Raw genomic sequence first — 41,780 nt, 5'->3', positions numbered from 1 at the left:
GTATTTATCAGACATGATGTGTCACTCCCTGTAGAGGGTAAACTATAGAGGTGACACAGAATTTTGAACACTACCGCTAAAACACCTGAAACAAAATCCGCATGCTTGCCGCATGCGTTACTTAGTCTTTGACGCCTGCTTTGATAAAACAAAGCCTCGCCTGACTTCAATCTATCCATCGATTTTTCGTAAAGCTCTGAATTTTTGATCCTTCCCCAATACCACTGTTTCGTATGTTTATATATTTCCTGTGCTTTCTCAGGAAGAATTTCTGACTGAACTTTATTAATCCTACTGGAAAGATACAACCCCATAATATCCCGATGAAGACTAAATATTTCTGAATCCTGCTCATTAACGAGCATGTCTATCACATCGTGTGTGTCTACAACGTTCCTGACTATCGAGGCTATTGAGCGCTTATCTAGTGGTTCATTTCCGAACTCACGTGCAGGGAGCAATTTGAACAATGATATGCATGTGGTCTGCAAGGTTGTTGCCAACACGATAGTTGGCCAATCTATGAAATCTTCACTTTCATATCTTTTATGAAGCTCATTGATATACGGCTCAAAAGCACTGATGCCTTTATATAAAGCCGATCCCTGAGATATTAAATGCTCAGTCATTCTTCCCTAACCTCAATGTGCGGCAATTTATAACAGTTTATTAGTGCACAGGCGCGGTTTCTGGGCAAGTCGGTTTCTGGGAAATCACCGTAACTACTTGAATGATAAGAAGTAAAATCCATTCCCAGATCAGTCCATTCTGTAAAAGCAAGCATGCGCATTAACTCCTTTGTGCCTTGCGCATTAATCTGTAAACCTGCGCAACAACTTTCCGTGTATCAATGCCTTAACGATAACAACGTCCGGAAAAGCGCGCAATGCTTCTGAAAAAGCACGCATTGATTTGGGCAAACTTTCAATAGGCCCTACAACAGACACCCACTGATCACTGTGAATTGGTTTGCCGAGGGGACTGGCTGTCGACTCGATGCGTCATCCAGTCGATGTAGCCGGGTGATCCGTTTATTTTGTAACGGGAGGCTGACCTGGCACCCAGCACCTGTAGTGATCGGCTGCGGTATAACAGAGTAGAACCCTATCGAAACAACGCCAACTCAGCAGCCCTATCCAACATGGATGCCAAGCCGTTTTACCAGCCGGAGCAAATTACTCCGGTCGACCTGAAGTACACGGGCAGCCGCCGACACGTTACCGCCCTGCTCTGTCAGTACCCGACCAATCAGCCGGGTTTGGTATTGTCGGGTCAGCTCAGTCAAGGAGCCGGATAATGCCTCTGCCCCATGATCAGGGTTATCTTCCTCTGGGCCTGGTGGTTGAACCTCGATATCTCCCAGCGCCAAGGCCCGGCTATCGATATACACCAGTGCTCGACCAGATTCTTGTGCCCGGGATTGTTGTTGTGCCCGAAGCGCAGCACGCCCCAGAACGTGTTCCAACTCCCGGACATTGCCTGGCCACTGATAACGTAACAAGGTCTCGCGTGCATCCGCTGTCAACAGCAGCTTTTGAACATTCAGGCGGTGTTGCAGACGCTCCAGGAAGAACTCTGCCAACTCCAGCACATCCCGGTGACGCTCTCGCAGAGCGGGCACCCTAAGAGGAAAAACACTTAAGCGGTGATACAGGTCTTCCCGAAAACGGCCGGCAGCCACTTCGTGCTTCAGGTTACGGTTGGTCGCAGCAACCATCCGCACATCGACCTTGTGTGTCTCATCACTGCCGACCCGCTGGATTTCACCTTCTTGCAGCACCCGGAGCAGCGTCGCTTGCAAGGTCATGGGCAATTCACCGATTTCATCCAGAAACAGTGTCCCGCCATCCGCCAATTCAAAGCGACCGGCCCGAGCCTGACTGGCCCCGGTGAATGCGCCGCGGGTGTGGCCGAACAGCTCGGCCTCCGCCAGGGTCTCTGGCAAGGCGGCACAATTCAGGTAAATCAGAGGTTTGTCCGCTCGCGCCGATTGCATATGCAAGCGGCGGGCAATCAACTCTTTGCCAACCCCGGTCTCGCCTTCAATCAATACCGTCATGGAAGTAGGTGCCACAACGTCCACGTCACTGATCAGCCGCATGATCTCGGTACTGGTACCCACGACGCCGGTTGAAAGACGTTCCCGATTAAGTGCTTCGGTTACCTGTTGCCCACGGTTGATCTGCTGTCGCAGTGTTGCAATGCGTTCTGCTGCGGTAATCACCGCACGGGTCAGGGTAATTGCCAGCTCCTCGGCATGAGGAATCGTTTCATCAAACTGCCCCGGGCGAGAAGCATCCAGGGTAATGACGCCCCAGTTGCGCCCATCAACCTGAATCGACATCCCCATGCAGTCGTGCACGCGAGGGTCAATGCCGGGCAAGCGCATCAGGCCATCATATGGGTCTGGAAGCAGCGAATCCGCAGGAAACCGGATCAACCGTTGGTGCTCAAGGATTTGTTTCAGTCTGGGGTGATGATCCGGATGAAAATGTCTTCCCCGGGTTTCTTCGCGCAGCCCCAAAAAGGCAATGGGCCGCAACACTTCGCCCGAGAGCCGCAAGAGTGCGATGGCATCACAGGGAATGGTGTGCCGGATAGCTTCCAATAAACGACGGTACCGAACATCAACTGGCAACTCACGGCTAAGGTCTTCGATGACTGAGATGTAATGTTTAAATGGCATGTTGTCAATATTACCTCGATGAGGTCATTTCAACCACACCCGCTTGATGTAAAAAAGACCCAATAAAAATTACTCCTTAGATATCAATAAGTTATAAATGGCACAGATATTGGAAAGAACCGGGGGAACATTAACTTTTACAGACAGCGCCTACCTGCCGGTGCGCCAAGAGGAAAACATCCGATGCTATCCCCCAGCCAAATCGACATCATCAAAGCAACCGCCCCGGTTGTCGGTGCTCATTCCCGAGAGATTACTGAATGCTTTTATCCTCTGATGTTCCGCCGTTACCCTGCGGTGGCAGATCTGTTTAACCAGACACACCAGCAAAAAGGCACCCAGCGTCAGGCACTCGCCAACGCCCTGGTAGCTTATGCCACCCATATCGACAATCTGGATGCCCTTGGCAGCGCTGTTGGACTGATCGCCCATAAACACTGCGCCTTGAATATTCTTCCGGAACATTACCCGATCGTTGGGGAGTGCCTGATGGAGGCTATTGGTGAAGTACTGGGCGACGCGGTAACACCGGATATTGCCGATGCCTGGGGAGCGGCTTATCAGCAACTGGCCGACTTGCTGATTCAGGTAGAAGAAGGGCTTTATTCCGACCATGCCCAGCGTCGGGGTGGCTGGCGCGGAGAGCGCCGTTTTGTGATTGAGCGTATCGAAAAAGAAAGCGCGGTTATTTCATCGTTTTACCTGATCCCGACAGAGGGTGAAGAAAATATCGATTTCACTCCTGGCCAGTACATAGCACTGATACTCGATATTGATGGCCAATCGCTGCGCCGCAACTACAGCCTCTCCGATGCTCCTGGTAAACGTGGCCTGCGGATTTCAGTAAAAAAAGAAGCCAATGGCACGGTATCCGGATACCTGCATAACAGAGCCAGACCGGGTGACGAAGTCATGCTGACAGCACCAGCCGGTAATTTTGTCTTACCGCCAAAATCCGAACAGCCACTGGTATTGATAACAGGGGGGGGCGGGATAACACCCGCAATCAGTATGCTCAACAGCTGCGTGTCGGACGGTCGCCCGATCGTGTTTGTTCACGCGGCAATCGACAGCCAACACCACGCCTTTAAAGAGCATGTCGAGGCATTGGCCAGCCAGTATGCCAACCTGAAAAGCTTCATTATTTACGAAAAACCGCTGCCAGGAGATACACCAGATGCCACCGGCTTCCTGAATCAGGATATGCTGGCACCTGTGCTGCCTGAAAGCCGAGATGCCCAGATCTACTTCCTTGGCCCCAAACCTTTTATGGTATGCATTAACCAACTCTGTGATGCGTTGGCGATACCTGAAGACCAACGTCATCATGAATTCTTTGGCCCGGCAGAGGAACTTGCCATAGCGGCAGTCTGACGCCTGACACGGATGCAGGAGCAACCATTACCATGACCAGACCAGCGCTAACCTCATCATCACAGCAGCCGGAATGGGCATGGTTTGCTCTGGCATTTCGTCCTTTTTTTGGACTGGGGGCCATTTTTGGCGTTATCTGTATTGGCCTCTGGGTGGCCAGTCTCAGCGGGGCACAATTAATTGCTCCTGCTGGCGGTCTGTATTTCTGGCACATGCATGAAATGCTGTTTGGGTTTGTTGCCGCCATTGTGGTCGGCTTTTTGTTGACCGCAATCAAAAGCTGGACCAATCAACCAGGGCTAAGCGGCCCACCACTGGGTTTGTTGGTTGGTGTCTGGTTCGTTGGCAGAGTGGCGATTCTGTTGCCAACCTTCTTGCCAGCCAACCTCATTGGTTTGATTGATTTTCTTTTTCTCCCCCTTGCCGCAGTGGTACTGGCCCGGCCCGTCATACGGGTGAACATGTGGCGCAACCTGATGTTTGCCCCCATTTTGCTGCTGATGAGCGGGCTGAACGCCATGATGCACGCCGACCCATCCGGTAGCGCTATCATCAACCAGCACGTGGCTGCCCATGGCATGATTCTGCTGGTTGTCCTGCTGATGTGTGTGATTGGTGGGAGAGTCTTCCCCATGTTCACGGCCAATGGCACGCAGACACCACGGGTGACACCCTTGCCGTGGCTAGAAAAAGCAACGATCCTGACAACGGCACTCTGTATTCCGGCTGGTATGGCGTTACTGCCAGCAACCGAAGCGATGACCGGCATTATTCTTATGGCAGCCGGAGCATTAAACATCTGGCGTGCCTCCCGCTGGCGTTTTATGGTCGCATTACAAACACCGATGCTGTGGTCGCTGCATCTCAGCTATTGGTTGATGTCCATTGGCCTGATTTTGATCGGCCTGCACCAGACCACCGGGATTCTCACCGCATCCATCAGCTACCATGTGATTACGCTTGGAGGCATCAGCCTGATGATACTGGCAATGGTGACACGGGTATCGCTTGGCCACACCGGCCGGAAGATTCAGGCTACGCCGGTCATAACCAGCGCTTTTCTGTTGATGGTTGCCGCCACTTTTGTACGTATTCTGCCTGCGCTATTACCCGGCCAGGCACTCTGGTTACTTATTCTTGCGGGGCTGCTCTGGATGGCGGCGTTCAGCCTGTTTGTTATTGTCTTTTTCCCTATATTGTCACGCGCACGCCCCGACGGCACACCGGGTTAACAGGCTTGCCCCGCTACCCAGCAGGCCGCAATCGGGTTCGCTCTTTTCAGGCCGTGGATACCGGCCCACCATTTCTATAGGTGAGTTCCCAGTCCACCGCAGAGGCTTCAACCTTGATCGACTGCATCGTCGCCAGACCAACGATATTGGCAAAGGACGCATCCGCCGCATCACGACCAATACCGATTCTCACCAGACCACTGACGGGTGCCATCCGGGTGGCATCAAACAGAAACCAGCGGTCTTCCAGGTACGCTTCAAAAAAACCATGAAAATCCGGTGGCTCCAGTCCAACCGCATAACCCGATACATAACGGGCCGGAATCCCCAGGGCACGGCACAAGGCGATACTGACATGGGCAAAGTCCCGGCATACCCCCGCACGCTGGATCAGCACATCACAGGCACTGGAAGAACCATCGGTGCTGTCGGCCACGTAATCCAGATGGTCGTTAACCCAGTTACAAATCGCATCTACCCGCAAATACCCGGGCTGTAACTGGCCAAATTCTTTCCAGGCCAAACGCCCGAGCCGGTCTGATTCACAATATCGGCTGGGGCTCAGGAACGACAGTACCGAGGTAGGCAGCTTGTTGTGCTCCACTTCGTTCAGATAGCGGTTCTGTTCGATATCGGGAGACAACTCAACGGTGGCATTGTAGTTGATGGTTAATTCACATGGCTCAGCCTCAATGCGTATACCTCGAGAGCCAAAGTTATTCAGCTGAAACCATTCACTGTTCATGGTCGGAGAAATATAAAGATTTTCCTCCACGGTTTTTTGATGATCGGTAATCGCCGCCGCGATATTAAACACAAAGCTCGACGGTGAACTCACCGTGTAAACAAGTTCGGACGCAATTCTTACACAATGCATAATCAAATCCCCTGTAATGCTTGTAATGTTGGCTGGCTGGTCGTGCCTGATCCCAGACCTTTACCCCTGGAGCTGACTCAACAGTCAACCACCAGCAATCCATCTCTAGCGTTTACCGCGCCCACGACGGCGATCTTGTCCACCACTTTTACTGCGGCCACTCCCCTCTGACACATCAAAAACCCGGCCTTGCGCTGCCTGGCCAGAGCCAGGAATTTTTTTCTGTTTGGGCTTTTTCGGTTTTTTCACAACCAGTCCGCCCAGCCGGGTTTCCGGCACGTTATGAGACGGCTCAAACCCCGGCAACAACCGCCGTTCGATCAACTGTCCGGTCAGGTGTTCAATGGCTGCCAGTGCCTGAACTTCGTCGGCGCTTACCAGCGAAATCGCCTGCCCCAGACTGCCCGCCCGTCCGGTACGACCAACACGATGCACATAGTCTTCGGCATTGATCGGCAGATCGACATTGATCACTCCGGGCAGCTGCGGAATATCCAGCCCCCGGGCAGCGACATCCGTCGCCACCAAGACCCGCACCACACCGTCACGAAAGCGCTGCAAGGCCGCTTGCCGACCGGCTTGGGTTTTATCGCCATGAATGGCATCCGCTGCAATCGAATGCTTGTTTAATGCCTGCGCCAGTTCATCGACCCCTTGCCGGGTTTTGGCAAAGACCAGTACCGACGACCAGTCCACCTGGCTCTGTCCCTGGTACAGTCCCTGCTCCTCTCCTTCACCACTCCCCTGCAACAACCCTAACAACAACTCGGTTTTGCGTTTTTTGTCGACCGGGATCAACCAGTGCTGCACCGTCGCCGCCGCCTGATTACTCGCCCCGGCGTCGATCGACAGAGGATCCCGGGCCACATGACCAATCATGGTACGGATACGGTCAGAAAACGTCGCCGAAAACAACAACGTCTGACGCTTGCGCGGCAAGGCACACAACAAGTCGTCCAATTCATCAGCAAAGCCCAGATCAAGCATCCGGTCGGCTTCATCCAATACCAGCGCGGATAGCTGATCAAACACTACGGCATTCTGGCGGTACAAATCCAGCAACCGCCCCGGCGTAGCAATCAGGATATCCATCCCTTTGCGTAACGCCATCATTTGCGGGTTGATACTGACGCCGCCATACACTGCGTAAGAACGTAACGGCAACCCTTCACGGTAATGCAATACACTGGTTGCCACCTGTTCGGCCAGCTCACGGGTCGGCACCACAATCAACACCCGCACCCGATTGCTGCCTACCGTTACACCCTGTCGAGATGCCACCATCAACTGTTGCAGCAAGGGCAATACAAACGCCGCGGTTTTACCGCTGCCGGTTGAAGCCGCCACGGTCAAGTCCCGCCCCGCCAGTGCTGCCGGAATCGCCTGTTGCTGCACCGCCGTTGGCTGCGAATAGCCCCGTTGCTGTAATATGTCACACAGCGCGTTATCCAGCCCCAACGAAGCAAAATCCGCTACCAACGATCCGGCAGTCTGGCCCGGTCGGGAAGAATCCATCATCAAACACAACTCCCAGCACCCGGTGCCGTTAATCATCCAAAGAAAACGCACAGTATAAAGGCCGCACTATCCTGTCGTGCAGGTTTTTTAACGTCTGCTGGCACTTGCTAAACCCATGCCTATCCGCGTGACGCCTGCATTATGACGGCTCTGTAAAACCCACAACGGAAGAACCTGCCCCGGTCAGGGGAATTTCGCCATTTCGTCATCACCAACAGGATCAAAAACGCCCTAAAAACCGGTATAGTACCGCCCTTTACCAAAACCCTCCTTTCTTTCAGGACATCAACGTGATTTCCACCGCCAACATCACCATGCAGTTCGGTGCAAAACCGCTGTTTGAAAATATTTCCGTCAAATTTGGTGACGGCAACCGCTACGGCCTGATCGGCGCTAACGGTTGCGGCAAGTCGACCTTTATGAAGATTCTCGACGGTTCACTGGAACCCAGTGCAGGTAACGTCTCCGTCACGCCCAACGAGCGTCTGGGCAAACTGAACCAGGATCAGTTCGCCTACGAAGAATTCACCGTGCTCGACACCGTGATGATGGGCAACAAGGAAATGTGGGCTATCAAGGACGAGCGTGACAGCATTTACGCCAACCTTGAAGCCACTGAAGACGACTATATGCGCGCCGCCGAGCTGGAAGGCGAATTCGCGGAACTGGACGGCTACATGGCCGAAGCCCGAGCCGGTGAACTGCTGCTGGGTGCCGGTATCGATACCAGCCTGCACGCAGGCCCCATGAGCGAAGTAGCTCCCGGTCTCAAACTGCGAGTCTTGCTGGCACAGGCGCTGTTCTCCAACCCCGACATCCTGCTGCTCGACGAACCGACCAACAACCTCGACATCCACACCATTCGTTGGCTCGAAGGTATTCTGAACGACATGAAGTGCACGATGATCATCATCTCGCACGATCGTCACTTCCTGAATTCCGTTTGTACCCACATGGCCGATATCGACTACGGTCGCATCCAGATTTACCCAGGCACCTACGACGACTTCATGATCGCATCCACCGCTGCCCGTGAGCGTATGCAATCTGAAAACGCCAAGAAAAAAGCCCAGATCGCCGAACTGCAGCAGTTTGTATCGCGTTTTTCTGCCAACGCCTCCAAGGCCAAGCAAGCGACCTCTCGTGCCAAGCAGATCGACAAGATCAAGCTCGACGACATCAAGCCATCCAGTCGTCAAAGCCCGTTTATCCGCTTCACCCAGGAAAAGAAACTGCACCGTCTGGCGCTGGAAATCGAGAACCTCGGCCATGCCTATGACGGCGAACAGCCACTGTTCAGCAAGACCGACTTCATGATTGAAGCGGGTGAAAAAATCGCGGTGATTGGTGCCAACGGCGTCGGTAAAACCACCTTCCTCAAGTGCCTGGTCAACGACATCACCCCAACACAAGGTGAAGTACGCTGGTCAGAAAATGCCAACGTCGGTTACTACGCCCAGGACCACGAATACGAGTTTGAAGGCAACGAAAACCTGTTCGACTGGATGGAACACTGGAAGTCCGCCGAACACGACGACCAAGCCGTTCGCGGCACTCTGGGCCGCTTGCTGTTTAACCAGGATGACATCAAAAAGTCTGTCAAAGTCTGTTCCGGTGGTGAAAAAGGCCGCCTGCTGCTTGGCAAGCTGATGCTGCATAACCACAACGTGCTGGTAATGGACGAACCCACCAACCACATGGATATGGAATCCATCGAAGCGCTGAACATGGCACTGGAAATGTTTGAAGGCACCCTGATCTTCGTTTCCCACGACCGTGAGTTTGTTTCATCGCTGGCGACCCGGATTCTGGAAGTCCGTGACAACAAGATTGTCGACTTCCACGGCAACTACGATGAATACCTCAAGTCCCAGGGTATGCAATAGCTGCCACTGAACAGCTGTCAGGTAAATACCTGACGGCTGTTGTCTTTGTTGGCACTCCATCGTTCTGAACTGGATTCAGAATCCCGCCCGTCATTCCGGGCTTGCCCCAGAATCCATAACACCGCCAGGTCAGTTCAAAAATCGTAGGATGCTTTCAGGTAAATACGACGGCGCTCTCCAATAATCGCTCCAGACACCGTATTAAACCCGGCAATGGCATACTCCTCATCCAGCAAGTTTTTAATATTCGCCTGGAATTTCCAATCCTGCCACCGTGTTTGCCAGGACATATCGTATATCGTGTGAGGCTTGATCGTATTGTCGTCCCGGTCTGTTTGCTGGCTGACATAGTCCATACCAAAGGCAATCGAAGAACCGATATCGGGGAATTCATAACGAGTCCAGCCACCCAGCTGGTGAGAAGGTGTATTGGAAAGGTTCCGGGCGTCGGCGTCGGTATCCGTCACTTCCAAATCCGTATAGGTATAACTGACATTGGCAACCCAGCGGGAAGTTAGATCCGCAAGCAAGTCTGCTTCAAAACCCTGACTGCGAATTTCACCAATAGCAATGCTGTAATCATCGTCATCCGGGTCTTCTGTCAGTACATTGTTTTTCACAATATGAAAAAGCGCCACATTCAGATTCGATCGATTATCAAGCAAATACGTACGAGCCCCCACTTCTACCTGCTGGTTTTCTTCCGGGTCAAACAAACTGCCATCGGCAGAAGTCAGTTGATCCGCCGCAGCCTGAGGTGTCAAACCGGTAGAAAATGACGCGTACGGTTTGAATTGCTTGCTTAATTCGTAAGTAGCACCAATCCGGGTTGAATAGCCAACATCGTCGTAAGAGGCATCATCACTGCCATCGTCATTGTCTGTGACATCTTCTTTTATATGGTCCAAGCGAGCACCGGCGACCAAATTCAGCTTGTTTGTGACACGCCATTGGTCTTGCACATAAACCCCAACCTGTTTCAGATCCGTCGTTCTATCTCGATTCAGACTCATTTCATAAGCGCTGATATCATCGTCATAGTCAGGATTGGTAAAACTTAATGTCGATGGTGTCGCATCAGTGTCATCACTATTACCGGAGTAATAAAACAGCTCCTCTTCACGAGCAAAATGGTAGTCTGTACCAGTCACCAGCGTATGGTCGCCCAGATAGGCAACAAGGTAATACGCCAGATCAACGCCGTTATAATCTCGAACCTGATCCTGATAGCGGCGGGTCACGCCATCGTATGCCCCGTCACTATCGCTATCCACCAGAGCTCTTGCCTGATGGAATTTCATGGTTTCGTTTGTTTCGTAATAACGTAAGGTCAGATTGCTGTCTAACCAGTCATTAATTGAGTATTGCAGATGGGCTTGAAAAATATCTGATTTGAATTCCTGATTGTCAGAAGGCTCATTACTGTTCCAGGAAGTATCTGTCAAGAAGTTGCCATCTTCATCAATAGGCACCCCCCGCACACGCTCGCCCAATTGGTAAAAATGAGTATATTGCAGTGTTAATGTAGCATCTTCATTAATATCCCAGGCATAACCGAGATCAACGATGTCGTTATCTTCTTCCACATTATTACGATAAGAATCTTCGCTACTCGAATACACCCCTATTCGGTAACGCTGGGACGCATCTTCATTAAGTCCGCCAGACGATTCGAGACTGCCACTTAAAAAGCCTTTATTGCCTGTAGCGAATTCGATGGTGTTTTGTTGGTCATAAGTCGGCTTCTTGGTCACATAATTAATAACGCCACCGGCCTCGCCCGCACCATAAAGAGCACCAGAAGGTCCCTTGAGTACCTGGACTTCCTCAATATTGAACAGCTGAGGAATCGTAAAAGTCCTGAATGGATCACCTTTGACACCATCATAAAGTACCTGGCTTTCCTGCTCAAAGCCACGCATTTTGATAATGCCGTAATTAAAATAGGATACGCCGGACATTGAGCGAAAAAGGTCCGTTACTTCATTGGCAGCCTGGTCATCAATTAATTCCTGGGTAAGTACCTGAATAGACTGCGGCGTTTCATCAATCGGTGTATGGGTTCGAGTCCCCAAAACCGCTTCATCCTCCTTGTAGAGAGACAGTGCACGACCCTCTACCTGAATGGGCGATAGTTCTATGATGGATTGATCCTCAATCTTTTGATCCCATTCCTTGGGGCCTTCTGTGTGAGAAATACCGTCTGATGCCGTTTCTGCAAAAACCGTCGGAGAGAAAACAAGCGCTCCACAAGCCTTCATCATGATTAAGGATTTTTTTAAATGCACAATGATCAATCCAATGTAACCTAAATTGATGCGCATGGTAAAACACCTGATAATCATTTTCAATTACAAAAGCAAGGCAATTACTACTCCAAACGACACACCTCACTAAATATTTTGTATACAAGCCATCTGCAAGAAAATAACTGACAAAAACCAACGGTCGCTGATTTTTAATGACACTAACTCACAAATAGACATCAGCTATTCATAAAAACACCAACCCTTATTTAAAAATATAATATATTTTTGACAATATTTAAATCAAGAGCAACACTATTATATTTCGTTTGGAATTCATGGTATAAAATCAATATTCAATTCCAACCAGCTCCCTTTTAATCAAAACAGGGCCATAAATACAATCCTGGCCATATAAAATAATTGTTCAATAATCATGATTATTTCAAACATTAATAAGAAGACAATCATTAATACCATTGCCATGACCATTTCCAATAACATCACTCATTGCCCACTGAGGTCGATCATTAGAATAACCAGCAGAAGTAAAGAGAAAACCATGAATACATGCACAACCTGACGCCTGATTCCCTCTCTATCATCCGCTTGCCCTCCCGGTCGCTTTGACACACCGCCGTGAGCTTGCTAAAAACAGCCATCATTAACCGGAATAACTCACGATACTCGTGACGAGGGAACCTGAACCGGGTGATCAGCCTCCAAGAGGCAGAGCATGGTTCCACGACCTGCCGATACAGAGCACCCCGCATACCCCCAAGAAGGCTCAGATGCTAAACAAACTGCTCCAGCTATTCACTGAACATGCCCCGTCAGGCACCGACAAACACACACTGGATCTCTCCGCCGCCGCCTTACTGGTGGAAGTCATGAAAGCGGATCACCGCATCGATGCCAGCGAGCGCAACGAGCTGGGCCGGGTACTCAAAGAACTGTTCCAGCTCAGCGATGAGCATATCCGCGCGCTACAGCAACAGGCCGAGCAGGCCAGCGCCCAGGCTTCCGACCTGTTTCAATTTACCGATGTGGTCCACAAACATTTTTCGGTAGAGCAGAAATTTGATTTGCTGACCGGCCTCTGGCGTATTGCCTATGCCAGCAATGGTCTCGACAAGTATGAAGAACACATCATTCGGCGTATTGCCGAACTGCTGTATATCCCCCATGGTGAGTTTATTCGCGCCAAACTGCTGGCCAGACCAACACTGTGATTACTGAACTCGTCTCCCGTTTTGAAGATCTCCAACAGGTGTTAGCTCAGCTGTCGGAACATCTGACCCAAACACAACCGGCACATTGGTTGCCCCTGCAAGACAGCGAAATCGCCCTGGGCCTGAAACCCTTGTCGCTGGCCACCGACTTGCTGACCGACCTCTGGTATCGCGATCAGCAAGATGGCCGTGAAACCCGCTCCCGCCATGGTTTGATCCTTGCCGATACGCGCTGTCGGACATTGATTACCGACATCAATCAGGCCAAGGATGATTTCCGCGCTGCAGTGCAGCTGGAAAAACAGGATCTGCCACGCTGGAAAGAAAGCTATCGTCTGTTAGGTGAGCACCCCTCATCCTTGCGTAACAAGCTGGCAATTGCCGGTATGACACGCGTTCATCTGAAGCAGTGCTTTCGCCATATTCCACTGCTGGCACAGGCGCCACGCAAGGTTGGCTTCAGCTGGTACGTCAACGGTCGCAGTATCAAAAAGCTCACCCTGAGTCAGGCCGAAGCCCTGCTGCTTGAGCTGGGGGAACACAAACCGCATATCCAGATTCAGCTGCAGCGGCTGGGGCAATTACCTCCCGCCACACGGTTGGCCCAAATCCAGACCCTGGCCCCCGTGGTTCGAGCCAATCTGGTGTATAACAACGGCGATGAGGTCATACGCAAGGCCATGAGTGTTTCCTTGCCGCTGTTTATCCCCGATACCCAGCCTACCCTGCCCGAACACAACCGCATCAGCTCCGAGCCACCTCCCGGCCGTACCCGCCAGGCACGGGGTGATCAGCGCATCAGTGACGAGCCGTTTTTACCCAGTATTCGGGCTTACCTTTATCATTAACCGGTACACCTATCTGCACGTGTATCTGCACTCAGGCGTTAACCATTCCCCCGCCAGATTACCGTTACAACGCAGATAGATGCCCAACAACCTGCTAGACTGCCGGCCTCTGCACCGGCACCGTTTTTGACAGCTTATGGATACTCCAATGACCACTATCGTCAGCTTTAACATCAATGGCATTCGCGCCCGTCAACATCAACTTGAGGCTATTCGGGAACAACTGGACCCGGATATTCTGGGCTTACAGGAAATCAAGGTACACGACGATATGTTTCCTCTGGCAGATATCGAAAGCCTGGGGTATCACGTTGAGCACTTTGGCCAGAAAAGCCACTACGGTGTCGCCCTGCTCAGCAAGCAAGCTCCCGTCTTTGTGCAAAAAGGCTGGCCATCGGACGACGAAGACGCTCAAAAACGACTGATTCACGCCCGCTATAACATCGGAGGCAGCACCATTGACGTACTGAATGGCTACTTCCCCCAAGGTGAAAGCCGTGCCCATGAAACCAAGTTTCCGGCCAAAGAAAAATTCTACGCCGACCTGATGCAGTATCTGAACGACAATTTCACCCCCGCCGACCGGGTGGTGGTGATGGGTGATATGAATATTTCACCGGAAGATACCGATATCGGTATTGGTGAACCCAATCGTAAACGCTGGTTAAAAACCGGTAAATGTTCCTTTTTGCCAGAAGAGCGCGAATGGTATCAAACCTTGTTGAACTGGGGGCTGACCGACAGCTATCGTCATTTTCACCCCACCAGCAACGAGCAATTCAGCTGGTTTGATTACCGCTCCAAAGGGTTTGCCGATACCCCCAAACGCGGCTTGAGAATCGACCATATTCTGGTTACTGAGCCATTGCTGGCCAGTTGTGATGAGGTCGGTATCAGCTACGCTATTCGGGGTATGGAAAAACCTTCCGACCACGCACCAATCTGGCTCAAGTTAACATCCAGCTGATCACTCACTATTTGCGCTCTTGAGCTCTTTCGCGCTACCCCAAGCCACCCTGCGCCGTCGCCCGAATAACGGCACGGGATGGCTGAATCCCTTGATCATCGCCGCCACTATCCCCGCGTTTTGTATCCACTATTCCCTGTTCCCTGCCTGCTACCGGAGCCTTATTTGTGACCACCCCGACCACTGCTGATATTCCTTTGCCACAGACCGCAGCCATTATTGGTGCCGGGCCGGCCGGATTGATGGCAGCAGAACAAATCGCCAGTCGTGGCTACCGGGTCGAAGTCTTTGATGCCATGCCCAGTGTGGCGCGCAAGTTTTTGCTCGCCGGCATCGGTGGCATGAATATTACCCACGCGGAAGACTACCACCACTTTGTCAATCGTTATGGCAGCGCCAGCCGCTGGCTCCAGCCCATCCTGGACGACCTCACGCCAACACAACTGCGCGAATGGATCCATGGCCTTGGCATCGATACTTTTGTTGGCACCTCGGGGCGGGTTTTCCCGTGTGATATGAAAGCAGCGCCCTTGTTACGTGCCTGGCTCCATCGCCTCAAAGCCCAGGGAGTGGTATTTCATCCACGCCACCGCTGGACTGGCTGGGAGAACAGCCAGGCACAACTCCCTGTGGGCGCATCACAAGCATGGTGTTTCGACACCCCGGACGGCACGATACAACGGTCGTTCGATGCGGTGGTGCTGGCTCTCGGCGGAGGCAGTTGGGCCAGACTCGGCTCCGATGGCCGCTGGGCACCCTGGTTACAACAGCAACAGGTCGATATCGCGCCCTTGCAACCCAGCAACTGCGGTTTTGATGTGGCCTGGAGCGATTTTCTCAAAGAAAGATTTGCCGGTACGCCAATCAAGCATATCCAGCTATCGCTGACCGATACCCAAGGCAAGCACTGGTCACGCACCGGTGAGTTTGTGGTCAGTGAATACGGCATTGAAGGCAGCCTGATTTATGCTCTCAGCGCCCCTCTGCGAGAGCGTTTGAAGCAGGCCAGCGCCAACCCCGATACAGCAGGTACAACAGGTACAACAGGTACAACAGGCCAGTCACTGCTGACACTGGACTGGCTGCCTCATTCATCACTAGCAGACATCGAACAGAAATTACGCCAGGGTAAAAAAGGCCTGTCCTTTGCCAACCTGCTGCGCAAAAAACTCAATCTGCCTGCCATCACCAGCACGCTATTACGAGAATGCTGCCCGCAACTGGATAACCGCGACATCCCTGCCGTTGCCAGGGCACTCAAAGCCATGCCATTAACGCCCCAGCAACCACGCCCCATCAACGAAGCCATTAGCAGCGCCGGAGGGGTGCAGGCCAGTGCCGTCAATCCTAAACTGATGCTGAACGCCATGCCTGGTGTCTTTGTTGCCGGGGAAATGCTCGACTGGGAAGCTCCCACCGGAGGCTATCTGCTCACCGCCTGTTTTGCTACCGGCAAGCGCGCCGGATGCGGTTTGGCAGACTGGCTGGCAACCTCTGCCAGCCCAAACAACCCGCCCCGGCATTTGCTTCCAGAACAGCCATAAACGTTTGCAGCCTCGTTTTTCCGCGGCTAACAGCGTATAGTCGCGCCTCTCAGATTGGGCCCCTGCGCCCCAGCATGCGGACATCATCAAGAGGATTCAGCAGTCATGCCAAAAGCGAGTGAGATCAAGAAAAACGCCGCCGTCGAATACAACGGCCGAGTGTATTTTATCAAGGATATTGAGCGCTCTGTGCCACAGGGACGCGCCGGCGGTAGCCTGTATCGTATGCGAATGTACGATGTGGTGAGTGGTCAGAAGATAGATGAAACCTTCAAGGATTCAGACATGCTGTCGTTTGCCGACCTGACCCGTCGTCCAGCCATGTTTTCCTACGTCGATGGTGACGCCTGGGTCTTTATGGATAACGAGGATTACACCCCTTATTATCTGGACAAGACGGCCATTGAAGATGAGATCCTTTTCGTTAACGACCAGACCCAGGATGTACAGGTCATGGTGGTTGATGGCCAGCCGGTAGGACTGATTCTGCCAGCCATTGTTGAGTTGGAAATCGAAGACACCGAGCCATCCATCAAAGGGAATTCGGCCACCGCCCGTACCAAGCCTGCGCGCCTGACAACCGGCCTGACGGTGCAGGTACCGGAGCATATTTCCACGGGCGATGTCATTCGTATCAACGTCGAAGAACGCCGCTTCCTGGGCCGTGCTGGTAAATAATACAGCGGGACCCGGTTAGCCGGTCAGCACTGCTGTCGCCACCGCTCATGGTGTAATGATCATGAGGTAACGACAGCCGTCACATACCTTTCTGCATTCCGTTCCGTTGCCGTTGACGGCCAGCAAATGCCAACCTGACAAACACTCAACCAGTCTTCAACCAGTCTTCAACCAACTAAACTACCGGCTCTCAGCGGGCATTTTTCGAAGTAGCCGATGTAGCCCCGGATTTTACTCCGGACTTGGCAGCAGGCTTGGCCGCTGGATGCCGCAAACGGATAATCCAGCGCACCAGCACATACAGAATGCCGACCAATAACCCGACCAGCCACCAGATCAGGGCATTGTCCGTAATCTCGGTTTCATTACTGAAGGCCGAAAACCCAGCCACCATAAACGCCGGCGCAAAATAGTCAGAGTCCGGGCTGATTTTGGCGGGCGACAACACCAGCACCGGCCCCAGCACCACCAACAGGTCGCGCAGGACACTGGCCGATGACATCCAGTAGAACATCATCCGCCAGCACCAACAGCCCAATAAGGCAAAACCAAGGTACAGCGCCCAACCGGTCATCGGGTCATAAAGGTTATCCATGCGTCATGCTTTCCAGATTATGTGGTCTTCCCAATCCTCTTCTGGCACCTGATCATCAGATACCCCCTTCCCTGCCAGAGAAATCCCTGCCGTATGCACTGAAGCTGGATCACCACTGATCAGCGGATGCCAGTCAAACAGTGGTTTACCTTCCGCTAACAGGCGATAGGCGCAGGTTTCCGGCAGCCAGAAAAACTGACTTGCCTGTTCTGGCGTCAGCCAGACACAGGTGGGTACTTTTTCTTGCCGTTGCTGATAAACACTGCAACGGCAATCGCTGGTGTCCATATAGCGACAATGGATATCGGTATAATAAACATCACCGCTATCTTCATCTTCCAGTTTGTGCAGGCAACAGCGCGCGCAACCATCACAGAGTGATTCCCACTCTGGCTTGCTCATTTCATCCAGGCGCTTGTGCTGCCAGAAAGCCGTCTGACTCATTCGTTATCCAATTTGCAAAACAGGTCAAGCTTGGCGCTTTCTTTCGGCGGTGGCATTTGCAGAAAAAACCCCTGGCTGTCAATTTGTTCCAGGATACGTTCACCGGAGAAGCGCGCCAGTTTTTTGTCTGGCGTGATGATCATGGTCATCGCCAGTTCTGGCTTGCCGAACTGTTCCAGCAAAGCCTCTGGTACTTTTTTTAATCCATCCTTGCGTGAGACGTATAGATAGGTCTCATCTTTTTTACGGCTTTTAAAGACATCGCAAAGTACTTTACTCATGTTCTCTTCCTGCAGTAGGTCGAGCCAGGTTGGCTCAGTGGCGGTTGTCCGCCCGGGTCATCATATCCAGCAAGGTGTCACCAATCTCGGCTTTACGCCAGCCCTGCAGTACATCAGGTAATACGTACTGGCCATTGCCCCAGCCCGAACGGATCAAGGCATCCAGAGCTTTTTTCCGGGTCAGTATTTCCGGTGGAATCTCCAGTTCGGCGGCGCGTTTGGCAACCACCTCTCTGGTGTTTTTCAGCCACTGCCCGGCTTCCGGAGTCAGTGGTCGGTCCAGCGCCACCGGCCAGAGCGCGGCATCATCTTCCAGCGCCTGACTGACAATGGCCAGCAGTGTCTGACTGTCGTTGCGGATCATTTCAGGGCGCAAACCGGCACGCGCCAGCTGGTCGCGATTGTTTGGCTTGAAACGGGCAATATTCCAAAGGCTGTTATCATCAACCACCTTGTTACGGGGTACGTCACGCTCCCGCGCCTGCAACTCACGCCAGCCAACCAGTTCCTGCAAGATATGCTGCTCTTGCGGGCGCAGTTTCCAGGCCAGCTTGACCCGTCGATAATAGTCTTTCGGAATATCTTGCTGGCTCTGGTCATCAATGATGCGCTGACAGTCTTCTTCCAGCCAGCCCATACGATCCAGCCTGGTCAACTTTTCCACCAGCAGCGGATAGATTTGCCGCAAAAAGTAGACATCGGCAACGGCATAGCGAATCTGGTCCGGACTGAGCGGACGCGCCAGCCAGTTTGAACGGGTTTCTTCTTTATCGATATCAATATCCAGCAAGGCCGAAATCAACCGCTGAAACCCCATCGAGCCACCCAAACCAGCCATTGAAGCAGCCAGTTGACTGTCAGCCAGCGGACTGGGCAAGACTCCAGTCAGCTGGCGACACACTTCGAGGTCTTCGGCACAGGCATGAAAAACCTTGGTCACGGTGTCAGCCTGAAATACCTCGGCCAGTGGCTGCCATTCGGTCACACTGAGCGGATCAATCAGATAGCACTGCTGGCTGTCGGCTACCTGCAACAACCCGGCTTTAGGGTAAAATGTCGAGGTGCGGATAAATTCGGTATCGAGTGCCAGGAAGCCTTCATTCATCCAATCCTGACAGGCTTGTGCCAGTTGCAGGTTGGTAGTGAGCCAGACAGGTTCAGGCACTTGAGGGCTAGTCAACACATCTCTCCTTGGTTCAGCGCTGGCGCAGGGCGGCAAGACTGAACACTAATCGGTGGCAGTGCTGTCGGAATCCGTCTCCGACCACTGCAAAAAGGGCACACCGGCCCGCTGGGCCAGTGTTTGCACGTAGAATCCGGTGGTACGTCCTTCGACTGACTCATCCAGACAGATGATCAGTCGTGACGGTTGTTGCTGCGGGTCACACAAACGCTGATACAGTGATCCCAACCCCAGTTGCTCCGGGCCAATACCCTCAACCGGTGACAGCAGGCCATGCAACACAAACCCTTGTGCCGCGGTATCGATGTCGGCCAACTGTTCGGGTTGAGCCAGCACCCATAAATCAGTACCGGCTTCGACCACCCCATCACATTGGCGGCATACGCTATTCACACTATAACAGCGGCACACCGGACAGAGTGCCACTTGTTGTTGTACCGTCGCCAGCGCCGCTTCAAGATCGGCAGCCAGCGCTGGCTGCAATACCAGCTTGCGCGCCATACGCGCGGCCGCCTTCGGCCCGATACCCGGCAATTGATCGAGACACTGCGCCAGCGCCAGCAGAGGTGCCGGGGTCGCACCGCGAGTGGCCATCAGAACGGCATTTTCATACCAGGTGGCAACCCCATACCAGCCGTCATTTTCGACATCTGCTCCTGGCTGTTGGTCTCGATTTTACGGACTGCGTCGTTCACTGCGGCAGCCAGCAAATCTTCCAGCATGTCTTTGTCTTCTGTCATCAGAGAGTCGTCGATTGTGACGCACTTGACGTCGTGACGGCCGTTCATGATCACGCTGACCAGGCCAGCGCCGGATTCACCGGTCACTTCGGCTTCTGCCAGCTTGGCCTGCATTTTTTGCATGTCTTCCTGCATTTTCTGGGCTTGTTTCATCAAGTTGCCCATGCCACCTTTCATCATATCGGTCTCCTTAAATAACGGGCCATTCCTGCCCGTCAGGGTTGTATTAGTCATCCAGTGGTCGGATGGTGCCGTCGACCACTGTGGCATTAAAGGTTGTCAGTATATGGCGGACCTGTTCATCCGTCTCGATGGACTGCAAGGCAATAAAGCCTGCTTCTGCAGCCAGCCGTTGGCGCCGTTGCTCTGGCGTCTCTCCTGCCGGGCTGCGCAAGACCATTTCGATACGGGCATCGGGAACCAGCGTTTGCAGCGCCTGTTCGATCCGTTGTTGTTGACCCGGATTAAACAGTGCCCCCTGCTGCGGATCAACATCAAAGCAATAATAGCCGTCGCGGATTTCGACCAGTGCACTGTTACGGGCAATCGACAAGGGTAACCCGGCCAGAGGCAAGTGCTCCAGCCACATCCACCAGCTAGCGGGGGTCAGCGGCGGTAAATCGGCCGGATTGGCGATCTCGCGCGGCACGGTTTTGGTCACAGCGGCTTTGGTAGCGGTTGGTGCCGCTGGAGCAGGTTCAAACGTCATACTGTGATCAGCAGGCGCATCCATCAAACGACTGAGATTACCTCCGGCAGCCGACGTGTGCGGCTTGGTAGCGGATATTGCTTCCGTCGGTGCAGACTGGGCTGGTGCGGGTTTTACCGGCTCTGGCATCAGGGTTGCGGAAGGCGGTACGGCAGGCGGTGCGGCGGACGGCAACGGTTCCGCGGCCTCCTCTTCTGACCAGGGAGGGGATTCCTGCTCAGGCTCAGCCGGACTGACGACGGGCGGAGCCACGGTTACGGGCACCGGCTCAGCGCCTGGTTCAGCCAGAGGCTCATCGGCCGCAAACGGCGTAGCTTGCGTATCGTCAACAACAGGTGCCGCGTGTGTCGGCTCAGATTGTACTGGTTCAGGTTGTACGGGTTCGGATTGTACTGGTTTTGGTTCTGACTGCCCGAGGTCAGACGGCTCCGTCAGTGGCTTTTTTTTTTGCGCCTCAATCAGGGCTGGTTGTGCAGGGCTGACCAGCGCCGAAGGACTGGACAGCGCCGAACCCAGATCCAGATTGGCCAATGCCTCCGGTAACTGCTCCGGCAGCGGACGAAACGCCAGCATGCGCAGCAACAGCATCTCAAATCCCTGACGCGGGTCTGGAGCCAGAGTCAGATCCTTGCGGCCACTGAGCGCAACCTGATAATAAAGCTGTAAATCTTCGCCGTTCATGGCCAGTGCCAGCGCCAGAATGGCATCTCGATCCCCTTGGGAATTTTCGATGGCATCCGGAACCACCTGAGCCAGTGCCGCCCTGTGCCAGATGGTCAGCAAGCCTTGCACGACCTCATCATAATCCGGGCCGTGCTCCGCCATTTCTGCCACTTCGGCCAATACATCACGAGCGTTGGCCTTGGCCATGACTTCCGCCATTTTGAACAGCCGGCCACGATCCATGGTGCCCAGCATGCTGGTCACCTGGGTTTCCAGTACCGTACCTTCACCAAAGGCAATGGCCTGATCGGTCAGACTGAGAGCATCACGCATGCTGCCCTGGGCGGCTCGCCCCAATTGCCAGAGTGCCGGTGGTTCATAACGGATGTTTTCTGCCTGCAACACGGTTTCGAGATAACCAACGATGCTTTCTGGCGTCATGTTTTTCAGGCTGAACTGCAAGCAACGGGACAGCACGGTGACGGGCAGTTTTTGGGGATCGGTGGTGGCAAGCAGGAATTTGACGTGAGCCGGAGGTTCTTCCAGCGTTTTTAACAGCGCGTTAAAACTGTGGGTCGACAGCATGTGCACTTCGTCGATCAGATAGACCTTGAAGCGTCCACGGGTCGGTGCATATTGCACGTTATCGAGCAGTTCGCGGGTGTCCTCAACCTTGGTACGGGAGGCCGCATCCACTTCGATCAGGTCAACAAAGCGACCTTCTGCAATTTCACGACAAGAGGAACACACGCCACAAGGTCGGGCGCTGATGCCCTCTTCACAGTTAAGGCATTTGGCCAGAATACGGGCGATGGTGGTTTTGCCCACACCCCGGGTACCGGTAAACAGATAGGCGTGGTGTAGTCGCTGCTCATTCAAGGCGTTGATCAGCGCTTTGAGTACGTGCTCCTGGCCGACCATTTCGTCAAAAAATCGCGGTCGCCACTTACGTGCAAGTACCTGATAACTCATGAAAAGCGGACTCTGCTAAAACAAGGAAGTCGCATGATAACGATTGGCGGGCAGGATGTCAGTGTTATTGGAGATGACTCCTGCCAGCCACACCCCGGCACACGAGTCGACTACTACCGTTGCTCCCTTCCGGGCCTGGCGGGGTTCGTAGCTTATCGTTGCGAGGGGACCAACAGGAGCCACCATAACGACCTGACTTTCGACAGGAGGACAAATCGTACAGATAACTTTTCGATATTTCAAGGAGTTAAAGCAAATTCATGCTAACCCGGATAACAGCCGGCTGTGTTCGAACATCCGACACACTCTGTTATTCAGAGATGCAACCACTGTTTTAATGCCAGATTGATAATATCCGCCCGGCTTAGGCCCAAATCATCGCAGGCCAAATCCAGACAATCAATCACATCCGCATCCACCTTCACTTCCAACCGCTGCAACCCACGTTCTTTATCACGCTGACGCTGGAAGCGCTTGTTAAAGCGACTCTGTGCCGTGCGATCATACGGGTTACTTTTCGGCCGCCCACGACGGGGAGTCGAAAACATATCAATCGTTGTGCGATCTTCGGGTTGAATGGACATAACAGATCCGACAGAAAAACGGCGGCATTATGCCGTCTTGGCCGCGAATTGCAACGTCATAGCGAACGATTACCCCTTTCCCGTCTATCATTGTAATGACAGACCTTGCCAAGGGCGACGCATCTCAATACTGTTGACTGCTTTCTTTGCTGAACACGTTACCGATGTCCGATACCCAAATTACCCGCTTATCCCCCGACCAACTGACCCAGGCAGTAAACACTGATCTGCTGGATTTTATCTCCACGGAAGAGCTTGACGCTTTCCATGGCGTCCTGGGCCAGGAACGCGCCGTCAACGCCATTCAGTTTGGCGTCGCCATGCAACGCCCCGGCTACAATATTTTTGTGATGGGAGATACCGGCACCGGCCGCTCGTCCTATGTCCGGGACTACCTCAAAAGCGAAGCCAAACGCCAGATCACTCCTTCCGTCTGGTGTTACGTCAATAATTTCAGCAACCCCAGAGAACCCGGGGTTATTGAGCTGCAACCTGCAGAAGCCAATCAACTGCGCGATGATGTACGCCAACTGATTGACCAGTTGCTGGCGACCTTTCCGGCGGTGTTGGAACACCCGTCCTACCAGCAGAAAAAAGCTGCCATTGACTACCAGTTCAATCGCAAATACGACAAGGCCATTGAGCTGGTCGAAAAAGACGCCCACAAACAAGGGGTCGCGGTGTATCGCGATGCCAATGCCATCAGCTTTACTCCTATTCGTGATGGCAAGGCGCTGGATGAATCCGAGTTCGCCCAGCTGAACGAAGAAGAACGCGAACAGTTTCACGAAACCATCGCCACCCTTGAGCAAATGCTTGGCGACCAGCTGTCCGAGCTGCCGCAATGGAAACGCGAAACCAGCGACCTGCTGCGCGCTCTGAACCAGCAAACCATCAGCGACGCCATCAAGCCTTTGCTGGTGCCGATCCGTGAACGCTTTGGCCATCACGACCGGGTTTCGGCTCACCTGAACGAACTGGAAGAGCACCTGCCACGGCTGGTACTGGAAGAACTGGTCGATGAGCGTCTGCTGGAGCTGCGTGAGGAATACGTCAAACGTAACCGGCTGGAAGAATCCCTGCTGCCCAATGTGGTGACGCACCACTCCGCCGATAGCGGCGCACCGGTGGTATACGAACCCCATCCCAGCTACGGCAACCTGTTCGGCCGGATTGAATACACCAGCGACCAGGGCGCCCTGGTTACCAACTATCAGCGGATTTGCCAGGGTGCCCTGCACAAGGCCAATGGCGGTTATCTGATTCTGGATGCCGACAAGGTTCTGACCGAACCACTGGTATGGGATGCCCTGAAACGGGCGATACAATCCAAACAGCTGAAAATGGAATCGCCATATTCAGACATGGGGCTGTTCAACACCACCAGCCTGCTGCCCGCCACCATTCCACTATCGATCAAGCTGGTGCTGATTGGCTCACGTCAGGTGTACTACCTGCTGCAGCAATACGATGAAGACTTTAATCGCCTGTTTCGCGCTGTGGTCGATTTTGACAACGACCTGCCGCTCAACGACGACACTCTGTACGCCTACTCTCGGCTGTTAAAAAGCCGGGTCGAGGAACAAGGCTATGCCCATATGAGCCGCGATGCTGTCACCCGCATGGTGCGCTTCAGCGCCCGTCTGGCGGAACAGCAAGACTCCCTCAGCGCCCATATTGGCGAACAGTTCGACTTACTGGCCGAAGCAGACTTTATTCGCAAACTGGCACAAGACCCGGAAATCACCCCGATTCATATCGACCGAGCCTTACAAGCCAAGCAACAGCGCACCGGCCGGGTCTACGACAAACTGTTTGAACAGATGTTAGATGGAACCGTACTACTGGAAACCAGTGGTCGCGCTGTTGGCAAAATCAACGGCCTGACCGTAATGTCTTTGGGAGATACCAGCTTTGGTTCCCCCGCCCGTATCACTGCCACGGTTTACCCTGGTTCCAAGGGCGTGGTGGATATCGAGCGGGAAGTCAGTCTCGGCCAGGCGATTCACTCCAAAGGGGTGATGATCCTCAGCGGCTTCCTCGGCAATCGTTATGCCCAGAAATTCCCACTGGCGATCTCTGCCCACCTTGCCATGGAGCAATCCTATGGCTATATCGATGGCGATAGCGCCTCTCTGGCTGAACTGGTGTGCCTGATTTCGGCGCTGATCAATAGCCCGATTGAACACAGCTTTGCCATGACCGGCTCGATCAACCAGCACGGCGAAGTGCAGGCCATTGGTGGCGTGAATGAAAAAATCGAAGGTTTCTTCCGCTTGTGCTGCGCACGAGGACTCACCGGCGAGCAAGGGGTGATTATTCCGGCCTCCAACCGCCGCAATCTGATTCTGAATGATGACGTGGTACAGGCCGCTGCCGCTGGCAAATTCCATATCCACTGTGTCACCCATGTTGATCAGGCGGTGGAAATCCTGCTCCGCCGGGAAGCTGGTCAAGCCAACGACGATGGCGAATTTCCGGCTGGCACAGTGAATGGCGACATCATTGAACGGCTGAAAGCCATCTCCAGCATGGCCGACCAGACTAGCAGCAAAAAATAACCTCTCCTCTGGGTGCAGGGTGCAGGCAGGACACTTGTCAACGTGTTCCCTGTGCCCAGGCACTAGACAGCATCAAGCCCCAGGAACTACCGGGCATGAGACGCAGAAAAACAAAAACCCGCCGGGATACAGGCAAAAAGAAGGAAGCGAAAGAAAGAAGAAAAACGAAAGAAGAAAAACAGACAGGATCAAAAAATCCGTAGCGTCAACCACACCACAAGAAAACTCAAAGCCGGAGCCTTGCCCCGGCCTGAGCGATACTAGCGAAAACTTTTTACATTGCGAGCAACAAAACTCAGGGTCAGGCCAACCAGGCTGTCACTGACCTCATAAAAGCGCTCATCCAGCTCTTCCAACTCATTCCGGTAATCGTCTTCCAGCTGACTGACCAGAGCACTGCGAGCGTCTTCATCTGCAGGCACCGCCCGATCGGGGAAAAGATCCAGCAACTCGTCGAATATCGCGTGGATGTCGCGGGATTTGACCCGCTCCAATGCAGCTAAAGTGTCTTCCGCCTGAGCGCCAACCTCATGGTGAAAAAACTGCACAAAACCGCCGTTTTCCATTTCTCTGAGCAGACTGTCGATACAAAAAACGGTTTTTTCTGCATCACTCAGGGACTCGTAGCCCAAATCTGCTTCTTTATCGTAGATCACATCCGTGATCTGAAGAAATGAATCAGTCTCATCAGCAACGTCCAGCGCCGCCTGAATCTCCATGTTCATACGTCTAAACTCAGCACTCTCACAATTGAATTTCAGTCTGGCCAAGATAGCCCAAGCAATAGTATTTGCAAAGCCTTTACTGACTGTTTTTCCACCATATCCATTTGCTTTGCCAAACTGGGCGATTCTATCCGATCGATCAGTTTTTATTCAGCGATATGAACGCCTGATACAACACCATCAGACTGTGCAGCAGACCTCCGCCACAAAGCAAAAATCAGAGCGTATCAATAGTGGAACACAACGCCACCATACGTCGCGCAGTTGGCTCGGGATGCTCCATCGGAAAACAATGATTACCCGCCACTGTCTCGACACTCATCAATGGATTAAGCCTGGCAGCCCGGCGCGCACCCGGTGCAATAAAGCTGAACCCCGTAGTGGCCACCAGCAAATGCACCGGCACCGTCATATTACGCACGGCACGCCATAAACCCAGGGGAGCAGAAGCAAAAATCAGCGCTTCCCACTGCGGCGCACACGCCAACTCCACGGCCCCGGTTCCTGCTCCTGCTCCTGCTCCTGCTCCTGCTCCTGCTCCTGCTCCTGCTCCTGCTGGCCGCAAACCGGTTGTTAAAAACCCGTTAAACGCCAGAGCGTGCCAGTCTTTGTACAACGATTTGCTACCCAGATACTCTGCCGCCGCCGCCGGCGATTCCCAACGGGCACGACGCGCTGCTGCGCGCCGCACCAAAGGATTGTGCCGCCACAAATGAGTCACTTGCAGCAGTTTCTGGGAACCAATCAAAGCGGGAGGAAAAAGTACGGGGTCCAGCAGAATCAGGCGCTGAAACAGATCCGGGCACTGTTCCGCCATCATCAACGTCAATATGCCGCCCATGGAATGACCAATACCCACAACTTCTGGCCGTGGCAGATGCCCGGAGTCGGGCAACAGCGTCCATTCCGTGGCAACCACCTGCTGGACAAAGTGGGTCAGATCCGCCGCCAGCAACCGCCAGTCCGGGAAACCCCGGTGAGCAGTCGGGGCCGATCCACCATGCCCTGGTATATCACTCAGCAGCAACGACCAATCCTCTGGCAGTGCATTCCCCAACGCCAACAACGACAAGCCACTGAAGCCATTTCCATGTAACAGGTGTAAGACAGGTTGGCCGACACTGCCCTGTCGCCAATAGCCACAAATCGAGCCGACCGTGACCTTTTTCCAACCTGTGACACCACACACTGTCATATTTTTCGGCATACTAATTATCATCCTGTTGAGACGAACCATGTCGCTCTGACACCACCGTCAAAAACACACGGGGCAGAATCTACTGCTACAAACTGGGCATTGATCAAACCAGCGCTGGACAAAACGCAGTAGACTGTTTGGCGAAGGATCAACGGGTAACAAGAGTTAGCGGGGCACAGTCTGCACACTATTTTCTCTACCACGATGCAGTACGGCCGGAGCACGCTATACATCAGATAGTTATTTCTGAAACGACCACATCAAAGGGAATCACAATGACCGCACCAGCTGTAACACGCGCACTTGAAGCTAACCGACGATTCACCGACCTGAAAGATGCTCAGGCCCGGTTATCCCAGGCTCAACGGGATTTTGACGCCAAGGTAATCAGTGAGGAGCAGTACCTCACGGTTACGGATGTCTGTCAGAAAATCATTCGCGCCTGTCGCGACTGAGCCACACCGACAGCACCATCAAGCAGCAGCCGGAATACCACTATGGAAGCGAAATTCGCTGTCCGGCTGTTCTATCAATTCGCCTTCCAGAGCGCGAAAAAATGCCACGCGCTCATCAATTGGCTCTTTGGCATATTGCTGTGCCAGGCCAAGATAATCCTGATAATGCCGCCCTTCAGAACGCAATAACGAGCGATAGAATTTTTCCAGCTGACTGTCGAGCAACGGCGCCAGCTTGGCAAACCGTTCACAGGAACGGGCCTCGATAAACGCCCCGATAATCAGCACATCGATCAGTTCGTGTTCGCCACCCTTGCGTACCGCCTCACGCAAACCGGCGGCATAACGCGACGACGATACATGGCGATAAGCAATACCACGCTCTCGCATAATGGCTATCACCTGTTCGAAGTGCAGTAATTCCTCACGTGCCAACTGGCTCATTTTTTTGAGCAAATCTTCCCGGTCCACATGCTTGTAGAGCAGGTTCATGGCCGTGGTGGCGGCTTTCTTCTCACAGTTGGCATGGTCAATCAGCAGCGTATCCTGCTGCTTCAGGGCTTCCTCCACCCAGGCATCTGGCGTTGCACACGCCAGGAAGGTGTTAATCTCAGACAATACGTCGTCGAGTGTCATAGTCCATCCTCGATCATCTTTTCCAGAACGGCGCGCACCTTACCGGAAATGGCGATCGCTCGCTGGGTTTTTGCATCCATCAGGCAGAAGGTGATCGTCGCGTCAGCCACCAGCTCTGTTGGCTCGCCGTTTTCCAGCAACATCACCTGCTGTTGCATCTGGGCGCTCTTGTTACCAATGCTGCCCATGCGCGTCACAATACGAATGACCTCGCCATCAAAGGCCGGACGACGGTAAGAAATATTGATATTGGCCACCACAAACGCCAGCTGGTCATCATCAATAACATCAAGAAAACGGTGACGATCAAAATAATCCCAGCGCCCTTCCTCCAGAAACTCCAGATAGCGGCTGTTATTTACATGGTGATAAATATCCAGATGGTAACCACGAACCTTGATATCCACTGACATACATATTTCCTCGATCGTCTCATCCAGTTTGGGCAACCAGACACCAAGCCTTGTTCATTGACAACTTGATACCCAGCACCTTCAAGACATCGATTCTATGTAAACTGGCGCACACATTCAAACGATCGTTTGATTATTCGGGATAATTCCCTCGCGCCATCCTGTGTTCAGGTTTATTTTTCAAGATGTGTTCAATATGCGAACCAGAAAACCGTAACGGCCAACAGATGAAAACCCAATCAGGGCAACAGCTAGAACGCCTCGGCATCCTGTACCTGAAAACGCAGATCATGCAGATTGATACCCAGTGGCATATCGTCACTCAACCGTGCCAGCTCCCGCGTCAACAAAGCTTGCTGCCAATGCGTCTGCAAGCTGTCGACGATACGAGGCGTCACCCCGGCCAGCTCAGACAACTGTTCCAAAGCAATCAATATCCGGTCCAGACGCTGACAATGATCCAGTAATTGTGCCGCCGTTTTGGGGCCAATACCGGGGACGCCAGGCAGATGATTGGTGGTATCTCCGGTCAAGGCCCAAAAGTCCACCAGCTGGCCCGGCCGCAAGCCATAACGGGCATAAACCACCGCTTCGTCCAGTAACTGCCGGTCAAAATGATTGGCGACCCGGATACGGCTGTTCACCAACTGGCAGAAGCCTTTGTCCGTTGACAGAATCACACTGGAGACACCCGCCAGTGCCGCTTTGCTGGCCAATGCTGCACAGACATCATCGGCCTCCCAGCCATCCTGGCGAAAGCAGTAGACCCCCGCCAGTTCCAGCTGATGACGCAGCATTTCCAGTCCAGCGTGCAGGGCCTCCGGCATTGGTGGCCGACCTTTTTTATAGTCTGGCCACAGCCGATGACGCCAGGTCTCACCATGATCTTCGAATACCATGGCAACATGGCTGCACTCCAGCCGGGCGGCATTACTGTTGATAATGGTAATGGCGCGACTGGCAGTCGCTTCCAGGGCGGCAGAGCTGTTTTCAACCGCGGCATAGACCCGGCGAATCAGATTCATGGCGTCGATAATCAGTAACTGCATGGATAGCTCTCCTTGCGTGCCATTGTCCATCCTGTTTGCTCAGGAGCGATTGTCATTATTTATCAGTACGCTTGTGCTTGGTGATCCCCACAGCCCGGGTATCGGCTTCAAGGTCGGAATGACTGTCGAAATGACTGTCGGGATTCAATGGCTGATGTTGCTGGGCCTGCCAGAGTGCGGCATACCGCCCGTACTGAGACAGCAGCTGAGTATGGCTACCCCGTTCAACCACGCGCCCGCCTTCCATCACCGCAATCTCATCGGCATCGACCACGGTCGACAACCGGTGGGCAATAATCAACGTGGTATGACCTTTCGAGACTTGCCGGATGGCATCCATAATGCCGCGCTCGGTATGGGAATCGAGCGACGAGGTGGCTTCATCAAACAGCATGATCGCCGGGCGTTTGAGCAACATACGGGCAATGGCGATACGCTGCTTTTCGCCACCGGACAGCTTTAGGCCGCGCTCCCCCACCACGATATGCCAGCCATCGTTATGCCGCTGCACCAGACTGTCGAGATGCGCCATGGTCAGCACCTGTTGCAGCTCCTCATCGGTGGCGTCCGGGCGCGCATAAAGCAGATTGTTTTTCAGGGTATCGTTAAACAGCACGGTATCTTGTGGCACCATGCCTAGCGTGGCCCGCAGCACCGACTGCGGTAACTGATCAATTGGCTGGCCATCAATAAGAATCGCCCCTGCGGAAGGGTCGTAAAAACGAAACAACAAGCGGGTCAGGGTCGACTTGCCAGCACCACTACCGCCAACAATGGCCAGGGTTTTACCCGCCGGAATGGTCAGATCCAGCTGATCCAGCACCTGGTGATCGTCCCGATAACCAAAACTCACCTGCCGGAAAGTCACTTCGCCACCCTTGAGATCCAGGACGGCAGTGCCGTCATCTTTCACCGCCGACTCTTCATCCAGCAGCTCGAACATACGTTCGATATTGGCCATGGATGCTTTTAGTTCACGATAGACAAAGCCAAGAAAATTCAACGGTAAAAACAACTGGAACATAAAAGCATTGATCAGGGTGAAATCACCAATCGTCATGGTGCCTTGCACCACATACCAGGCCGCAAACATCAGCATCGACATCATCGCGGTACTGATAATCAGCGCCTGCCCGGCATTCAGGCCAAACAAGGTGTAACGGTTTTTCTGCCGCGCCTGCTCCCACTCGGCCAGCGACTCGTCGTAGTGCTGTGCTTCCCGCGACTCGGCATTAAAGTATTTGACTGTTTCATAGTTCAGCAGGCTGTCGAGGGCACGGGCATGAGTGGTGGAATCCATACGGTTGGCCTCGCGTACATACTGCGTCCGCCACTCCGTCATGCGGAAGGAATAACCTACATAAACCACCACAGCCACCGCGGTAATCAGGGCAAATACCGGCGGATAATTAAACAGCAACAACCCGGTTACCATCAGCAATTCCAGCAGGGTCGGCAGAATATTGAAGACAATAAACCGTAATAAAAAGCTGATGCCCTGCAAGCCCCGTTCAATATCGCGTTGCAAGGCTCCGGTTTGACGATCCAGATGAAACGCCAGGCTCAACTGGTGCAAATGCCGGAACACCCGCAGCGCCATCCGCCGCATGGCCCGTTCACTGACCCGGCCAAACACCAGATCTCGCAACTCGCCGAACAACACACTCATCAGCCGCGCCAGACCGTAAGCCAGCAATAACCCCAGCGGAAACCACAGCCACCATTGCTCCTGCGGCACGCCACCGGACGGCAACTGATTCAGGGTATCGACCTGATGCTTGAGCAAAAACGGCATACCCACACTGGCCAGCTTGGCTCCCACCAGACACAGCAAGGCCACAACCACACGCCAACGAAACTCAAACAGATACGGCAACAGCGTTGTCAGCCAGTCCCAGCCCTTGCGGGAAGGGGGAACCGGGTCATAACCACGCGCCGGTGAAAAGGATTTCATCCAGAAGGTGCTCTATAATTACGGTCGGAACGGCCACTGCCGAACCAACAGACAAAAGAATTGATCAGGCGGGAATTTACCACATCGTCGCCCACTTGCCGGAATTGCTTGCCGTATAGCCAGGTTCAAGCGAACGTCATCCGAAAACCGCAGTCAGAACACAACACCAGGGCGACAGACTGCGATTGATTCGCGTATGATAGCCGCCTTTGATTAGACCCAACCCAGAGAAAATACGCCACCATGCTGTCTGTACGCCGTATTGCCCCCCTGCTTGCTTGCACCGCTGCTGCTGCCATGACATCGACCAGCCACGCCGAACTCAGTGCCAATCTGGGACTGGTAACGGAATACCTACGCGATGGAATCAGTGAAACCCGTGGTGAATACGCAGCCCAGCTGGGAGCAACCTATATACACAACTCCGGCCTGTATGGCGGAATCTGGGCCAGTGAACTGAAGCGTAATGACGATCACACGCACTCGGAATGGGACCTGTTTGCCGGTTATTCCCGCCCCATTAGCCACCACTGGGGCATCGACCTCGGCGTGATGCGCAACACCTTTCATGGCGATTGGGAAAGCAGCGAACAAAGCTACGGCGAAGGTTTTCTGCGCGCAACCTATAAGCAGGCATGGGTTCTGGGTGTACGCCAGACCAATAATTTTATGGGCAGCGAATTTGCCCGCCGGGTACTGGAAGCCTCATACACCCTCCACACCAGCAACTTCGATTTTGAATTTTACACTGCCCGCCATCGTTATCTCGGCTTTGATGACGACTATAACTTCGGCAGTGATTACCGCGATGACTACTGGCATTTCCGGGTCGGTGTCGAGCGTACTTACAAGCAATACGATTACCGCCTGACTCTGGAACGTACCAACCTGACCAGCGACTATGACGCCGGCACGACCTTCCAGTTTGGCATTCACCGCTATTTTGATCTCTGGTAAGCGCTGCTCCATCACTGCGATCACTACCGCAGTCGCAGTCGCTGATGATTCAAACAGCCAGCAAGCATCAGCGCCCTGACTGTTTGAACCACCGGCTTCAGGCCCCTTCGGGCATGCTGTGCCACCAGATCCTCGCCTCACGACAGCCATCAGACGAGAACGATGCTTCCAGCACGCCATCCAATACCATTCTGGGCAGCGGGTCTCCGGGCTTTCTGTCGGGCAAGCCGGTCCCTGTTGAACTGGCCCAGATTTGAAAAAGCTCTTCCGATGCTACTTGATAAGTAACGTGCCAATGCGCCATGCCCGTACCTTCCTGGCTGGCCAGAATCTCGAACGTGAGCTGAACATCCTCCTGTAATTGCACCCGCGTCCAGTACTCTGCCAGTTGCGCCCTGCCCACCTGCACCTGAAACGGCGTATTGTGGTATTTGCCGTCTTCGTGAAACAGCATGGCAAACCTGTCCGGGCTGCGGGATTCCCAGGCTTCTTTGTAGCCCGCCATAAAACGCTGGATATTCATATTCCACTCCGCCAGATCGATGGATTCATAAAAGACTGGCAGTGTATTCACAGGCCGCAACCTGAAGCCAGTCAGTCGGTCAGACTGCCATCAACTTGGCTTCAATCAGCCCATGCTTCCAACCACACAGGCCCTTGAAGACCAGCGATCCAACCCCAAGCCTTAATTCGGCGTATCGATATCAACGGCCTCGGCTTGCGGCTGATACGCCAACATCACCTGTTCATCCGGAGAAAACATCGCCACCTCCTGACCTGCCCTCTGGGCATAAATCACCCGAAAGGCCAACACATTCTGCACATACTGGCGGGTTTCGGCATACGGAATAGTTTCTATCCAGACATCCAGAGGCAAGTGGCCACGCTCTTCCAGCCAGCGTTCAACACGGTGTGGCCCGGCATTATAAGCGGCGCTGGCATAAGCCCGATTACCATCAAAGCGCTGGAACATTTCTGCCAGATAAGCCGTGCCCAGCGCGATATTGGTTTCTGGCTGGAACAGCTGCTCTGCAGCCGCCAGTGGCACGCCATGTTTTTTGGCGGTCGTCTTGGCCGTAGCGGGCATCAGCTGCATCAGGCCACGAGCTCCTACCGGAGACTGCGCCGCTGGCTTGAAGGCACTTTCCTGACGGGCAATGGCTGTCGCCCAGGTCACATCGATCTCGTTTTTTCTGGCCTGAATCTCAAACAGGTCGGTGAACAACACCGGGAAACGGGCTTCCAGATAATTCCACTGGCGCTGGCGAATCGCATCCATAATGGCCCGGTGATGCCAGCCCCAGTCCAGGGAGAGCGCGACCATGTGTTGTCGTTTGACCGGTGCCAGACTGGCGCGGGCAGCAAGCCACTCCCGTTCGGCATCCTTGTTCCGTTCCAACGCCAGCCACTCTTTGGCCCGCTGAATCGCCGGGACATTCTGTATCTCTGTGAGTACATCCGTATTGACGCTAAACGGCTGATTATTCAGATTAAAAGGCAGTTGTTGATGGGTCGCGGCCAGAAAACCATAAAACGAGCGCGATTGTGCCAGCTGGTTCCAGGTTTGCTCGACGGTTTGCATCTCTGCTGCCGCGCTATCGCCCGGTTGATTCTGCACCGCATTGGCATACCAGTATTGCCAGCGATCCGAGGCTTGCAGGTCAGCAGGCAAGGTATCAATTAACGTCAGTACACCGGTCCAGTCGATAATCTCTGCACCCAGAGCCCGACGCAGCCGGTATTCCGTCAACTCCGGATACTGATAGTCATAATCAAGACCAGCCAGCAACGCCGTCGCGGTATCGGTTTGGGAATAGGTCAACCATTTGCCGATATACACATCCAGCGGTGCAATCAGGGAGGAGGCTTCTGGCAATGTTGCCCGGTATTTCAGCCACTGCTGTGCCGCAGTCTCGGCCGACCGACGAGCCAGCGGCTGGAAATACTGTTCCAGCAAACGGCGCTGGGCCGGTTCCGGAAAGACCGACAAGTCCGCCGTCAGCGCCTGGCCCGGATGACTTGACAGGGTTTCATAGCGGCTCGCCAGAGCATTGGCATCGGCATCCATAAAACGGTGCAGATAACGCGCCAGTCGCATATTGCCCGCCTGCGCGGCCAGCCAGTAACGTTTCGCGGCCATACCTGCGGTTGGATTACCGTATTGACTCCACTGCGCAAACAGAGGGTCACAGGCTGCCGGTTGGGATTTGGCAACCATCCACAACGAATCCGTCAGGGCCAACCCTTGCTCTTGCTGATCGGTTTGCAGATACGCCATGGCCAGATCACATTGATAGGCCGCTCCTTTTCTTGGCAAACGCTGATAGGCCGTGAGCCATTCTTGCCACCGCTCTTCCTTGGCCAGTTGCTTCAGCCAGGTATTTTGCAGATAAATACGGCGGGGAAACTGTGGGTAGCTGTCCAGAAAACGATTCACCTCAGCCTGGGTCAGGTGCTCTGGGAAACGCTGATAAACCTGATATTGCAAATACGGGTACAGTGAATAACCCTGTAATGGCTCAATCAGATCGGCCACTGCCTCATAGGGCACGGTGTCCAGTTGCTGTTCCACTTCAACGAATTGCGCACGCGCAGCAGCTTCCGCTTCCGGTGTTGGAATAGTGTCGGTGCCTTGCTCGGCGACCGCGCCAATGCTGTACAACATGATCAGCAAGCTTACAGAAAGGTGTCGTAGGGTCATTGAGCTTACTAATGTTAGTGAGTGGTATGGAAATCCTCATCCAATGATAGGTCAGGGTCAACCGTTTGTGAGACCCTCGGACATATTTATGCAAAAAAAAAGAGAATGGCTCGAATCAGCCAGCCATGTGACGGCCTTATTTATCATTCTTGTATATTTTATGCACAAGCCCGAACCCCATCAGAACCCATTTCTGAAATTCGGGCTTGCAACCATCAACAGGCACTTTTATAGTTGCTACTAACAACCAATTAACGCAGCCATTAACGAGACACCCATCGCCATGTCCGCCAGCTCGAAACGCGCTCAGGAACTCTACGAAGCAGTGAACCAACTTATCCGTGTTCACCAGTTCCGCGACCGTGATTGCATTTGCCACCACGATGTCTCGGTGGCCCAGTGCTACGCACTGGAAACCCTGGTCAAGCGTGGCCCGTTACGCCTTCAGGCGCTGGCCGATGAGATGTATCTCGACAAAAGCACCACCAGCCGGGTCGTCGACTCCCTGTTGCGCAAGCAATATGTACTCAAGGCCCACGACCCGGCCGACCAGCGCGCAGTGCAACTTTCACTGACTCCTGCTGGCGAAGCGTTATACCAGACCATCCATCAAGACCTGATCGCGGAAGAAGCGTCCATGATCAAAGACGTTCCCGCTGAAGTGGTCGATGGCGCATTAACACTGATCCGGCAGCTGACCCAAGCCGCTCGTGATCGCCTGGGCTCATAGCCCATTTTTTTACCCAATTAGTTGTTAGTAACAACATTAATCATGGAGACCATGCTATGAACAAAACCACATCCCAATTACCGGTTGCCGTTATCGGTGCAGGCCCTATCGGGCTGAGTGCCGCCGTTCACCTGCTTGATCAGGGCTACACCCCCATCGTATTTGAAGCCGGAGACCAGGCCGGTGCCAACCTGGCACGCTGGGGCCATGTGCGCATGTTCTCCCCCTGGGCTTACAACGTCGATGCCGCCGCCGCTACATTACTGCAGCAACAGGGCTGGAACCACCCGCTTGCCAGCGATTTCCCGACTGGCCAGGAATTACTGGCACAGTATGTCACACCACTTGCCTCTCACCCGGCCATTGCCCCTCATCTGCAGCTGAATACCCAGGTTCAGTCGGTCAGCCGTCTCAACCATGATGTACTGCGCACCGGCGGCCGTAACGAGTCCCCGTTTGTGCTCCGTGTTACCGGCCCTGACGGCGAACGCGACGTTGTCGCACAGGCGGTGATTGACGCTTCCGGCACTTATCAGACCCCTAACTGGCTGGGAACCCACGGCATTCCAGCACTCGGGGAAAATGCCGCCGCAGACGCCATCGCCTACGGTGTGCCCAATATTCTTGGTGCTGCCCGCGACCAATACGTCAACCAATCAGTGCTGGTTGTCGGCGGTGGCCATTCGGCGTTTAACGCGTTGCAGGATCTGGTGGTGCTGGCTGAGCAACACGAAGGCATGCGTGTACTCTGGGGGGTACGTAATGCCTCTGTCACCAACGTGGTTCGCTCCCCCGCCAATGATGAATTGCAGGAACGCCGACGCCTGGAAGTCCGCATTCAAGAGCTGTTGGAGCAAGGCCGTATCGAAGTATTTACCGAACTGGAAATCGAAGCCATCGAGCGCCATAACGGCCAGCTGATGGTACGCAGTGGCTCACGTACCTTGCCGCCCGTCGATCGCATCATCGCAGCCACCGGCTTCCGTCCCAACCTGAGCCTGCTGGCCGAAGTCCGTACCTCTCTGGACCCGGCCACACAAAGCCCAACACGACTGGCCCCTCTGATCGACCCCAATCAGCACAGCTGTGGTTCGGTGCCTGAACACGGCCTGGCAGAACTCTCCCACCCGGAACCCGGCCTGTTTATCCTGGGCATCAAGAGTTATGGCCGTGCACCAACCTTTTTGCTGCGTACCGGTTACAAACAAGTGGCCGCGGTTGTTACCGCATTAGGCAGCAACGCCATGTACGCCGCCGCCCAGGCCTCGACGACGGCAGCGGCACCCTCTCCAGCCACGTCATCTTGCCAGGGATGAGCAGGTTGCCTGCACCCGCCCATCGCAGCTTTGTGGCAGCGATGGGCATCAGTCAAATGGTGTCCTGGGGAACGCTGTATTACAGCTTCCCCCTGATTGCCGAGGCCATCTGTAATGAACTGGGCTGGAGCCGTGCGGATATTTATGGGGCTGCCACACTGGGCTTGCTGGCGGCTGCGTTAGCCGCCTACCCGGTGGGGGCTTTGATTGATCGTGGCCATGGTCGTCCATTAATGGTTGGCGCGACGGTGGCTGCTTCCCTTGCACTGCTGGGCTGGTCCAGTATCAACACCATGACGGCGCTGTATGGTGTCGTGATCACTTTAGGAGTACTACAAGCGGCGTTATCTTACGAACCCGCCTTTGCCGTCACCATACGCCAGTTAGGGACGCAACAAGCCCGCTCCGCCATCACCACCATCACCTTATGGGCCGGTTTTGCCAGCACGGTGTTTATACCGCTGCTGCAATGGATGCTCGACAACCTGGGCTGGCGCGGCGCACTACTGGGACTGGCAGCCATCAATATTGCCGTCGCCGCCCCACTGTACTTTTGGGCCATTCGATCAGCCACGGTGGCCGATCACACAACCCGGCACCAGCCCACAACAACCGCATCCCCCAGTTCCCCGGACAATCCTGTTCGGGCGATGCTATACAGCCCGAGATTCTACCTGCTCACCGCTTCTTTCTGTTTTTATATGGCGCTGTTTTCTGGCTTTACCTACCATATTTATCCGCTGCTGGTTGCCCTGTCTTCCGATATTCAAGCCGTCGTGTTCGCCATTGCCCTGATTGGCCCGGCCCAGGTCGGTGCCCGACTATTGCTGCTGTTATTCCGGGAAATCTCCATCAAACATCTTGGCCTGCTGGCCAGCGTTGCATTTCCGCTAGCGATCCTGCTATTAAAAGCACCGCCATCGGCGTTTACACTGGCGGCCCTGTGTGTGCTTTATGGCGGCGCAAACGGCATCTTTACCATCGTGCGCGGCATGGCCGTACCGGAACTGCTGACGCGCCACCACTACGGCAGCATCAACGGCATTATGCTGATTCCCATGTCACTGGCACGAGCGGCAGCACCCTGGCTGATTGCCGTATACTGGACACATTCCGACACACCCGACAACGCCCTCAACCTGATGCTGGCCCTGGCGATATTGGTACCGGTATTGTTTGGCCTCGCACTTGTTACCAAGAGCCCGACACAAGAGCACAAGGCCGGAACATAAATCGCAACAACCACAGACAGAGCCTGTAGCCACAGATACAGGCCCTACATCACTTCCGCTTTATCGTATTTCGTCAGATGATCCATCACAAAAGGACGCCCCTGCACCGCCAGCCACATAACACCGCAGAGCAGCCCCACCACCATAAAAAGGCCACCCAGAGTGGACGTCATATTGCCGGAATGGGCGGCGACAAGCTGCACCGCCATGGCACCGAACATACTGGTGATAAAATGAACAAGCGCCACCGCCGAGCCAGTATCACGCTGCTGTTGTTCCAGAATAAGATTGGTGCCGGGCACACGCAGGCCGACCACAGACAGAGTGGCCACGGCGGCACAGGCCGCAAAAAGCCAGGGTGAGCGATCGCCAAAGAAGACCAGCATCACACCACTCATCACCAACACCGCAAACCCCATGCGGACGATGGTTTGCACCGGCATCCGCCGCGACAGGCGTAGATACAGCATCGGGCCAATCAGGGCACACACCGCATTCATGGCAAAGATCAGACTGAACGCCTGCTCGGACATGCCAAAGCCATCGATATAGACATAAGCCGCGCTGCCGATAAACGCCATCAGGCACATCGGCGCCATACCAAACAGCAACACCAGATAGGCAAAGCGCGGGTTGCTCAGCACCGTGCCCAACCGACTCCAGGACTTGACCACCGGCCCGTCATAGCGATTAACCAGACTTTCCCGGAACAGCAACACAAGGGCCGTGGCGAACAGGCCAAACAGGGCGAGAGCCACAAATATTGCGTGCCATGAGGCAACACTCAGCAGAACAGCCCCCAACACCGGAGCGACCAACGGCGCGATAACGACCAGCGACATCACAGTGGCAAGAATCCGCTCACGCTCACGGCCCTTGTAAAGGTCTTTAACGATGGCCGTTTCCACCACCGTGATGGCACCACCCCCAAAACCTTGCAAAACCCGGGAAAGAATCAGCGGCTCAATACTGTAAGAGAACACACAGCCAAGACTGGCCAGCACATACAGCGCCAGCCCGATCAACAGAATCGGCTTACGCCCGAACTTCTCGCTTAGCGGCCCCCAAAACAACATGCCGCAGGCATAGGCCAGCATATAGCCACCCAGCGTCAGATTTACGGCATCATGGGAGACAGCAAACGCCTCGGCGATCTGCGGCAACGCAGGCAGATAGATATCCATGGTCAACGGCGGAAAGGCACCGAGGATCACCAGCATAAACAGCATCCCGCGTCGGCCTAGCCGTGGTTGTGCCGTTGTCATCGTTTTTTCCTTCTGGTCGGTGAGCTGTCCTCAGTCAGTGAAAGCCCATCTGTGTTTTATGTCTGTGTTCTGCCAGCCCGCAAGGCACAAAAAAGCCCGCACGGGCACGCGGGCTTTTTATACCTCATCTATCGGGCGTCTAACACCTGGCAGTCCATCTGCTATTGTATCCGGTTTGATAAGCCATACAGAGGACAACTCTGCTCAGCAGCAATTCCTCTCATTGTGGAAGTCGTCCTCAGTACATCGAACAGCAGCAGAGCCCCTCATTAAAGAAAGGCAAAACCGGGGGAAACTATCCGACCGCAACCCTCTCTATCACCCCTTTCTCAAACAGTTGCTGCAAGATTGCCGCACACTGTTCCCGGATGGTGTCCCGCAGCAAGCGAACCGCCGGCGTGATCGATTGTCGGCTCGGGCAAATAAGCCAAAGCTCTGAAGCAGTGGGTTTGTACTCCGGCATAACGCTGACCACATGGCCCGCCAACAGATCAAACGACATATCGAGGCAGGATTTAACGGCGAGCCCTTTACCTGCAACACACCAGCGCCTGACCAGATCGCCGTCGTTGGCGATGCGGTTGCCACTCATCTTGATCTTGTAGTCGCTTCCACCTTGGGAGAACACCCACACATCGTGGACAATATCCTGCAGCTGGTAAAACACGCCTTTGTGTAACGGCAAATCATGGGGGTGTCTGGGCGTGCCATTAGCCTCAAGGTACTGGGGCGAGGCGCAGAGCACACAGGGGACATCACAGATTTTGAAGCCATACAGATTGGCCTGGTCAGGAGAGCCGTAGCGCAGCGCGATATCCACAGAGTCACGGTAAAAGTCGATATTACTATCACTGATATGAGAACGCAGGCTGACCCCAGGGTTTGCATCCATAAAGTCGTCCAGCCAAGGCGTGACCAGATTCCGTCCCAGATCCGATGACAAGGCAATACGCAGCTCGCCGTCCACCACATGCAGATCACCTTTCACGCTTTGCCGCGCAAGCTCCAGCATCAATAATGCCTTTTCACACTCGGGAATATAGCGTTCGCCTGCAGCAGAGAGCCGCAAACTGCGAGTCGTCCGGACAAACAACTCTACCCCAAGGGCGCTTTCCACCCGCTTAAGGGCGGCACTGGCCGTAGCACTGCGCATATTCAGACTGGTGGCCGCCGCTGTGATGCTACGAAACTCAGCCACTTTAACTGTAGTGGTCAACTAATCCCGGACAGTATTTTAAAGTTTTCCTCAGCAGCAACGGGCGAAATGCCGTCGTTGAATGTATGAGGTCGCTGCCGGTTGTAGTAGTCCATCAGATAACCACCAACATC

At 53.9% G+C, this 41,780-nt stretch carries 37 protein-coding genes and 1 other RNA gene; 14 read left to right on the top strand and 24 right to left on the bottom strand.

The window, feature by feature from the left end:
* Positions 1 to 629, bottom strand: a 629-nt coding sequence (locus Q8W22_RS14725; protein ID WP_305452857.1) for a hypothetical protein, incomplete at its 3' end; no start/stop codon positions are given.
* A gap of 503 nt (positions 630 to 1,132) precedes the next feature.
* Positions 1,133 to 2,686, bottom strand: a complete 1,554-nt coding sequence (gene norR, locus Q8W22_RS14720; protein WP_305452856.1) for a nitric oxide reductase transcriptional regulator NorR — start codon at positions 2,684 to 2,686, stop codon at positions 1,133 to 1,135.
* A gap of 183 nt (positions 2,687 to 2,869) precedes the next feature.
* On the opposite strand from norR, the gene hmpA reads away from it, so the two are divergent.
* Positions 2,870 to 4,060, top strand: coding sequence for an NO-inducible flavohemoprotein (hmpA, locus tag Q8W22_RS14715; RefSeq protein ID WP_305452855.1), 1,191 nt, complete (start codon positions 2,870 to 2,872; stop codon positions 4,058 to 4,060).
* Between the two features lie 32 nt (positions 4,061 to 4,092).
* On the top strand, positions 4,093 to 5,292 hold the full coding sequence (locus Q8W22_RS14710; protein WP_305452854.1) for an NnrS family protein: 1,200 nt from the start codon (positions 4,093 to 4,095) through the stop codon (positions 5,290 to 5,292).
* 46 nt (positions 5,293 to 5,338) lie between these two features.
* Here the strand turns inward: Q8W22_RS14710 and Q8W22_RS14705 are convergent, their stop codons facing one another.
* Positions 5,339 to 6,169 carry a transglutaminase family protein gene (locus Q8W22_RS14705; protein WP_368501368.1) on the bottom strand — a complete coding sequence of 277 codons (831 nt, stop codon included), beginning with the start codon at positions 6,167 to 6,169 and terminating at the stop codon, positions 5,339 to 5,341.
* A gap of 105 nt (positions 6,170 to 6,274) precedes the next feature.
* On the bottom strand, positions 6,275 to 7,687 hold the full coding sequence (locus Q8W22_RS14700) for a DEAD/DEAH box helicase (protein ID WP_305452853.1): 1,413 nt from the start codon (positions 7,685 to 7,687) through the stop codon (positions 6,275 to 6,277).
* Between the two features lie 290 nt (positions 7,688 to 7,977).
* Here Q8W22_RS14700 and Q8W22_RS14695 point away from each other — a divergent pair, with 290 nt between their 5' ends.
* Complete coding sequence (locus Q8W22_RS14695; RefSeq protein ID WP_305452852.1) at positions 7,978 to 9,573, top strand: ABC-F family ATPase; 1,596 nt, start codon at positions 7,978 to 7,980, stop codon at positions 9,571 to 9,573.
* Between the two features lie 134 nt (positions 9,574 to 9,707).
* Here the strand turns inward: Q8W22_RS14695 and Q8W22_RS14690 are convergent, their stop codons facing one another.
* Positions 9,708 to 11,897 carry a TonB-dependent siderophore receptor gene (locus Q8W22_RS14690; RefSeq protein ID WP_305452850.1) on the bottom strand — a complete coding sequence of 730 codons (2,190 nt, stop codon included), beginning with the start codon at positions 11,895 to 11,897 and terminating at the stop codon, positions 9,708 to 9,710.
* Positions 11,898 to 12,610: 713 nt separating this feature from the next.
* Here Q8W22_RS14690 and Q8W22_RS14685 point away from each other — a divergent pair.
* From Q8W22_RS14685 to yeiP, 5 genes are all read left to right on the top strand, one after another.
* Entirely contained in the window at positions 12,611 to 13,051 is a 441-nt protein-coding gene (locus tag Q8W22_RS14685) for a TerB family tellurite resistance protein (protein ID WP_303432046.1), read from the top strand.
* Positions 13,048 to 13,899: a DNA replication terminus site-binding protein gene (locus Q8W22_RS14680; RefSeq protein WP_303432045.1), complete on the top strand. Its 852-nt coding sequence runs from the start codon at positions 13,048 to 13,050 to the stop codon at positions 13,897 to 13,899. Before Q8W22_RS14685 ends, Q8W22_RS14680 begins: the two co-directional genes overlap by 4 nt.
* Positions 13,900 to 14,047: 148 nt before the next feature.
* Complete coding sequence (xthA, locus tag Q8W22_RS14675; RefSeq protein ID WP_305415599.1) at positions 14,048 to 14,866, top strand: exodeoxyribonuclease III; 819 nt, start codon at positions 14,048 to 14,050, stop codon at positions 14,864 to 14,866.
* A 167-nt stretch (positions 14,867 to 15,033) separates the two neighbouring features.
* Entirely contained in the window at positions 15,034 to 16,410 is a 1,377-nt protein-coding gene (locus tag Q8W22_RS14670; RefSeq protein ID WP_305452849.1) for a TIGR03862 family flavoprotein, read from the top strand.
* A 105-nt stretch (positions 16,411 to 16,515) separates the two neighbouring features.
* Positions 16,516 to 17,088 (top strand): elongation factor P-like protein YeiP, encoded by a 573-nt coding sequence (gene yeiP, locus Q8W22_RS14665; protein WP_305415597.1) that lies wholly within the window; start codon positions 16,516 to 16,518, stop codon positions 17,086 to 17,088.
* A gap of 190 nt (positions 17,089 to 17,278) precedes the next feature.
* Here the strand turns inward: yeiP and Q8W22_RS14660 are convergent, their stop codons facing one another.
* The 9 genes from Q8W22_RS14660 to ybfE all read right to left on the bottom strand — a co-directional run bounded on the left by Q8W22_RS14660 (position 17,279) and on the right by ybfE (position 23,259).
* A complete protein-coding gene (locus Q8W22_RS14660; RefSeq protein ID WP_305452848.1) occupies positions 17,279 to 17,683 on the bottom strand; it encodes a hypothetical protein in 405 nt (134 codons plus the stop codon).
* A gap of 3 nt (positions 17,684 to 17,686) precedes the next feature.
* Positions 17,687 to 18,127, bottom strand: a complete 441-nt coding sequence (locus Q8W22_RS14655; RefSeq protein WP_303432040.1) for a YcgN family cysteine cluster protein — start codon at positions 18,125 to 18,127, stop codon at positions 17,687 to 17,689.
* Positions 18,124 to 18,408, bottom strand: a complete 285-nt coding sequence (locus tag Q8W22_RS14650; protein WP_303432039.1) for a YcgL domain-containing protein — start codon at positions 18,406 to 18,408, stop codon at positions 18,124 to 18,126. The genes Q8W22_RS14655 and Q8W22_RS14650 overlap by 4 nt, the downstream gene beginning before the upstream one ends.
* A 34-nt stretch (positions 18,409 to 18,442) precedes the next feature.
* Positions 18,443 to 19,588 (bottom strand): ribonuclease D, encoded by a 1,146-nt coding sequence (gene rnd / locus Q8W22_RS14645; RefSeq protein WP_305452845.1) that lies wholly within the window; start codon positions 19,586 to 19,588, stop codon positions 18,443 to 18,445.
* Positions 19,589 to 19,636: 48 nt separating this feature from the next.
* The gene (locus Q8W22_RS14640; protein WP_303432037.1) at positions 19,637 to 20,185 is read right to left on the bottom strand and encodes a toprim domain-containing protein; all 549 of its coding nucleotides are present in this window, start codon (positions 20,183 to 20,185) and stop codon (positions 19,637 to 19,639) included.
* Complete coding sequence (locus Q8W22_RS14635) at positions 20,185 to 20,511, bottom strand: YbaB/EbfC family nucleoid-associated protein (RefSeq protein ID WP_305452841.1); 327 nt, start codon at positions 20,509 to 20,511, stop codon at positions 20,185 to 20,187. The genes Q8W22_RS14640 and Q8W22_RS14635 overlap by 1 nt, the downstream gene beginning before the upstream one ends.
* 46 nt (positions 20,512 to 20,557) lie before the next feature.
* Entirely contained in the window at positions 20,558 to 22,675 is a 2,118-nt protein-coding gene (dnaX, locus tag Q8W22_RS14630; protein ID WP_305452840.1) for a DNA polymerase III subunit gamma/tau, read from the bottom strand.
* A gap of 78 nt (positions 22,676 to 22,753) precedes the next feature.
* Positions 22,754 to 22,850, bottom strand: an RNA gene (gene ffs / locus Q8W22_RS14625) — signal recognition particle sRNA small type.
* A gap of 139 nt (positions 22,851 to 22,989) precedes the next feature.
* A complete protein-coding gene (gene ybfE / locus Q8W22_RS14620; RefSeq protein ID WP_303432034.1) occupies positions 22,990 to 23,259 on the bottom strand; it encodes a LexA regulated protein in 270 nt (89 codons plus the stop codon).
* Positions 23,260 to 23,423: 164 nt separating this feature from the next.
* Here ybfE and Q8W22_RS14615 point away from each other — a divergent pair, with 164 nt between their 5' ends.
* Positions 23,424 to 25,820, top strand: coding sequence for a Lon protease family protein (locus tag Q8W22_RS14615; RefSeq protein WP_303432033.1), 2,397 nt, complete (start codon positions 23,424 to 23,426; stop codon positions 25,818 to 25,820).
* Positions 25,821 to 26,080: 260 nt separating this feature from the next.
* Here the strand turns inward: Q8W22_RS14615 and Q8W22_RS14610 are convergent, their stop codons facing one another.
* The gene (locus Q8W22_RS14610; RefSeq protein WP_303432032.1) at positions 26,081 to 26,545 is read right to left on the bottom strand and encodes a DMP19 family protein; all 465 of its coding nucleotides are present in this window, start codon (positions 26,543 to 26,545) and stop codon (positions 26,081 to 26,083) included.
* A gap of 217 nt (positions 26,546 to 26,762) precedes the next feature.
* Positions 26,763 to 27,752 carry an alpha/beta fold hydrolase gene (locus Q8W22_RS14605; protein WP_305452839.1) on the bottom strand — a complete coding sequence of 330 codons (990 nt, stop codon included), beginning with the start codon at positions 27,750 to 27,752 and terminating at the stop codon, positions 26,763 to 26,765.
* 266 nt (positions 27,753 to 28,018) lie between these two features.
* Here Q8W22_RS14605 and Q8W22_RS14600 point away from each other — a divergent pair, with 266 nt between their 5' ends.
* Positions 28,019 to 28,198: a hypothetical protein gene (locus tag Q8W22_RS14600; protein ID WP_303432030.1), complete on the top strand. Its 180-nt coding sequence runs from the start codon at positions 28,019 to 28,021 to the stop codon at positions 28,196 to 28,198.
* Between the two features lie 18 nt (positions 28,199 to 28,216).
* Here the strand turns inward: Q8W22_RS14600 and Q8W22_RS14595 are convergent, their stop codons facing one another.
* The 4 genes from Q8W22_RS14595 to Q8W22_RS14580 all read right to left on the bottom strand — a co-directional run bounded on the left by Q8W22_RS14595 (position 28,217) and on the right by Q8W22_RS14580 (position 32,250).
* The gene (locus tag Q8W22_RS14595) at positions 28,217 to 28,834 is read right to left on the bottom strand and encodes a tRNA-(ms[2]io[6]A)-hydroxylase (protein WP_305415591.1); all 618 of its coding nucleotides are present in this window, start codon (positions 28,832 to 28,834) and stop codon (positions 28,217 to 28,219) included.
* A complete protein-coding gene (locus Q8W22_RS14590) occupies positions 28,831 to 29,247 on the bottom strand; it encodes a thioesterase family protein (protein ID WP_303432028.1) in 417 nt (138 codons plus the stop codon). Before Q8W22_RS14590 ends, Q8W22_RS14595 begins: the two co-directional genes overlap by 4 nt.
* 251 nt (positions 29,248 to 29,498) lie before the next feature.
* Complete coding sequence (locus Q8W22_RS14585; protein ID WP_305452838.1) at positions 29,499 to 30,296, bottom strand: 5'-3' exonuclease H3TH domain-containing protein; 798 nt, start codon at positions 30,294 to 30,296, stop codon at positions 29,499 to 29,501.
* Between the two features lie 55 nt (positions 30,297 to 30,351).
* Positions 30,352 to 32,250: an ABC transporter ATP-binding protein/permease gene (locus tag Q8W22_RS14580; protein ID WP_305452837.1), complete on the bottom strand. Its 1,899-nt coding sequence runs from the start codon at positions 32,248 to 32,250 to the stop codon at positions 30,352 to 30,354.
* Between the two features lie 243 nt (positions 32,251 to 32,493).
* On the opposite strand from Q8W22_RS14580, the gene Q8W22_RS14575 reads away from it, so the two are divergent.
* Positions 32,494 to 33,207, top strand: coding sequence for a TorF family putative porin (locus tag Q8W22_RS14575; RefSeq protein ID WP_303432025.1), 714 nt, complete (start codon positions 32,494 to 32,496; stop codon positions 33,205 to 33,207).
* A 97-nt stretch (positions 33,208 to 33,304) separates the two neighbouring features.
* On the opposite strand, the gene Q8W22_RS14570 is transcribed toward Q8W22_RS14575, so the two are convergent.
* Positions 33,305 to 33,781: a nuclear transport factor 2 family protein gene (locus Q8W22_RS14570; RefSeq protein ID WP_305452836.1), complete on the bottom strand. Its 477-nt coding sequence runs from the start codon at positions 33,779 to 33,781 to the stop codon at positions 33,305 to 33,307.
* A 111-nt stretch (positions 33,782 to 33,892) separates the two neighbouring features.
* A complete protein-coding gene (locus Q8W22_RS14565) occupies positions 33,893 to 35,872 on the bottom strand; it encodes a transglycosylase SLT domain-containing protein (RefSeq protein WP_305452835.1) in 1,980 nt (659 codons plus the stop codon).
* Between the two features lie 319 nt (positions 35,873 to 36,191).
* On the opposite strand from Q8W22_RS14565, the gene Q8W22_RS14560 reads away from it, so the two are divergent.
* From Q8W22_RS14560 to Q8W22_RS14550, 3 genes are read left to right on the top strand one after another with little or no spacing between them, the layout of a single operon-like run.
* Positions 36,192 to 36,638: a MarR family winged helix-turn-helix transcriptional regulator gene (locus Q8W22_RS14560; protein ID WP_303432022.1), complete on the top strand. Its 447-nt coding sequence runs from the start codon at positions 36,192 to 36,194 to the stop codon at positions 36,636 to 36,638.
* Between the two features lie 56 nt (positions 36,639 to 36,694).
* Positions 36,695 to 37,954, top strand: a complete 1,260-nt coding sequence (locus tag Q8W22_RS14555) for an NAD(P)-binding domain-containing protein (RefSeq protein ID WP_305452834.1) — start codon at positions 36,695 to 36,697, stop codon at positions 37,952 to 37,954.
* 5 nt (positions 37,955 to 37,959) lie between these two features.
* Positions 37,960 to 39,186 carry an MFS transporter gene (locus tag Q8W22_RS14550; RefSeq protein ID WP_305452832.1) on the top strand — a complete coding sequence of 409 codons (1,227 nt, stop codon included), beginning with the start codon at positions 37,960 to 37,962 and terminating at the stop codon, positions 39,184 to 39,186.
* A 44-nt stretch (positions 39,187 to 39,230) separates the two neighbouring features.
* Here the strand turns inward: Q8W22_RS14550 and Q8W22_RS14545 are convergent, their stop codons facing one another.
* Together Q8W22_RS14545 and Q8W22_RS14540 are read right to left on the bottom strand one after the other, a co-directional pair.
* Positions 39,231 to 40,451, bottom strand: a complete 1,221-nt coding sequence (locus Q8W22_RS14545; protein ID WP_305452829.1) for a multidrug effflux MFS transporter — start codon at positions 40,449 to 40,451, stop codon at positions 39,231 to 39,233.
* A gap of 295 nt (positions 40,452 to 40,746) precedes the next feature.
* Complete coding sequence (locus Q8W22_RS14540; protein ID WP_305452827.1) at positions 40,747 to 41,667, bottom strand: LysR family transcriptional regulator; 921 nt, start codon at positions 41,665 to 41,667, stop codon at positions 40,747 to 40,749.
* Between the last annotated feature and the right edge of the window lie 113 nt (positions 41,668 to 41,780).

The sequence above is a fragment of the Oceanobacter sp. 1_MG-2023 genome (genome assembly GCF_030689025.1).
Classification (GTDB): Bacteria; Pseudomonadota; Gammaproteobacteria; order Pseudomonadales; family Oceanobacteraceae; genus Oceanobacter.
This window is presented reverse-complemented; position numbering and strand designations above follow the sequence as displayed.

What these genes read in the sequence shown, in the direction of transcription:
- Q8W22_RS14600 (WP_303432030.1), top strand. Translation starts at nt 28,019, where the DNA reads ATGACCGCACCAGCTGTAACACGCGCACTTGAAGCTAACCGACGATTC.
- Q8W22_RS14605 (WP_305452839.1), bottom strand. Translation starts at nt 27,752, where the DNA reads ATGCCGAAAAATATGACAGTGTGTGGTGTCACAGGTTGGAAAAAGGTC.
- Q8W22_RS14580 (WP_305452837.1), bottom strand. Translation starts at nt 32,250, where the DNA reads ATGAAATCCTTTTCACCGGCGCGTGGTTATGACCCGGTTCCCCCTTCC.
- Q8W22_RS14685 (WP_303432046.1), top strand. Translation starts at nt 12,611, where the DNA reads ATGCTAAACAAACTGCTCCAGCTATTCACTGAACATGCCCCGTCAGGC.
- Q8W22_RS14650 (WP_303432039.1), bottom strand. Translation starts at nt 18,408, where the DNA reads ATGAGTAAAGTACTTTGCGATGTCTTTAAAAGCCGTAAAAAAGATGAG.
- dnaX (WP_305452840.1), bottom strand. Translation starts at nt 22,675, where the DNA reads ATGAGTTATCAGGTACTTGCACGTAAGTGGCGACCGCGATTTTTTGAC.
- xthA (WP_305415599.1), top strand. Translation starts at nt 14,048, where the DNA reads ATGACCACTATCGTCAGCTTTAACATCAATGGCATTCGCGCCCGTCAA.
- ybfE (WP_303432034.1), bottom strand. Translation starts at nt 23,259, where the DNA reads ATGTCCATTCAACCCGAAGATCGCACAACGATTGATATGTTTTCGACT.
- Q8W22_RS14560 (WP_303432022.1), top strand. Translation starts at nt 36,192, where the DNA reads ATGTCCGCCAGCTCGAAACGCGCTCAGGAACTCTACGAAGCAGTGAAC.
- Q8W22_RS14710 (WP_305452854.1), top strand. Translation starts at nt 4,093, where the DNA reads ATGACCAGACCAGCGCTAACCTCATCATCACAGCAGCCGGAATGGGCA.
- Q8W22_RS14705 (WP_368501368.1), bottom strand. Translation starts at nt 6,169, where the DNA reads ATGCATTGTGTAAGAATTGCGTCCGAACTTGTTTACACGGTGAGTTCA.
- Q8W22_RS14635 (WP_305452841.1), bottom strand. Translation starts at nt 20,511, where the DNA reads ATGATGAAAGGTGGCATGGGCAACTTGATGAAACAAGCCCAGAAAATG.
- Q8W22_RS14565 (WP_305452835.1), bottom strand. Translation starts at nt 35,872, where the DNA reads ATGTTGTACAGCATTGGCGCGGTCGCCGAGCAAGGCACCGACACTATT.
- yeiP (WP_305415597.1), top strand. Translation starts at nt 16,516, where the DNA reads ATGCCAAAAGCGAGTGAGATCAAGAAAAACGCCGCCGTCGAATACAAC.
- hmpA (WP_305452855.1), top strand. Translation starts at nt 2,870, where the DNA reads ATGCTATCCCCCAGCCAAATCGACATCATCAAAGCAACCGCCCCGGTT.
- Q8W22_RS14615 (WP_303432033.1), top strand. Translation starts at nt 23,424, where the DNA reads ATGTCCGATACCCAAATTACCCGCTTATCCCCCGACCAACTGACCCAG.
- Q8W22_RS14590 (WP_303432028.1), bottom strand. Translation starts at nt 29,247, where the DNA reads ATGTCAGTGGATATCAAGGTTCGTGGTTACCATCTGGATATTTATCAC.
- Q8W22_RS14660 (WP_305452848.1), bottom strand. Translation starts at nt 17,683, where the DNA reads ATGGATAACCTTTATGACCCGATGACCGGTTGGGCGCTGTACCTTGGT.
- Q8W22_RS14575 (WP_303432025.1), top strand. Translation starts at nt 32,494, where the DNA reads ATGCTGTCTGTACGCCGTATTGCCCCCCTGCTTGCTTGCACCGCTGCT.
- Q8W22_RS14700 (WP_305452853.1), bottom strand. Translation starts at nt 7,687, where the DNA reads ATGATGGATTCTTCCCGACCGGGCCAGACTGCCGGATCGTTGGTAGCG.
- Q8W22_RS14655 (WP_303432040.1), bottom strand. Translation starts at nt 18,127, where the DNA reads ATGAGTCAGACGGCTTTCTGGCAGCACAAGCGCCTGGATGAAATGAGC.
- Q8W22_RS14585 (WP_305452838.1), bottom strand. Translation starts at nt 30,296, where the DNA reads ATGCAGTTACTGATTATCGACGCCATGAATCTGATTCGCCGGGTCTAT.
- norR (WP_305452856.1), bottom strand. Translation starts at nt 2,686, where the DNA reads ATGCCATTTAAACATTACATCTCAGTCATCGAAGACCTTAGCCGTGAG.
- Q8W22_RS14555 (WP_305452834.1), top strand. Translation starts at nt 36,695, where the DNA reads ATGAACAAAACCACATCCCAATTACCGGTTGCCGTTATCGGTGCAGGC.
- Q8W22_RS14545 (WP_305452829.1), bottom strand. Translation starts at nt 40,451, where the DNA reads ATGACAACGGCACAACCACGGCTAGGCCGACGCGGGATGCTGTTTATG.
- Q8W22_RS14690 (WP_305452850.1), bottom strand. Translation starts at nt 11,897, where the DNA reads ATGCGCATCAATTTAGGTTACATTGGATTGATCATTGTGCATTTAAAA.
- Q8W22_RS14610 (WP_303432032.1), bottom strand. Translation starts at nt 26,545, where the DNA reads ATGAACATGGAGATTCAGGCGGCGCTGGACGTTGCTGATGAGACTGAT.
- Q8W22_RS14595 (WP_305415591.1), bottom strand. Translation starts at nt 28,834, where the DNA reads ATGACACTCGACGACGTATTGTCTGAGATTAACACCTTCCTGGCGTGT.
- Q8W22_RS14640 (WP_303432037.1), bottom strand. Translation starts at nt 20,185, where the DNA reads ATGGCCACTCGCGGTGCGACCCCGGCACCTCTGCTGGCGCTGGCGCAG.